Raw genomic sequence first — 55,948 nt, forward strand, 5'->3', positions numbered from 1 at the left:
GTGAGACGCCGACCAACGCCGGCCTGCTCACGCTGCCGCTGATGGTCGGCATCACGGCGTCCTCGCTGAGCTCCGGCCAGGTGATCGCCCGTACCGGTCGCTACAAGGTGCTGCCGATCATCGGCACCGCCGCCATGGCGACCGCGCTGTTCCTGTTCAGCGGCCTGTCCGCGGACAGCAACCTCGGGTACGCCGGCCTGGTGATGGCGCTGATGGGCGTCGGCCTCGGTCTGTGCATGCAGACCCTGGTGCTGGCCATCCAGAACGTGGCCAAGCCGCAGGACATGGGTGTGGCCACCGCGTCCGCGACGTTCTTCCGCGGCATCGGCGGCACCGCCGGCACGGCGATCTCGCTGTCCATCCTGTTCGGCGTGGTCGGCGAGCGGATCACCAACGCGTTCTCGGCGGCCCGGACCGACCCGGCGTTCATCGCGGCGACGCAGGACCCGAAGGTGCTGGCCAACCCGGCCAACGCCGGCTTCTTGAAGGGCCTCGCCTCCGGCGGCGGCAACATCGACCTGGAGAACACCTCGTTCATCCAGCAGTTGGACGGCCGGCTGGCCCGGCCGCTGCTGGAGGGCTTCGCGTCCGCCATGGACACGGTGTTCCTGGTCGGCGGCATCACCACCGTGGTCGCCTTCGCGCTGGTCTGGTTCCTGCGGGAGGTGCCGCTGTCGACCAAGTCCGGTCTGCAGCGCGCCGCCGAGGGCGAGCAGGCCGAAGAGCGTGCGCTGATGCCCGTGCTGGACTGACGAGCTGATCGAAAAGGGCCCTTCCTGCCGGAAGGGGCCCTTTCCTCATGTGCTCAGTGCTTCGCGAACGGCTCCATGGTGCCGTTGGCGATCGCGTCCTGGTAGCGCTGGTAGGAGCGCTTGACCTCGGCCTCGGCCTCGGTGCGACCGACCCAGGTCGCGCCCTCGACGCTCTTGCCCGGCTCGAGGTCCTTGTAGACCTCGAAGAAGTGCTGGATCTCCAGCTTGTGGAACTCGTTGAGGTGGTGGATGTCACGCAGGTGCTCGGACCGCACGTCGTCGGCCGGCACGCAGAGCAGCTTGTCGTCGCCGCCCTTCTCGTCGGTCATCCGGAACATCCCGATGGTGCGGGCCCGGATCAGACAGCCGGGGAACGTCGGCTCCTGGACCAGCACGAGGGCGTCCAGCGGATCCCCGTCCTCGCCGAGCGTGTCGTCCACGAACCCGTAGTCGGCCGGGTACTGGGTCGCCGTGAACAGCGTCCGGTCCAGGCGGATCCGGCCGGTCTTGTGGTCGACCTCGTACTTGTTCCGCACACCCTTGGGGATCTCGATGGTGACGTCGAACTCCACTGTCCTCGCTCGTTTCGCCTCTTTGTACGCGAGCGCGCTCCACGGTCGGCGCGCTGCGGCGGGGTTGGCACTCCGGTTACGCCACTAGTGTGGACCACAAGTCGTGTGTCGCCGGTATCCATGGGGCCGGTGAGCTGTGTGAGCTTGGTCCGTGTCGGCCACGGGCCCCGTCGAGGAGGACTCCGTGCCCGAATCCGGCCAACCGGCGCCGGCCTGGCCGACCCAGCCGGTGGAGGACGCTTCGGAGCCGGCCGTCGCCGCAGGTGAGGGCGCCCAGGTCGGGTGGCCGTCGGCCGACGGTGACGGCTCGTCGCCGGCCTGGCCGAGCGATGAGTCACGGTCGCCTGATGGGGTGAAAGTGGCGGCCGAGGAGTCGGCGACGGCCGAGGTTGAGCCCGACATTGAGGATGAAACAGACAGCGAGACGGAGTCCGTCGAGCCCGTCGAGTCTGAGGCTGAGGTCGCGGTCGAGGAGCAGGACACCGAGCCGGCGACGCAGCAGGTGCAGGAGCCGGTCAAGCAGTCGGAGCCCGCCGGGGAAGCGGAATCGCCCGAGGAGTCGGAGCCGGCGAAGCAGTCGGAGCGCACCGAGAAGTCGGAATCGGTCGAGGACCCGGTGACCAAGCAGGTCCCGGTCGCGGAACAGGTGCCTGCGAAGGAGCAGGTGGCCCAGCAACTGCCCGTGCCGGTGAAGCAGCCGGCCGAGGAACCGGCGGCCCGGCAGGACTCGGTGCCGGAGCCGGTCGCGGAACAGGTTCCTGCTGAGCAGCAGGCCCAGCAGCCGCCGGTACCGGTGAAGCAGCCGGCCAAGGACCCGGTCACTCAGCAGGTGCCGGTGCCGCAGCCCGTGCGGGAAGCGGACAAGGAGCCGGTGGCTCAGGCCGCGCCGGAATCCGTCGAGGAGCCGCCGACCCAGCCGGTCCCGGAGCCGGTCACTCAGCAGATGCTGGAGCGGCCGACGAAGTCGGGGTCGGTGCAGCCGGTGCCTGGGTCGCCGACCCAGCAGGTGTCGGAGCGGTCGATCGAGCCGGTCGCGGAGCCCCTGACTCAGCAGGTTTCGGAGCGGCCGATCAAGCCGGTCGCGGAGCCGCTGACTCAGCAGGTGTCGGAGCCGCCGACCCGGCAGGTTTCCGAGCGGCCGCCCAAGCCGGGGCCGGAGCGGGCGGCGCGGCCGGTGCCCGAGCCGCCGACTCAACCGGTTCCGGAACCTCCCACCTCGCACGTTTCGGAGTCGCCGGCCCAGCAGATGTCGGAGCGGCCGACCCGCCATGCTCTCGAGCGGCCGACCCCGCCGGACCCGGAGCCGCCCACCCAGCAAGTGGAGCGCCTGACTCGGCAAGCGCCGGAGCCGCCGACTCAGCAAGGCCCGGAGCGGTCGCCCAAGCCGGGGCCGGATCGACCGGTGCCCGAGCCGGCGACCCAGCGGGTGCAGGTCCCGCCGCCGCCCGTCCCACCGCGGACGCAGCCGCCGGCGCCGTTCACGCCACCGGCCCCGCCGCGGACGCAGCCATCGGTGCCGCTCACGTCACCGACCCCACCGCCGAAGCCGCCCGTGCGGCCGGCTCCGCCTCGGGAGCCCGTCACGCAGCGGGTGCCGGTGCCGCCTCCGCCGCCGAAGATCCAACCGCCGCAACCGGTTCCGCCGCCCAAGCCGGTGTCCAAGGAGCCGGAGACGCTGAGGATCAGGCTGGCCGACGTGCCGACCAAGGCCCAGCCCATGCGGATCGAGCCCGCGCGGTCGGAGCCGCCGGTGTCGCCGCTCGAAGACACGATCGCCATGCCGGTGGACAACGACCGGGCCCGCCTCGATCCGCCGACGGTGCAACTGCCGGGTCCCGGTGGGCCGTCCGTCGATGACACACCGACGATTCGCGTGCAGGTGCCACGCCCGCCGGCGGCCGGCCGGCCTGAGCTGGGCGACGACGTGCCGCAGCCGGCGCCGCAGCTGCCCCCGCCGCCGCGGACGTCACCCGAGAACGACGTCGACGAGCCGGCGCCGCGCCGGTCCCGCAAGCCGTTGTTGGTCGGGCTGGCCATTTTCCTGGTGCTGGCCGTCGGTGCGACCGTCTACTTCGGATCGTCCGGCTTCGGTGGCTCCACGGTCGTCGCGACCGCCCCGCCGCCGTCGCCGGCCGCGCCGAACCTGCTGATCAAGCCCCTGGGCGACGCCCAGGGCCCGACCGCGGCCGGTGTCGCGGCCAAGATCGCCGGCCCGGTGTCGTCGCCCGCGCTGGGCACGCTCACCGGCAGTGTCATCGACCCGGCGACCGGCACGACCTTGTGGGAACGCAACTCCAGCACGCCGCTGACGCCCGCGTCGGCCGGCAAGGTGCTGACCATGACGGCCGCGCTGCTGTCGCTTGACCCGCAGTTCCGCTTCACCACCACCGTTGTCGCCGGTCCCGACCCCGACACCGTGGTCCTCGTCGGCGGCGGTGATCCGACCCTGTCGTCGCTCCCGGCCGGCAAGGAGACCGTCTACCCGGGCGCCGCGCGCCTGGACGACCTTGTCGCACAGGTGAAGCAGGCGACCGGCGGCACCGTCCACAAGGTCTTGCTGGACACCAACCGCTACAGCGGCGACGCGATGGCCCCGGGTTGGGAGAACAGCGACATCGCCGGCGGGTCCGTCGCCCCGATCACGCCGATCATGCTGGACGGCGGCCGCAGCCGGCCGACCGTGTCGGAACCGGCGCGCACCGCGACGCCGGACACCGACGCCGCCAAGGAGTTCGCCCGGCGACTCGGCGCCGACCCCAACTCGGTGGCCAAGGGGACCGCGGGGCCTGACGCCAAGGTGCTCGGCACCGTGCAGTCGCCGCCGCTGACCGACATGGTCAGCAACCTGTTGCAGATCTCCGACAACGTGCTGGCCGAAGCGATCGGCCGCGAGGTCGCCAAGCAGGCCGGAGCGCCCGTCACCTTTGCCGGCGGCTCCAGCACCGTGCTGAACATCTTGCGTAACAACAACTTCGACCTCACCGGCGTCACCATGGTCGACGGCAGCGGACTGTCCACCCAGGACCGGGTGACGGCCAAGCTGCTCGGCTCGATCATGACCGTGGCCGCCGGGCCGGACGGCGGCAGCGATCCGCGGGTGGCCAAGCTGCGGCCGCTGCTGAACGGGCTGCCGGTGGCCGGCGGCAGTGGCACGCTGGCCGATCGGTACGGCGACGCCTCGTCCGCGCCGGGCAAGGGCTGGGTGCGGGCCAAGACCGGCACGCTCGACGGGGTGAACACGTTGACCGGCATCGTGCAGACAGCCGACGGCAAGGTGCTGGCCTTCGCGCTGATGTCCAACGGATCGCAGATCGACCAGGGGCGGGCGGCCCTGGACAACGTGGCCGCGGCGCTGCGCGGATGCGGATGCCGCTGATTCGGCTGCTGCGGTCGGCGCGTCACCCAAGGTAGCGTCGAGGGTGTGAACGCGGGAAACGCAGCCAGGTCCCTGCCCGACGGTGGCCCTCCGTCACCGGTGGACTGGTCGGTCGCCGCGTCGACCGCCCAGCGGTTGATCCGGTCCGGGCCGACCGTGCCCAGAGCGGAGGCCGACGCCGTCGTGCGCGAATTGCGCGGCATGACCGGCGACGCCGAGTTGCACGTGCGTGAGCTGACCGGGCTCGGGCACGGCTTGCCGCTGCGAGAGGGCACCGTGGTCGACCGGCACGGCTGGGTTCGTGCCGCCAGCGAAGGCCTCGCGCTGCTCACCGAGGGTGCGATGCCGGCCAACCTGCCCGGTCCGCTCGGCGGCGTGCTTGCCGGCACCGCCGGCGTGCAGGCCGGCATGGTGCTGGCCTTCCTCAGCTCACGGGTGCTCGGCCAGTACGACCCGTTCGGCGGTGGCGGCCGGCTGCTGCTCGTCGCACCCAACATCGTCGCCGCGCGGCAGGCCATGGACGTGCCGGCCAGTGACTTCAGCATGTGGGTGTGCCTGCACGAGGTCACGCACCGGCTCCAGTTCACCGCCGTGCCGTGGCTGCGGGACTACTTCTCTTCGCAGGTCGGGCAGCTGCTGTCGGTCATGGACGACAACGCCGTCGGGGCCTTCAACCGGATTCCCGAGATGGTCCGTTCGGCGCGGGACCGGCTCAAGACCGTGCGCCCCACCGAGGGGCCGACCGCGTTGATGGAGCTCATCCAGTCGCCCGAGCAGCGAGCCGTCCTCGACCGCCTGGTTGCGCTGTCCACCCTGCTCGAGGGCCATGCCGATCACGTCATGGACGCCGTCGGACCGGTTGTCGTGCCGTCCGTGACGACCTTGCGCAGCCGCTTCACCGCCCGTCGCAAGGGCGGCGGCGTGCTGGACCGGGTGTTGCGGGCCGTGCTCGGCGTCGAGGCCAAGATCCGGCAGTACGCCGAGGGCGCCGCCTTCACCCGGCACGTCGTCGACGCCGTCGGCATGGACGGCTTCAACACCGTGTGGACCTCGCCCGAGACCTTGCCCTCCCGCGCCGAGATCGCCGACCCCGACGCCTGGCTCCGGAGGGTCCATCCCTGAGTTGTCCACAGGGCCCGAGTTGTCCACAGGCTCACCCATTTCAAGATCAACGAGTGATCATGCCGGATAGAATGGCTTCGGGGCGGCCCCCCGGGAGTGGTGGGGGCTGAGTTAGTTGGCTTCTGGTGCGCGCCCGGATGAGGCGGTGTCGGCGGTGCGGACGGCGGTGCGCCGTCTGGTCACCGTGGCGAAGAAGGCCGGCTATCTGAGCAGTGGGCAGCTGGCGGTGGCGGTGTCGGGTGGGGCGGACTCGCTGGCGCTGGCGGCGGCGGCGCAGCATCAGGCTCGAAGGCTGAACGTCACCGTGCACGGTCTGATCGTCGATCACGGACTCCAGCCGGGCTCGGACAAGGTCGCGGCGAAGGCGGCGGAGCAGCTGTCGGCGCTGGGCATCCCGCACGTACGGGTGCTGACGACCAAGGTCGAAGGCCCGGGCGGGATGGAGGCGGCGGCACGGAGGGCGCGGTACGAGGCGCTGAGGCGAGCGCTGCCGGCGGAAGACGCGATCGTGCTGCTGGGACACACAAAAGACGACCAGGCGGAGACGGTGCTGCTGGGCCTGGGCCGAGGCTCGGGACCACGCTCGATCGCCGGCATGCGGCCGCTGGACCCGCCATGGGGTCGCCCGCTGCTGACGGTGACAAGAGCCCAGACGGAGCGCGCCTGCACGGCGCAAGGGCTGACCTACTGGAGTGATCCGCACAACGTGGATCCGGCGTTCACCCGGGTCCGCCTGCGCAACGAAGTGCTGCCACTGCTGGAGGACGTGCTGCAAGGGGGAGTGGCCGACGCGCTGGCCCGGACGGCGGCGCAGCTGCGGGAGGACAACGACGCCCTGGACGCGCTGGCGGCGGAAATGCTGGTGGACGACCCGGAAGGACTGGACACACAACGGCTCGTGAACACCCCGCCGGCGATCCGGCGGCGGGTGCTGCGGAGCTGGCTGCTGCGAAGCGGTGTGACCGAACTCACCGACGCCCAGCTGCGTGACATCGACGCACTGATCGGTGAATGGCGTGGTCAGGGAGGCGTGTTGCTCCGCGGCGGCTTGGTGGCACAGCGCGCACATGGCAGGCTGCAACTAGACCGAGCGTCGTCCTGACCAGGGGCCACGCACCAGGCCGAAAGAGGGGAAGCGGCCCGTGTACGAGGGCGACGTCGCCTCCGTGCTCATCACCGAGCAGCAGATCAGCGACAAGATCCAGGAACTGGCCAAGCAGGTGGCCGCGGACCATCCCGCGCGCGACGGCGGCTCGGACCTGCTGCTGGTCGGCGTGCTCAAGGGCGCGGTGATGTTCATGACCGACATGGCCAGGGCCCTGCCGGTGCCCGTCCAGCTGGAGTTCATGGCGGTCAGTTCCTACGGCTCGTCCACGTCCTCATCGGGCGTGGTGCGCATCCTCAAGGACCTCGACCGGGACATCGCCGGCAAGAACGTGGTCATCATCGAGGACATCGTCGACTCCGGCCTGACGCTGTCCTGGCTGCTGAAGAACCTGGCCTCGCGCCGTCCGGCCTCGCTCGAGGTGTGCGCCCTGCTGCGCAAGCCGGACGCGGTCAAGGTGGACGTGCCGGTCAAGTACATCGGCTTCGACATCCCGAACGAGTTCGTCGTCGGCTACGGCCTCGACTACGCCGAGCGCTACCGGGACCTGCCCTACATCGGCACCCTCGACCCCAAGGTCTACTCGAGCTGACCCGCCAAGGGACGTTTCCTGACGTTGAACGTGAGGAAGGGCCCCTTACTGGCGTTGAACGTCAGTAAGGGGCCCTTCCTGACACATCAGCAGGGGCCGGTGTTGCAGGGGCGGCGGCTGAGGGCGTCGAACAGGACGCCGCGGAACGAGGCGGCGTCGGCGGCCGGGTAGGCCTTGCCGCCGGTCGCGGCGGCGATCGCGTTCAGGGCGTTCATGTCGGCGTCCGGCCCGAGCCCGATGCCGATGATCTGCACCGGCTTGGTCGGATCGGTCTGCGCCCGCAACATCTGCAGCAGGCCGTTGAGGTCCAGCCCGCCGTTCTTCTCGTTCTTCCCGTCGGTGATCAGCACGACCGCGTTGACCTTGGTCGGGTCGAAGTCGTCCTTCAGCGTCTCGTACGCGGCGAAGGCCGTGTCGTACAGCGCCGTGCCGCCGCGCACCCGGGCCGGCAGCCCCGTCGCCGCCTGCTGCAACGCGAAACGCTGGTTGACGCCGTTGACCTTGCCGCCGAGCGGCCCGAGCGGCACCAGTTCCTTCCAGTCGTTGGGCGGCCCCTGCTGCTGCGAAAACGCCCACAGCCCCACATAAGTGCTGTCCGGCATCAACGCCATCGCGGCCAGCGCCCCGTCCCGGGCCACCTCGATCCGGTTCTGTCCACCGGGCATAGGCGAGGTCATGGACCCGGACACGTCGATCACGGCCAGCGTCCGCCCGTCCAGATGCACCACGTTCCACGCCCGCAGCACGGTCCCGACCTGCGCGGCCGACGGCGCCGGCAGCAGCGGCGGGGTCGCGGCCTGCACGCCGTCCTTGCCGCCCCACGAGGTCGACGCGGTGCCCTTGGAGTCACGGAAGCCGGCGGCGCTGAAGATGCCGGCCGACCGCGCCGACCGCAGCTCCTGCTCGAACGCGGCCGCGGCCTGGTCGGTGCCGTTGACCTCGCCCCGCGTGTTCACCCGGACGACCGGGTAGTCGAACAGCACGGTGCCCTCGGCGGGATAGATCGCCACGGCCTTGGCCGGCGCGGCCGTCGTCACGTTGTACGACACGACCGACTGCTCGGTGGTGGTGAACAGCAGCGCGTTGGCCGGGTCCTTGCGGATGTTGTCGAAACCGTTGGACACCGAGTTCAGCGTGGTGCCGCGCAACCGCAGCAGCACCGCGATCAGCTCCTGCGGCGGCAGCCCGTTGGACTGCACCGGCAGCAGGCCCTGCGCCAGGCCCAACGTGGCCACGCCCTCGGTGTTGGTCAGCGGGTCGGTGATCGCGATCGGAGTCTGCCCGGTGACCAGCCGCTGCCAGCTCACCGGCGACTTGGGCCAGCCCAGCTTGTCGGCCTGCGCCGTGCTGGCCGCCACCACCAGCGGCGACGAGGCCAGCGACGGGTGCTCGGTCAGCTTGGGGCTGTTGACCGGGTCCTTGTTGTCCAGGCCCTGCGCGGTCGACACCCACAGCGACGAGTCCGGGATCCACAGCGCCGGCGGGTCGATGGGTCTTGTCGGCAGCGACTGCACGACGTCGGCCGAGCCCTCGCTGACCACGGACACCTTCACGCACTGCCCGTTGACCGACGTCTGGTCGTGTTCGAAGGCGTCGGCCACCGACTGCACCGCGGTGGCCGCGCTCGGCGTCACCGCCACCCGCAGCGGCACCTGGCCGGCGCACCGCACCGAGTTGGCGGTGTTGGCCACCACAACCCCGCCCACCGCCAGCACGGCGACCACAATGGGCAGGAAGAAGTGCCACTTTCGACCCCGATCCGGCCGGGAGGGCGGCCGGTGGGCTCCGGTAGGAGTAGACATTGTGGTGCGCGAACCTCCTGGTCGGCGTCCCAGCGGGCGCGGGCTTTCTGCTCGGATCGTCGACATGGCGGCCCCGACTCGTAACAGTCGAGGGCCCGGTCCGGACGGATTGAGCCGGATGGCGCAACTTTCGGGCCCGAACGGCTCAGCCTGGTGATGGCATTGGCACCCGGGCGCCCTCCTTCTTCCGGTGCAGAGCAGTGCACGGAGGTACGTGGCCGCCCTCGCCCCGGTTCAACCCGAACGGCCCCGGCGTGTCGCCGGTCATGTCGGGGAACCGTGCCCCAGCTCCGAGCGTTGGGACCGTCGTGAGGTCGCCGCCGGCCGAGCGCCGAACTTCCGGCCGTGGTCCGACGGCGGCGGGCGGTAAGCTAGCTGGACGGGGCTGTCCCGCCGAGCGCGGTGACATCGCCGCTCGACGTGTTGAGCAGTGTCGTGAGGCAGGGCTTGACGTAAACGCAGGGAGGGTCGAGGCCGCGTGACGGCCGTAGGTGCATGGACCGCAAGCGCGTTCTCCGCAACCCGCTGATCTGGATCGTGGCGGCGGTTGCTGTCTATCTGGCCATCAACTTGCTGGCCGATGACACCCGTGGCTACACCCAGGTTCAGACCTCGGATGCAATTAGCCAGGTGCAGAAGGGCAATGTCAAGGCGGCCCGCCTCGACGACAAGGAGCAGCAGCTCCGACTCGACCTGAACACGCCGTTCAACGGGCACACCCAGATCATCACGTCGATTCCGGCCAACGGGTCGGAGGACGCGATCTTCCGGATGCTCCAGGACCCGGCCAACAAGGTCGGCTCCTACGACGTGCACGTGACCAGCGAGTCGCCCTTCCTCCAGATGCTGATCATCCTGGTGCCCATCGGCCTGCTGCTGCTGGCACTGATGTGGATGATGAACAACGTCCAGGGCGGCGGCAACCGGGTGCTGAACTTCGGCAAGTCCCGGGCCAAACAGCTGTCCAAGGACATGCCCAAGACGACCTTCGGCGACGTCGCCGGGGCGGACGAGGCGGTCGAGGAGCTCCACGAGATCAAGGACTTCCTCCAGAACCCCGGCCGCTACCAGGCCCTCGGCGCCAAGATCCCCAAGGGCGTGCTGCTCTACGGTCCGCCGGGAACCGGCAAGACCCTGCTGGCCAGGGCCGTCGCCGGCGAGGCCGGCGTGCCGTTCTACTCGATCTCCGGCTCGGACTTCGTCGAGATGTTCGTCGGTGTCGGCGCCTCCCGGGTGCGTGACCTGTTCGAGCAGGCCAAGCAGAACGCGCCGTGCATCATCTTCGTCGACGAGATCGACGCGGTCGGCCGGCACCGTGGCGCCGGCCTCGGCGGCGGCCACGACGAGCGCGAGCAGACCCTCAACCAGCTGCTGGTCGAGATGGACGGCTTCGACTCGCGTGGCGGCATCATCCTGATCGCGGCGACCAACCGGCCCGACATCCTGGACCCGGCGCTGCTGCGGCCCGGCCGCTTCGACCGGCAGATCCCCGTGGGCGCGCCCGACCTGCGCGGCCGCAAGGCCATCCTGCGGGTGCACGCCAAGGGCAAGCCGTTGGCCCAGGACGCCGACCTGGACGGCCTGGCCAAGCGGACCGTCGGCTTCTCCGGCGCCGACCTGGCCAACGTGATCAACGAGGCCGCGCTGCTCACCGCCCGGCACAACGGCACCATCATCACCGGCGCCGCGCTGGAGGAGTCGGTCGACCGCGTGATCGGTGGCCCCGCTCGCAAGAGCAAGATCATCTCCGAGAAGGAGAAGAAGATCACCGCGTACCACGAGGCCGGGCACGCCCTGGCCGCGTGGGCCATGCCGGACATCGACCCGGTCTACAAGGTCACCATCCTGGCGCGGGGCCGCACCGGCGGCCACACGCTGTCGGTGCCCGAGGAGGACAAGGACCTGATGACCAGGTCCGAGATGATCGCCCGGCTGGTGTTCGCGCTCGGCGGCCGCGCCGCCGAGGAGCTGGTCTTCCACGAGCCCACCACCGGCGCCTCCAACGACATCGAGCAGGCGACCAAGATCGCCCGCGCGATGGTCGCCGACTACGGCATGAGCGCCCGGCTCGGCGCGGTCAAGTACGGCCAGCACGACGGCGAGCCGTTCCTCGGCCGGCAGATGTCGCACGCGCCGGACTACTCCCTCGAGGTCGCGCACGAGATCGACGAGGAAGTGCGCAAGCTCATCGAGGCCGCGCACGACGAGGCGTGGCAGGTGCTCAACACCTACCGCGACGTACTCGACGACCTCGTGCTCGAGCTGGTGGACAAGGAGACGCTGCACCAGAAGGACCTGGAGCGGGTCTTCGCCCGGGTGCAGAAGCGGCCGCGGATCACCGAGTTCAACAACTTCGGCAACCGCACCCCGTCCGACAAGCCGCCGGTGAAGACGCCGGGCGAGCTGGCCAAGGAGCGCGGCGAGCCGTGGCCCCCGGCCGGCGAGGAGGAGGTCGAGCCGGAGCCGGCGCCGACCCCCGTCGCCACCGTGCCCGGCGGCGGTGAGCTGCCCGGCACCAACGGCTCCTCCGCCTACCCGCCCGGGCGTCCGACAGGCAGCGCCGGCGGCCCGCCCAACTACGGCGCGCCTCCCGGCTGGACGCCGGCGACGCAGCCCAACCCGAACGGCTCGTGGACCCCGAACTGGGACCAGAACCGACCGGGCAACGCCCCGTCCGGCGATCCGGGTGACACTGAGCGGGACAGCGGCCGTTGAGACGGTCCGCGACCCCGCGGAGGTGTGCATGACCAGCACTGTTGGCCGAAGCGGCCCCCTGAGTGGGGCCGCTTCGGCGGCTCACGGCCGGTTCGACCGGGCCAGGGCCGAGGCCGCGGTTCGCGAGCTGCTGATCGCCTGCGGCGAGGACCCGGACCGCGACGGCCTGCGCGACACGCCGGCCCGGGTGGCCCGCTCCTACCGCGAGCTGTTCGCCGGCCTGTACACGGATCCCGAATCCGTGCTGGAGAAGACATTCGACGAAAGCCACGAGGAATTGGTTCTCGTCACCGATATTCCGATGTATTCCACCTGTGAGCACCATTTGGTTCCATTTCATGGTGTTGCGCATATTGGCTACATTCCGAATGGCGACGGTCGGGTGACGGGGTTGTCGAAGCTGGCCAGGCTGGTCGATCTGTACGCGCGGCGGCCGCAGGTGCAGGAGCGGCTGACGTCGCAGATCGCCGATTCGCTTATGACCAAGCTGAATCCGCGCGGGGCGATCGTGGTGATCGAGGCGGAGCATTTGTGCATGGCGATGCGCGGGGTGCGTAAGCCGGGAGCCCGTACGACGACGTCGGCGGTGCGGGGCATTTTCAAGACTTCGGCGACCTCGCGGGCCGAGGCGATCGAACTGATCAAGGGACGTTAGGTGCACAGCCGGTTGCCGAATCCCGACCGCTGCGTCGTGATGGGTGTGGTGAACGTCACGGCCGACTCGTTCTCGGACGGCGGGCGGTATCTACGGACCGACGACGCCATCAGGCACGGCCTTGAGCTGTGGGCGGAAGGCGCGGACCTGGTGGACGTGGGCGGCGAGTCGACGCGGCCGGGCGCGGACCGGGTGGACGCGGACGTGGAGATCGCCCGGGTGGTGCCGGTGATCGAGCAGCTGACGGCCGAAGGTGTGCTGGTCAGCGTGGACACGACCAGGGCGGTGGTGGCCGACGCGGCGCTGGACGCGGGCGCGGCGGTGGTCAACGACGTGTCGGGCGGCCTGGCCGACCCGCAGATGGCCAAGGTGGTCGCGAGCTCGGGAGCGCCATGGATCCTGATGCACTGGCGCGGCCACAGCAAGAACATGAACGACCTGGCGACCTATCGGGACGTGGTGGCCGAGGTGCGCGACGAGCTGTCGGCCCGGGTGGATGCAGCGCTGGCGGCCGGGGTGTCGGCCGAGGCGCTGGTGTTGGACCCGGGACTGGGCTTTGCCAAGCAGCGCGAGCACGACTGGGCCCTGCTGCACGGCCTGGACCAGCTGCTCGGTCTGGGTTTCCCACTGCTGGTCGGCGCTTCCCGCAAACGCTTTCTGGGTGCGCTGTTGGCCGACGCCGACGGCAACCCGAGACCGCCGGATGGGCGTGAGGTGGCGACGACGACGGTCACGGCGCTGGCGGCGGCGGCCGGGGTGTGGGGTGTGCGAGTGCACGACGTCCGCCGGTCGATGGACGCGGCGCTGGTGGTGCGGGCCTGGCAGAGGGGAAGCGGCGAATGAGTGACCGGATCACGCTGACCGGGTTGCGCGTGTTCGGCTATCACGGCGTGTTCGAGCACGAGAAGCGCGACGGACAGGACTTCCTGATCGACGTGACGGTCTGGCTGGACCTGACGGCCGCGGCGGCGAGCGACGACCTGACCCAGACCGTGCACTACGGCGAGCTGGCCGAGCGGGTGGCGGCGATCGTGGCCGGCGACCCGCGCGATCTCATCGAGACGGTCGCCGGCGACATCGCCGACGAGGTGCTGACCGACGAACGGGTCGGCGAGGTGGAAGTGACCGTGCACAAGCCGTCGGCACCGATCCCACTGTCCTTCCAGGACGTCGCGGTCACGGTGCGCAGGACGCGCTCGTGACGCGGGCGGTGTTGTCGCTGGGGTCCAACCTGGGCGACCGGTTCGCGTTCCTCCAGGGCGCGGTGACGGGCCTGCGTGACCACGTTCGTGCGGTGTCCCCGGTGTACGAGACGGCGGCGTGGGGCGTGGAGGAGCAGCCGGACTTCCTGAACGCCATCGTCATCGTGCAGGCCGACGACGTCGACGAGTGGGGCTGGCTGGCCAAGGGACAGGCCTTGGAGAACGAGGCCGGTCGCGTGCGGACGCTGCACTGGGGTCCGCGCACGCTTGATGTCGATGTGGTCACTGTGGACGGTGTGACTTCTGAGCATCCCGATTTGCTGTTGCCGCATCCGGGCACCCCGGAGCGGGCCACGGTGCTCATCCCGTGGCTGGATGTCGAGCCTGACGCGGTTTTGCCGGGGCACGGCCCGATCGCCGAGGTCATGGCCGGTGTGAGCGTGGCAGGCGTGCGCCGCCGGGACGATCTCCGGCTGGAGTGGTGATGAAGTTCACGAGATTTCGGGACCTGTTGGCAGTCGCGCTGGTAGCGGGCCTGCTGACCGTCCTCGTGCTCCGACTGGTCTACGCGGCGCTGCCGACCCTGCCGCGGTTGGCCGGCGTGACCTTCGGCGTGCTGGCCGTGGTCGAGGCGATCCTGGCCTGGCAGCTGCGCAACCGCATCGCCGGCAAGCCGGGGGTGCGGCCGGTGGAGCCGTTGACCGCGGCGCGGGCGGTCGCGCTGGCCAAGGCGTCGTCGCTGGTGGGCGCGCTCATGTCCGGGGTGTGGATCGCGGTGGTGCTGACCGTGCTGCCGCTGGCCGCGGTGTCCTCGGCGGCGGCCGATGACCGGACCACGGGCCTGGTCGGACTGGTCGGTTCGGCGGCACTGGTTGCCGCCGCTTTGTGGTTGGAACACTGCTGCAAGACGCCGGATCCCCCGCAGCAGGATGACAACGTCGGTCTCCGTTGAGGGGCCAATCGGGTCCGGGTAGGTCTCGTTCGGGTAACTGACCGGTACCGTAGAGCCCATGACCGGCCGCAGCGGCTTGACCGAAGGCGAGCGCGGTGACAGTCGTGGATACGGTCGGCTACTCCTGGTAGCGGTTCTCGTCCTGGCCATCGCCGCGACCGCCGTGCTCGTCCTGAGCAACGACGCGAGGTTCTTGCGCCTCGGCGTCCTCGCCGCGCTGTGGGCCGCCCTCGTCGGCGCCTTCCTCGCCGTGAAGTACCGCAGAGAAGCCGCGGCCAGCGAGGACGAGGTCGCCGACCTGCAGGCCGTCTATGAGCTGGAGCTGGAGCGCGAGGTCGCGGCCCGCCGCGAGTACGAGCTGGAGATCGAGGCCGAGACCCGTCGCCGGGTCGAGGAGGAGTCGCGGGAGGACCTGGAGGCGCTGCGCGGTGAGCTGCGCGCCCTGCGGGAGAACCTCGAGGCGCTGCTGGGCGGCGAGGTGCTGGTCGAGCGGGTGGCGCTGCGCGCGGAGTCGACGCGGATGCGGTCGCTGTCCGACCAGTCGCGGCTGCTGGCCGTTGGCGAGGACCGGATCATCGCCAAGGAGGACCGCAAGCCGATCACCGTCGGTTCGGTCCGCAAGGAGACGCCGGCCGACAAGTCGCCGGCCACCGAGCTGATCGAACGCATTCCGCACGAGCCGCTGCGGGCCAAGGAGCAGGCGCCGCGCCGTCCGGAGCCGAGCCGTCCGGAGGCGACCCGCCAGCCCAGCCGCAGCAACGCCCAGACCGAGGCGCTGAGCCGGTCGGCAGCGGCCGGACAGGCCCGGCGAGAGCCGCAGCGTCCGGCCCAGCCGGCCGCCACCCAGTTCGTGAACCGCCCGGCCGCCGCGAAGGCAGCCGAGCCGCGGCCGGCCGAGCGTCGGCCCGAGGCCCGCCCGCCGGAGACCCGTCAGCCTGAGCCGCGCAAGCCGGCCGCCGGTGTGCCCAACGTCGTCGGCATGCGGGTGCAGCCCTCACAGGCCCTGTCGCAGCCGATGCGGGCGCCGGACGCGCGTGAGCCGCGTCGTGCCGAGCCGCCGCGTGCGCCGCAGCAGCAGCCTCAACAGCAGCCCCAGCGCCCCGAGCCGGCCGCCGCAACGATGGCCATGCGCCTCAATCCGGAGATGAAGCAGCAGGCGCCAAGCCGTCAGCCGGCTACTGCCCCCGTGGATGCTGCCGGTCGCCGTCGTCGGCCCGAGGCCGCGAACGAGGCCACTCAGATGAGCCCGCGGCCCACGCCGGCCGAGACGTCCGGCCGTCGTCGCCGTCCCGAGCCCGCGCAGCAGGCGGCCGCCGCGCCGCCGCCCGAGGTGGACGGCCCGGTGTGGGACCCCGAGCTGGGCGACTGGGTGCCGAACTCGCTGGAGCTGCCGATCCCGGTGCGCACCGCGCCGCCGGTCGCGCCGCCGCCCGGCCCGGTGCCGTCGGCCCCGCCGCCGCCCGTGACGCCGCCGCCGGTCGTCGACACCGGCGCGCACGCCGCCGGCAAGTCCGTCAGCGAGCTGCTGGCCTCGTTGGGCCAGGAAGAGTCGCGCGGCCGCCGTCGCCGCCGTAGCGAGGACTAGCTCACTTGTCGATGTCGCCGACCACGACCGCGAAGGAACCGAGCACCGCGGGCAGGTCGGCCACCGCAGTTCCAGGCAGTAGAGCCGACAGCGCCTGCACATTGTTGAACGACGGTGTGCGGAGCTTGAGTCGCCACGGAGTCTTCTCGCCGCGTGAGGCCAGGTGCACGCCGGAAATGCCCAGCGGGGCCTCGGTCCACACGTAGACGGAGCCCTCGGGTGCCTTGACCGCCTTGGGCAGCCGCAGGTTCACCGGTCCGGACGGCAGCTCGTCGAGGATCCCGGCGATCAGCCGCAGCGACAGCTCGATCTCGCCGACGACACACCCGACGCGGGTCAAGGCGTCGCCATCAGTGCCCACTACGGGCTGGAAGTCTTGGTACGCAAGGTGTTCGCCGTCGCGGCGCAGGTCGACGTCGACGCCGCTGGCCCGCCCGGTCGGCCCCGTGACACCCAGCGCCAGCGCGGCTTCGTGACTGAGGACGCCGAGTCCGGCATGGCGCTCACGAAACGCGGTGCTGTCCACAGTGGACACGCGAATCGCCGGCAGCAGCTCGGACAACGTCGTCAACAATGCCCGCACATTGGGGATCCAGGTCGCGGGCACGTCTTCGCGCAGGCCGCCGATCCGGTTGGCCATGAAGTGGATCCGCCCGCCGGACGCCTGCTCCATCACCGCCTGCACGGCCTCGCGACCCTGCACCGCAGCAGTCGTGCCGGCCGTCGGCTCGCCGGTGAGCTGACGGGTCAGCGGGGCCAGGAACACCAGGTGCGCCAGCATCCGGTTCAACTCGCACAGCACCATGCGCAGCCGAACTGCCCGCGGCGGCACGTCCATGCCGGTCATGCGCTCCACGGCCAGTGCGACGGTGAGCTCGTTGCAGAAGGCGGCCAGCCAGTCGTGCCGGTTGGCCAGGGTGAGCACCTGCCGGTAGTCGCGGACCTCGAACAGCTTCTCCGCGCCGCGGTGCAGGTGCCCGACCAGCGGCTCGGCCTCGGTGACCACGTTGTCCTCGACGCCCAGCCGCAACCGGTACGCGCCGTGGGCCGACGGGTGCAGCGGGCCGAGGTCGATGACGTGGTCGACGCCGAGGTACTTGGCGCCCGCGCCGACGCCGACGGTGATCTGCACGGGTGTCATGCTCGCACGAGGCTGATCGGCGCGTTTCGGGGACAGAGCAGCCAGTGGAAGCCGCCGAGCCCGGCCGAATCACGCAGCTCCGCCACCCGGCCGGCCCGGGCCGTCGCCGCCATCCAGGCCGCCGGATCGGTCAGCGCGAGCCCCGCCGCTGGCTGATCACCGGCAATCCCCAAGGCCGCCAACGCTTCCCGCTGTGTCAGGAGCTCGCCGGGTGCGACGGCCCGCACCGAGTCGAAGGCGACGTGGGCGGTGATGTCACAGCTGCCGTCCGGCACCGGCGGCACCTGCCGTCCATGCCGGTAGCCGGTCAGCGAGCCGGCGAACGGCCGCGAGGCCAGGAAATGCCCGTAGTCCACGGCCAGCGCGGCGCCGGCGACCACCCGGGACACCAGGTCCGCCCACGCCGCGTCCCGCCCCGACCCGATCTCGGCCCGCTGCCCCTCGGCCGCCAACGGCCACCAGGCGTCCAGCCAAGGCGAGGACACCGGATCGCCCAAGGATTCCGTGCCATCGGTGGCCACCTCGACCTCGACGGTCCTTTGCCCGTGCATCTGCACAACGCGGCACGGCAGCGAGTCCAGCCACTCGTGGGCGATGACCAAACCCGTCACCTGATCGGGCAATTCCGACGACCACTCGACGCCGGCCGGCAACTCCGGCCGGGTCAGCTCCACGGCGCGCACCCGTAGCCGTCCGCCGAAGCGCTCGGACCGTGCGAACACCTGCGCCGCCAGCTCGCCGCCGCCGGCCCCCACATCCACGAAATCCAGCGGATTCGGCCGGTCCAGGGCCATGTCCACCCGGTCCAGCAGGACCACCACCGCCTCGGCCAGCTCCGGCCCGACCAAGGGGGAGGTGCGGAAGTGGTCAGCCGGGCGCGCGCCGCCGGCGAAGAAGCCTTTCGGGCCGTAGAGCGCTGCCCGCCAAGCCGAATGCCAGTCGTGCAGTGCCATCACGTCAACCTCATGGCCCTATGGTTCATCCCCGTGACGACAGCAGCGCCACGGACCCGGACCGTGCTGGCCCCGGCGGTCGGACTGATCGCCCTCGGGCTGGCCGCACTTGTCCTGCTGGGACTCGGAGTGGGCAAGGTAGGACCGCTCGGCGTCGCGGTCGGCGCGGCCGCCGCGCTGTTGCCGGTCGGCCCGGTGATCGCGGCGTTCCTGTGGATAGACCGCTGGGAGCCCGAGCCGGCGAGGCTGCTGTGGGTGGCTTTCCTGTGGGGCGCCTGCGGGGCGACGATCTGCTCGCTGCTGCTCAACAGCACCGCCGAGACGCTGGGCGACATCGTGCTGGGACACGGCAACGGGCACACCCTCGCGGCCGTGGCCACCGCGCCGGTCGCCGAGGAGGCGGCCAAGGGCATCTTCCTGGTCGGGCTGCTGGTGTGGCGGCGGCAGGAGTTCGACGGTCTGGTCGACGGCATCGTCTACGCCGGTTTCGTCGCCACCGGCTTCGCCTTCACCGAGAACATCGAGTACTTCGGGCTGGCCTTCGTGAAGTACGGCTTCGGCGGCGCGACCGGCGGCGTGATCGGGGCTTTCGTGCTGCGCGGGGTGCTCGCGCCGTTCACGCATCCGCTGTTCACCGGCATGACCGGGATCGGCATCGGGATCGCGGCCCGCAGCGTGAGCAAGCGGGTCCGGATCATCGCGCCGATCATCGGCTACGTGTGCGCGGTGCTGCTGCACTCGCTGTGGAACTCCTCGGCCACCCTCGGCGGTGCGGACACGTTTCTGATCGTCTACTTCCTGGTGATCCTGCCGATCCTGGGCGCGATGGCCTGGCTGGTGGTGTGGCAGCGGCGGCGTGAGCAGCGGGTGGTGACGGCGCAGCTGCCGGGCATGGCGGCCAACGGCTGGATCGCCGACAGCGAGGTGTCGCTGCTGTCCAGCCTGACCGGTCGTCGAGGCTGGCGGGCAGCGGTGCGCAAGCGGGCCGGCAGCAACGCGGCCAAGGCCGTGTACGCCTACCAGACCGCCGCGACGGAATTGGCGTTTCTGCGGGACGCCGTCGAGCACGGCACCGCCGGACCCGATGCCGACGAGCGACAGCGGCATCTGTTGAAGACCATGTTGGCCGCTCGGCAGGCGGCGGTGAACGCCCCCGACGCGCTGCGGGCCACCCGTCACCACCTCGATGGGCGTGAGAACGGCACGGATGGCCTGCGCGCATGACCGACCCGGCCTCAGCCGGGTCCGCGGCACCCGTGAAACTAGTCACGGCCAGGCGGCTGGATCGCGAACTGCGGTTAGCCTCGTCCGGTCCGGTACCCGGCGTCTGATCGGGCCTGGAACAGCAATAAGGGAGCTCCTGCCATGACCCGCCCCGCCCGGCTCGCCGTGGGCGTGGTGTCCGCCGGCAGGGTCGGTTCGGTGCTCGGCGCCGCGCTGGCCCGGGCGGGCCACGTCGTCGTGGCGGCGTCCGCCGTCTCCAAGGCGTCGGTGCGCCGGGCCGAGGAGCTGCTGCCGGACGTGCCGCTGCTGCCGCCGGACGAAGTCGCCGCCCGTGCCGACCTCGTGCTGCTGGCCGTGCCGGACGACGCCCTCGGTGGCCTCGTCCGCGGCCTGGTGGCGACGGATTCGTTGCGTGCCGGCCAGATCGTGGTGCATACCTCGGGGGCGCACGGCGTCGACGTGCTGCGACCGGCCGCCGAGGTCGGGGTGCTGCCGCTGGCCCTGCACCCGGCGATGACCTTCACCGGCCGCGCCGAGGACCTGCACCGCGTGGTGGCGTGCTGCGTCGGCGTGACGGCTGGCGAGGACGACATGGCCGGCTGGAACGTCGGCGAGGCGCTGGTCGTGGAGATGGGCGCGGAGCCGGTGCGCGTGCCCGAGGCCGTGCGCCCGCTCTACCACGCGGCGTTGACCCACGGCGCGAATCACCTGGCCACGCTCGTCACCGAATGCGTGGACTTGCTACGCAATGCGGGCATCGAACCGGCCGAGCGGGTGATCAGCCCGCTGCTGTCGGCGGCCCTGGACAACGCGCTGCGCCACGGTGACCGCGCTTTGACCGGCCCGGTCGCCCGCGGCGACGCCGGCACCGTCCGCAAGCACATCACCGTGCTGCGCGACGCCGCGCCGGCGACCGTGCCGGCGTACCTGGCGCTGGCCCGCCGCACCGCGAGCCGCGCCGCCGACGCCGGCGTGCTGCGTGCGGACGCCGTGCCCGAGATCCTTTCCGTGCTCGACGAGGAGACCGAGAGATGAACCTGACCCGGACCGACTACGCGCCCGGGCAGCTCACCGTGCACGCCAGCCCGGAGAAGCTGGGCCGGGTCACCAGGGCGCTGCGGGTAGCCGGCCGCAAGGTCGTGCTGGTGCCGACCATGGGTGCGCTGCACGAGGGCCACCTGGAGCTGATCCGCCGGGCCAAGCGCTTCGCCGGCACGGTCGTCGTGGTGTCGATCTTCGTGAATCCCTTGCAGTTCGGGGCCAACGAGGACATCGACCGCTACCCGCGGCCGCTGGAGGCCGACCTGGACAAGCTCCGGGCCGAGGGCGTGGATCTGGCCTTCACGCCTGGCGTTGAGGACATGTACCCGGAGACGCCGCAGATCTCCGTGCAGGCCGGGCCGCTCGGCGACGAGCTGGAGGGCGCGGTCCGCAAGGGCCACTTCGCCGGCGTGCTGACCGTGGTGGCCAAGCTGTTCAACATCGTCCGGCCGGACATGGCCTTCTTCGGGGAGAAGGACTACCAGCAGCTGACGCTGATCCGCCGGATGGTCCGCGAGCTCCAGTTCGACGTGAAGGTGGTCGGCGTGCCGATCATCAGGGAGGCCGACGGCCTGGCCCTGTCCTCCCGCAACGTCTACCTGAACGCCGAGCAGCGGGAGGCCGCCGTGGCGCTGTCCGCCGCGCTGGCCGCGGGCCGCCATGCCGGCTTCGACGGCGCCGAGGCCGCGCTGAAGGCCGCGGGTGACGTGCTGGCGGCGCAGGACGGCGTCGAGGTGTTCTACCTCGAGCTGCGCTCGCCCGACCTCGGCCCCGCGCCGGCCACCGGCGACGCGCGGCTGCTGGTCGCCGCCAGGGTCGGGGACACCCGGCTGATCGACAATGCCGCGGTGCAGCTCGGCGCCGTGGTCGCGAACCAGTAGAGGGGGACGGACATGTTCCGGACAATGCTGAAGTCCAAGATCCACAGAGCCACGGTGACCCAGGCCGACCTGCACTACGTCGGCTCGGTGACCATCGACGAGGACCTGATGCAGGCGGCCGACCTGCTGCCCGGCGAGCAGGTGTGCATCGTCGACGTGACCAACGGGGCCCGGCTCGAGACCTACGTCATCCCCGGCGAGCGGGGCAGCGGCGTGATCGGCATCAACGGCGCCGCCGCGCACCTGGTGCACCCCGGCGACCTGGTCATCCTCATCTCGTACGGCGTGATGGACGAGATCGAGTCCATCGCCTACCGGCCGAAGGTGATCTTCGTCGACGCCGACAACAAGATCCTCGACCGCGGCGACGACCCGGCCCACGCGCCGTTCGGCTCCGGCCTGACCTCCGGGGCCGCGGTGCACGCCGAGACCTCCGACGCGGCCCGGCTCGACGCCATGCTCCGGGCGGAGGCGTAAGCGCCCGTGCTGCTGTGCGTCGACATCGGCAACACCAACATCTCCCTCGGGCTGTACCGGGGAGATGAGCTGGTGCACGACTGGCGGATGCGCACCGACCCCCGGATGACCGCCGACGAGCTGGCGCTGGGCATGCGAGGCATGCTCGGCCCGCTGGCCGACCAGGTCGCCGGCGTGTCGGCGCTGTCGACCGTGCCGGCGGTGCTGCGGGAGCTGCGAGTCATGCTCGGCCGCTACTACGGCAATGTGCCGCGGATCGTGGTGCAGCCGGGCGTGCGGACCGGGGTGCCGCTGCTCGTCGACAACCCCAAGGAGGTGGGCGGCGACCGGCTGGTGAACACGATGGCCGCTCACCATCTGTACGGAACCGCCTGTGTGGTGGCCGATTTCGGCACCGTGACCAATATCGACGTGTCCACGGCCAAGGGCGAGTTCCTCGGTGGCGCGTTCCTGGCCGGCGTGGAGATCTCCGCCGAGGCGCTGGCCGTCAGCGGCGCGCAGCTGCGCAAGGTCGAGGTGGCGCGACCGCGGTCGGTGATCGGCCGCACCACCGTGGAATGCCTGCAGTCGGGGTTGCTGTACGGCTACGCCGGCCAGGTCGACGGCCTGGTCCGGCGGATGACCCGTGAGCTCGATGCAGCCGGCGCCGGGCCGGTCAACGTGATCGGCACCGGCGGCTTGGCCCCGGTGATCGTGCCGGAGACCGAGACGATCCAGCACCACGTGCCCGAGTTGACCTTGCTCGGGCTGCGCCTAGTCTACGAGCGCAACGCCACCTAACCCCCATTTTTGCCACATGCGCTTCCTATGTGGCGTCAGGTGCCACATAGGAAGCGCATGTGCCGTCAAGGGGTGGCGCGGACGGTGCGGAGGACCTCGGTGCGCAGGGGGTAGTCGAACTCGCCGTCGGCGGTCTGCGGCTGGGACTTCAGGTAGGCGAGCATCGCGTCCAACGTCTCGGTGCGTGCCGGCTCGGCCATGGTCAGGAACAGCGAGTGCGTGCTGGCCGTGGCGACCAGCGACTCCGCGGTCCGCCGCTGGGTGTGCCGGAACTCCTGCTGCGCCAGCTCGCCGAACGGTCCGAGATCCACCGGCAGGTCGATGCCCCGCTTGTTCTGGCGGTTGTCGGTCGAGGAGTGGATGCGGTCCAGGTTCCGCACCCATTCGATGCTCAGGTCGTCGTCGTTCCACAGCCCGGCCAGCGCGCCGCCGGGCCGCAGCACCCGGCCGATCTCCGGCAGCGCCTTCTCGTGGTCGAACCAGTGCAGGGCCTGCCCGACCAGCACCGCGTCCACCGACGCGTCGGCCAGCGGGATCTGCTCCGCGGTCCCGGACAGCGCCGTGACCGCCGGCATCAGCGCCGCCAGCTCGGCCCGCATCGCGTCGTCCGGCTCGACCGCGACGACGTCCAGCCCGAGCGAGGCGATCACCGCGGTCAGCTTCCCGGTGCCGGCGGCCAGATCCAGCACGGTCGGCGTCGCCGTGCTGACCGGCGCCAGTGCCCACCGGACCGCGTCGACCGGATAGTCGGGACGGTGCTCGGCGTAGTCGGCCGCCCGGCTGCCGAACGAGGACGCCCGCCTGGAGATCAACTCATCGCGTGCCATGGCCTCGAAGTTATCCGGTTCGTGGTAACGGCGGGTGAGTCCGTAACCTTGTGAGCCGTGACCGAACACAACCCTTCCCATTCCGCCGCGGACGACGACCTTCCCGAGCAGCTCCGCATCCGCCGGGAGAAGCGTGAGCGGATGCTGGAACGGGGTGTGCAGCCCTATCCGGTCGAGCTGCCGCGGACCCACACGCTGAGCGAGGTCCGCGAATCGCACACGGATCTGGCGCCGGACACCGCGACCGGCGACATCGTCGGCGTGACCGGCCGCGTGATGTTCATCCGCAACACCGGCAAGCTCTGCTTCGCCACGTTGCGTGAGGGCGACGGAACCGAACTCCAGGCGATGCTCAGCCTCGCGCAGGTCGGGGAAGAGGCCCTTTCCGACTGGAAGTCCACGGTGGACCTCGGCGATCACGTATTCGTTCACGGCGAGGTCATCACCTCGCGTCGTGGTGAACTCTCGGTGATGGCCGACGAGTGGCGGATGGCGGCCAAGTCGGTTCGCCCGCTGCCGGTGGCGCACAAGGAGCTCGCCGAGGAAACGCGCATTCGGCAGCGTTACGTCGACCTGATCGTTCGGCCGCAGGCCATGCAGACCGTCAAGACGCGGGCCGGTGTTGTGCGATCGCTGCGTGAATCGTTCCACGGCCGGGGTTTCCTCGAAGTCGAGACGCCGATGCTGCAAACGTTGCAGGGTGGTGCCAGCGCTCGTCCGTTCGTCACACACTCGAACGCGCTCGGCATTGACCTGTTCCTGCGGATCGCGCCGGAGCTTTACCTCAAGCGCTGTGTGGTCGGCGGTATCGAGAAGGTCTTCGAGATCAACAGGAACTTCCGGAACGAGGGATCCGACTCCTCGCACTCGCCGGAGTTCGCGATGCTCGAGTTCTACCAGGCTTATGGCACGTACGACTCGATGGCCGTGCTGACCAGGCAGCTCATCCAGGAGGCGGCCCAGTCCGTGCTGGGCACCCAGGTCGCCACGCTGGCCGACGGCAGCGAGTACGACCTGTCCGGCGACTGGACGACGCTGACCATGTACGGGTCGCTGTCCGAGGCGCTGGACTCGGAGATCACCCCGCAGACCCCGGCCGAGCTGCTGCGCAAGCACGCCGACTCCCGTGGGCTCGAGGTCGATCCGAAGCTCGGGCACGGAAAGCTCGTCGAAGAACTGTGGGAGCACCTGGTCGGCGACCACCTGCACGCGCCGACATTCGTACGCGATTTCCCGGTGGAGACCTCGCCGCTGACCCGTGAGCACCGGGATACGCCGGGACTTGCCGAGAAGTGGGACCTCTACGTCCGCGGATTCGAGCTGGCCACCGGTTACTCCGAGTTGGTCGATCCGGTGGTGGAGCGGCAGCGTCTGGTCGACCAGGCCCGGCTGGCCGCGGCCGGCGACGACGAGGCGATGCCGGTGGATGAGGACTTTCTGCGTTCGTTGGAGTACGGAATGCCACCGAGCGGTGGTGTCGGAATGGGCATCGATCGGCTCCTGATGGCGCTCACCGGTCTCGGTATCCGGGAGACGATCCTGTTCCCACTCGTGCGACCCGAATGAGGTGTTTCGGCGGCTGCCATTGACGGGGCGCGATAGATATGCGCTAATCTGTCCCCGAGGCAGATTTCAGGGCAGCCGCCGATACTCATTCCGCGGCGTACTTGGTGTAGGAGGCCGCTCATGGCGCAGAAGGTGACTGTTGCCCTGATCGACGACCTGGACGGGTCCGAGGCCAGTGAGACTCTCGAGTTCGCTCTCGATGGCGTGTCGTACCAGATCGATCTTTCGTCGGGCAATGCGAACAAGCTGCGTGACGGATTGGCGTCATTCGTCGCATCGGCGCGCCGTTCCGGTGGCCGCAAGCGCGCCGCCGGCCGGCCCCTCGGCGGTGGCGGCAAGGCGCCCCGTCCGGCCGCGGCCGACCGTGAGCAGAACCAGGCCATTCGGGAATGGGCTCGTAAGCAGGGCATGAAGGTGTCCGACCGGGGCCGCATCCCGGCCGAGGTCCTGGACGCCTACCACCAGCAGGCCTGAGCCGTAGCTTCCCGCCGAAGGGCCGTCCGCACGGACGGCCCTTCCGCGTGTCCGGGCTTTTCCGGCCCTGACATGCGGATCCCCGCGGTTGTCCACAGCCCTCAGCGCTTCCGTCCGTCTATCCACAGGCTCCGCCGCTCCAAGATCAACGCGGCGTTTCCGCTGGTAGAATGGACCGGGGATGGCCCCCTTGGGTTGGGTGGGCCGTGTTTTGGGCGGCCGGGGCGTGGGGACGGTCCTGCGTTCGGGTGCTGGCCCGCTTCGGATTCCGGCCCCGCCGAGATGTCTGCCGCTTTGGATTCCGGCCCGTCGAGGTGTCCGCCCGCGGCGTGTCCGCCTGCGGAGTGTCTGCTCGCTGCGGATTCCGGCCCGTCGATGTGTCTGCCTGCGGCGTGTCCGCCTGCCCTGGTGTCTGCCTGCCGAGGTGTTCGCCTGCGGAGGTGTCTGCCCGGCGAGGTGTCTGCCTGCCGGGGCCCGGGCCCGTCCTCTGGTTGTTGCCTGCTCAACCAGGCCCCGCTCTTCCCCTCCCCGTACTGCGGTTAGGCTAACCAAAGTCTGAGGAGGAGGGCTGGTGGGCGCACTCGCGCGGCGTCGTCGGCGCATGGTGGGGCTGCTCGTCCTGCTCGGACTGGCCGTCATCGCGGTGCTGGCCAGCATCGCCATCGGGTCCAAGCCGATCGGGCTGGACGGGGTGTGGCACGGGCTCCTGACCCCCACCGGCAGCGAGAACGACATCATCATCCGGTCGCTGCGCGTCCCGAGGACGGAACTGGCGGTGCTGGCGGGTGTCGCGCTGGGGGTGGCGGGGGCGCTGATCCAAGGCCACACGCGCAACCCGCTGGCCGACCCGGGACTGCTCGGCGTCACGAGCGGGGCGGCGTTCGCGGTGGTGGTGGGGATCTTCGCGTTCGGCATGACGAGCCTGTACAGCTACGTCTGGCTGGCCTTCCTCGGCGCGGTCGCGACGACGGCGCTGGTGTTCCTGCTGGGGGCGGCGGGTCGTGGGGGACCGACGCCGCTGACCCTGGCGCTGGCGGGGGCGGCGGTCAGTGGGCTGATGGTCGGACTGATCTCGGCGATGGCGGTGATCGACCAACAGAGCCTGGAAGCGTTCCGGTTCTGGCGGGTGGGCGCGGTGGCCGGCCGCGATCCGGTGATCATCGGGCAGGTGCTGCCGTTCCTGGCGGTGGGCCTGGTGCTGGCGCTGGCCAACGCGCCGGGCCTGAATGCCCTGTCGCTGGGTGAAGACGTGGCCCGCTCGATCGGCCAACACGTGCTGAGGACCCGAATCCTGGGCATCGTGGCGATCACGCTGCTGACCGGCGGTGCGGTGGCGGCGTGCGGGCCGATCGGCTTCGTGGGCCTGGTGGTGCCGCACGTGGCCCGCTTCATCACCGGCCCGGACCACCGCTGGCTGCTGCCGTACTCGGGACTGATCGGCGCGGTCCTGCTGCTGGTGGCCGACATCATCGGCCGGGTGATCGCCTGGCCGAGCGAACTCCAGGTGGGCATCGTGCTGGCGCTGATCGGCGCGCCGGTGTTCGTGGGCATCGTGCGGCGCAAGCGGATGGTGCGACTGTGACGGCATTGCCAGGCCTGAAGCTCGGCCCGGTCGGACTGCGGTTCCGCCTGCGGCCGCTGGTGGTGCCGCTCATCGCCCTGGCCGTGACGGTCTTCGTGGTGGCGCTGAACATCCGCCTCGGCGACTTCCCGATGTCGGTCGGCGACGTGCTGCGCGTGCTGGTCGGCGGCGCCGACGCGGCCGAGCAGTACATCGTCTTCGACCTGCGGCTGCCGCGAACGCTGACCGGCCTGCTGATCGGGGCGGCGTTCGGCGTTTCCGGCGCGATCACGCAAGCCATCTCCCGCAACCCGTTGGCCAGCCCCGATGTCCTCGGTGTCACGCCGGGTGCCTCGGCCGGCGCGGTCGGCGTGATCGTGCTGGCCAGCACGTACGGCGGCGCGGCCAGCATCGCGGCGGCCATCGGCCTGCCGGTGGCGGCGCTGATCGGCGGCCTGCTGTCGGCCGCGCTGGTCTACCTGCTGGCCTGGCGGCGCGGCGTGGACGGTTACCGGCTCGTGCTGGTCGGCATCGGCGTGCAGGCGTTCATGCTCAACCTCACGTACTGGCTGCTCACGATCGGCGACATCAGCCAGGCCGGCCAAGCGCTGGTGTGGATCACCGGCAGCCTCAACGGCCGCAGCTGGGGCGACCTGATCCCGGTAGCCGTGGCGCTGGCCCTGTTCCTGCCGTTGTCGCTGGTCGGCGCGCACGCGCTGGGGGCGCTCCAGTTCGACGACGACACCGTGCGCAACCTGGGCACACGGGTGGAGCTGAGCCGGTTCGCATTGATCCTGATCGCGGTCATCCTGGCCGCCATCGCGACCGCAGCTGCCGGCCCGGTGTTCTTCGTCGCGCTGGCCACGCCGCAGATCGCCCAACGCCTCGCCGGCACCGCCCGGCCGCCGCTGGTGGCCTCCGCGATCATCGGTGCGCTCCTGGTCAGCGTCTCGGATCTGGTGGCGCGCACGGCTTTTGGCATCGAGCTGCCGGTCGGCGTGGTCACGGCCGTGCTCGGTGCGCCCTACCTGATGTTCCTGATCATTCGTAAGCGCCGGGAGGTGCGGGCGTGACGCCACGACTGCGGGCCGAGTCGCTTCAACTCGGCTACGGCGACTCGCTCGTCGTCGACGGGCTCGACCTGGACGTCGTCGCCGGCACCGTGACCGCGGTGATCGGCCCCAACGGCTGCGGCAAGTCCACTCTGCTCCGGGCCATGGGCCGGCTGCTCGCGCCGCGCGGCGGGCAGGTGCTGTTGGACGGCAAGCGCATCGACAAGATGCCCACCAAGGAGGTCGCCAAGATCCTCGGCGTGCTGCCGCAGTCGCCGCAGGCCCCCGAGGGACTCACCGTCGCCGACCTTGTCGCGCGCGGCCGGCACCCGCATCAGGCCTGGTATCGGCAGTGGTCGTCCGACGATCATGTGGCCATCGACGAGGCGCTGGAGATGACCGGTATGACCGAGTTCGCCGAGCGGACGCTCGACCAGCTCTCCGGCGGCCAGCGGCAGCGGGCGTGGATCTCCATGGCGTTGGCCCAGGGCACCGAGCTGCTTCTGCTCGACGAGCCCACGACGTACCTCGACCTCGCCCACCAGGTCGACGTGCTGGACCTGGTGCAACGACTGCACAGCGAGCTGGGGCGGACAGTCGTGATGGTGCTGCACGACCTCAATCTCGCCGCCCGCTACGCCGACCGGCTTGTCGCCCTGCGCGCCGGCAAGGTCGTCGCCCAGGGCAAGCCGCACGACGTGTTGACGGAGGACCTGCTCCGGGACGTCTTCGACCTGGAGGCCAAGGTCATCGACGACCCCGTCGCCGGCACACCCTTGGTCGTCCCGATCGGCACCCGGCACCGTACCTGAAACGCCACATGCGCTTCCTATGTGGCGTCAGACGCCACATAGGAAGCGCATGTGGTTTTACCGATGGCTCGCCGACTCCCCCACAGAATCCGGCGAACCGGGGATCAGACCTGGGCGAACTCCGGCTCCGGGGCGGCCTCCGCAGCCTTCTGCTCACGCGGCTTGCGCAGCCCGCTGATCGTCACGGTGGCGATCAGGCCGAGCAGCGCCACGCCGGTCACCACCGCCAGCGCCGGGTGGTAGCTGGCGACGACCTCGGCGGTGGTCCGCGGCGTGACGGCGTTGAGCACCGCGGTCACCACGGCCAGCGCGATGGCCCCGCCGACCTGGAAGGACGTCTGGACCAGGCCGGCGGCCAGACCCTGCTCATCGTCCGCGACACCGGTGGTGGCCTGCATGTTCAGCGCCGGGAAGGACAGCGCGAAGCCGATGCCGACCAGGATCATGCTGGGCAGGATGGCGATCGCGTAGTTCGGGTTGGCGTCGATCTGCAGGAACAGGCCGTAGGCCACGACGAACGCGGCCAGGCCGACGGCGATCACCCGGCCGGAGCCGAAGCGGTTGACCAGCGCGCCGGTGCGCGGCCCGCCGAAGGCGACGATCAGGCCGGCCGGCAGGAAGGCCAGCGCCATGCTCAGCGGCGACCAGTGCAGCAGCGACTGCATGTAGATGGTGCCGATGAACTGGAAGCCGGCGTACGAGCCGAACACGGCCATCGCGGTCAGGTCGGCCGACAGCACGTTCTTGTTGCGCAGGATGCCCAGCCGCAGCAGCGGGTGCGCCACCCGGCGTTCGATGATCACGAAGGCGACGACCAGCGCGATCACCACGGCGAACGAGCCGAGCGTGAGCGGCGAGGCCCAGCCCACCGCGGACGCCGAGACGACGGTGTAGACGAGCAGCAGCAGCGCGAGCGTGCTGGTGACGGCGCCAAGCACGTCGTAGCCCTGTCGAGGGCCGTCGGGTCGACCGTGGTTGGGGATGAGCTTGATGCCGAGCAGCAGCACCAGGACGGCGAACGGGGCCGGCATCAGGAAGGTCCAGCGCCAGCCGACCTCGGTCATCAGGCCGCCGAGGATCAGGCCGGAGGAGAAGCCGCTGGCGCCGAAGGCCGTGTAGATGGACAGCGCCCGGTTGCGGGCCGGGCCCTCCGGGAACGTGGTGGTGATGATCGACAGGCCGGCCGGTGCGGTGAACGCGGCGGCGGCGCCCTTGATGAAGCGGGCGGCGATCAGCAGGGTCGGGTCGTCGACCAGGCCGCCGAGCAGCGACGCGGCGGCGAACACGCCCAGCGCGATCAGCAGCACGCGGCGGCGGCCGAGTAGGTCGGCGGTACGGCCGCCGAGCAGCAGGAAGCCGCCGTAGCCGAGCACGTAGCCGGAGATCACCCACTGCAGTGAGGAGGTGGTCATGTGCAGCTCGGAGCCGATCGAGGGCAGCGCGACGCCGACCATGGAGACGTCGAGGCCGTCCAGGAACAGCACGCCGCACAGCAGCATCAGTGCCGCCCACAGGCTGGCGGGCCAACGCGCGCCGGGTTGGGCGGACAGGGCGGGTGTTGCGGGTGTGGTCACGTCGGTAGACACTACATGCATGTGCATCTAATGCAAGCGGATTTAATGCGTTGGAATTTTATGACGGCGAGGACTAAGATGCGGGGCGTGACCGAGAACGAGCTCGTCAGCACCTGGCGCGACCTGCTGGGGCGCTACCACGCCACGTGGTGCGCGCTGGATCGTGAGCTGCGTGAGGGGCACGGCCTCGGGGCCAGCGAGTTCGAGGTGCTCGACCAGCTCGCGGAGAGCTGCTGCGACAAGCCGGCGATACGGATGCAGGAGCTCGGCAAGAGCGTCCAGCTCAGTCAGAGTGCCCTGTCGAGGGTCGTTGCGCGGCTCGAAGCTGACGGACTGGTGACTCGAGCTCTGTGCGCCGACGATCGTCGGGGGATCTACGTCGAGTTGACGGAGGACGGCCGGTCCCGGCACGCCGCCGCGGCCCCGGTCCATCGGTCGGTGCTGGCCGCCAATCTGAGCTGAGGCTGTCCGATTTTCACCCTTTTGGTGACCCCGCTCACAGTGAATGTCAGCTGATGGTGGCTTGTTCGCGGTAAGCGGACAGTGGGAATCTGCCTGTCAGAACCCACGTTGTGCCACGTGTCAGGGCGCTCGCGGGGTCTGCGGCTGCGAGCGGCACTGAGAGCAACGGGTCCGCCTACTACAGTGGACCCCAGGTGCTGACCCCACCGGCGAGGTCATGGGTGGGTGGAGGACCGCCGACGCAGCTGTCAGGGAGTGCATATGTTCGAGAGGTTCACCGACCGCGCGAGGCGGGTGGTCGTCCTGGCTCAAGAAGAGGCCAGGATGCTCAACCACAACTACATCGGCACCGAGCACATCCTCCTGGGTCTGATCCACGAGGGTGAGGGTGTCGCCGCCAAGGCGCTGGAGTCGCTGGGCATCGCCCTCGAGGGCGTTCGCCAGCAGGTGGAAGAGATCATCGGTCAGGGTCAGCAGGCGCCGAGCGGGCACATCCCGTTCACGCCCCGGGCCAAGAAGGTGCTCGAGCTGTCGCTGCGCGAGGCGCTGCAGCTCGGCCACAACTACATCGGCACCGAGCACATCCTGCTCGGACTGATCCGCGAGGGCGAGGGCGTGGCCGCCCAGGTCCTGGTCAAGCTGGGCGCGGACCTCAACCGCGTCCGCCAGCAGGTGCTTCAGCTGCTGTCCGGCTACCAGGGCAAGGAGCCGGCCGAGGCCGGCGGCCGCGGCGAGGGCACTCCGTCCTCCTCGCTCGTGCTGGACCAGTTCGGCCGCAATCTCACCGCGCTTGCCCGCGAGGGCAAGGTGGACCCGGTCATCGGCCGGGCCAAGGAGATCGAGCGGGTCATGCAGGTGCTCTCGCGCCGCACCAAGAACAACCCGGTGCTCATCGGCGAGCCGGGCGTCGGCAAGACCGCCGTCGTCGAGGGCCTTGCCCAGATGATCGTCAAGGGCGAGGTGCCCGAGACGCTCAAGGACAAGCAGCTCTACACCCTCGACCTGGGCTCGCTGGTCGCCGGCTCTCGCTACCGCGGTGACTTCGAGGAGCGCCTGAAGAAGGTGCTCAAGGAGATCCGCACCCGCGGCGACATCATCCTGTTCATCGACGAGATCCACACCCTGGTCGGCGCGGGCGCCGCCGAGGGTGCGATCGACGCCGCCAGCATCCTCAAGCCGATGCTGGCCCGCGGCGAGCTCCAGACCATCGGCGCGACCACGCTCGACGAGTACCGCAAGTACGTCGAGAAGGACCCGGCCCTCGAGCGCCGGTTCCAGCCGATCCAGGTCGGCGAGCCGACGCTGGAGCAGACCATCGAGATCCTCAAGGGTCTGCGCGACCGGTACGAGGCGCACCACCGCGTCTCGATCACCGACTCGGCGCTGGTGGCCGCGGCCACGCTGGCCGACCGGTACATCAACGACCGGTTCCTGCCGGACAAGGCGATCGACCTGATCGACGAGGCCGGCGCCCGGATGCGCATCCGCCGCATGACCGCGCCGCCGGACCTGCGCGAGTTCGACGAGAAGATCGCCGACGTTCGCCGGGACAAGGAGTCCGCGATCGACGCGCAGGACTTCGAGCGCGCGGCCAAGCTCCGTGACCAGGAGAAGCAGCTGCTCGCGCAGAAGGCCGAGCGTGAGAAGCAGTGGAAGGACGGCGACCTCGACGTCGTCGCCGAGGTCGACGACGAGCAGATCGCGGAGGTGCTGGCCAACTGGACCGGTATCCCCGTCTTCAAGCTCACCGAGGAGGAGACCACCCGTCTGCTCCGCATGGAGGACGAGGTCCACAAGCGGATCATCGGCCAGGAAGAGGCGGTCAAGGCCGTCTCCAAGGCGATCCGCCGTACCCGTGCCGGCCTGAAGGACCCGAAGCGCCCGTCCGGCTCGTTCATCTTCGCCGGCCCGTCCGGTGTCGGTAAGACCGAGCTGTCCAAGGCGCTGGCCAACTTCCTGTTCGGCGACGACGACGCCCTGATCCAGATCGACATGGGCGAGTTCCACGACCGGTACACCGCGTCCCGCCTGTTCGGTGCGCCTCCCGGCTACGTTGGCTACGAGGAGGGCGGCCAGCTCACCGAGAAGGTGCGCCGCAAGCCGTTCTCGGTCGTGCTGTTCGACGAGATCGAGAAGGCCCACCAGGAGGTCTACAACACCCTCCTGCAGGTGCTGGAGGACGGCCGCCTGACCGACGGCCAGGGGCGCACGGTGGACTTCAAGAACACCGTGATCATCTTCACCTCCAACCTGGGCACGCAGGACATCTCCAAGGCCGTCGGCCTCGGCTTCTCCGGTGGTGGTGTCGAAGGCACCAACTACGAGCGGATGAAGATCAAGGTCAACGACGAGCTGAAGAAGCATTTCCGCCCGGAGTTCCTCAACCGCATCGACGACATCATCGTGTTCCACCAGCTGACCCAGGACGAGATCATCAAGATGGTCGACCTGATGATCACGCGCGTCGAGGCGCAGCTGAAGAACAAGGACATGTCGCTCGAGCTCACGCCGTTGGCCAAGCAGCTGCTGGCCAAGCGGGGCTTCGACCCGGTGCTGGGCGCGCGGCCGCTGCGTCGCACGATCCAGCGCGAGATCGAGGACCAGCTGTCGGAGAAGATCCTGTTCGGGGAGCTCCAGCCCGGCCAGATCGTGCTCTGCGACGTGGAGGGCTGGAGCGGCGAAGGCTCCGACGACAAGGCGCACTTCGTGTTCCGCGGCGAGACCCGTCCGCTGCGGATCCCGGACGCCCCGCCGGTCGGCCTGGCCGCGCACGGCGGCGACGTCGCGCAGGAGTTCGACGCCGAGTGAGCTGACGCATTGACGAGGGGCGGTTTCCCGGTTCGCCGGGGAACCGCCCTTTGTCGTGTTCAATGGATGGTGTGGCCAGCAGCGTGCGGAGCCGTCCCACCCGTCGGGCCCCCGTCTACCTGGACGAAGGTCGGCGGCGGATCGGCGGCGCCGGGCTGACCTTCCTGCTGTCCCTGTTCACCGCCGCCGTGATCGCCATGGTCGCGTTGCGGCTGCTCGGCATCGACGGTGATCACGTCATGGTCGTGCTCTTGGCCGGCACCCCGTTCGCCGCCGGCGGTGGGGGCCTGCTCGTGCTCGTCGCCATGATGTGCCGGCGTTGGGCGGTCGCCGTCGTCGCGCTGGCCTTCACCGCCTGTCTCGTCGCCGCCGTCCTGCCGCGGACCTTCACCGCGCCTCGGCCGTACGGTTCCGGGCCGGCCGTCCGCGTGCTCAGCCTTGACCTGGCCCAGGGCCGGGCCAACGCCGCCGACGTCGTCTCCTTGATCCGTGATCAGCACGTCGACGTCGTCGCCTTCCAGGAGCTGACCCCTTCGTCGGTCACCGCCCTGAACGCCGCCGGCCTCTCGGCCGACATGCCTTCGCAGCTGTTCGCCCCCGGCGACGGGCCGACCGGCTCCGGCATCGCCTCCCGGTACCCGCTGCAAGAGGTCGTCATCGACCCGCCTACCACGTTCCCGCAGGTCACCGCCCGTGTTTCGCTGCCCCAGCAGCGGGCCGTCGAGGTCGAGTCCGTGCACGTCCGGCCGCCGACCGACGACAACACCACCGACACGTGGAAGCGGGAGCTCGACGCCCTCCCCGATCCCGTCGACGGCGCCCCGCCCATGATCTTGGCCGGCGACTTCAACGCCACCGTCGACCATGCCGGCCTGCGTTCCACCCTCGTCAGCGGCTACGTCGACGCTGCCTCCGAGGCCGGCCAGGGCCTCACCCCCACCTGGCCCACCGGCGGCACCCTGCCCCCTCTGCTGCCCATCGACCACCTCCTCGTCGACAACCGCTGCCCCGTCGACTCCTTCGCCGCCTTCGACATCCCCGGCAGCGACCACAAGGCCGTCCTCACGCAGTTCGTCGCCACGATTCGCGGTTGATCTCCAGCGCGGCCGTGCCATGCTGTCGCGCATGAGGGGGAGGAACTCTGTTGTAGTGCTGCTCGCGCTGGCTCTGGCCGGCTGCGGCGGCCCCGATCAGTCCACCGCGCCGGCCATGCCGCCGGGCAGCTTCGTCCAGCACTCGAACGCGGTTCAGGCGGCTCGGGTGGACAACACCATCAGCGCGGCGCCGGGCATCCGGACCCTGGTACCCGTCGGCAAGTGCGCCATCGGCATCGGCACGTATGCCAGTGGCAACGGCACCGTCGGCACGCATTGGAACGGCAGCCCCGACTGCACGTCGTTCACGCTGCCGTCGAACGCCCAGCACGCGGGCATGAAGGCGTCATCCGCTGTCGCACTGGCCGACGGTTCGGTGGTCGGTGCCTACTCGGTGTTGCAGCGGCTTGGCCCGGACGGTGTCGTGACGTCACTGGCCGACCTGGGTGATGTCTCGGCCACGGCCATCGTGCGCGCCGGCAATCGGCTCGTGATCGGTGGTGCGCGGCTGGTCGACGGCAAGACCAGCCCGCTGCTGTGGACCTCGTCCGACGATGGCAAGACCGCGTCGCCGGTGTCGTTCCCGCCGGTCAGCGGCTATGTCGGCGCGATGGCCGCCGGCGGTGACACCGTGGTGGCCGTCGAGCAGCAGGCCGACGACGCCGGGCTCGGCATCTGGCGGTCGGTGGACGACGGCCAGCATTGGCAACTCACCGAGTTCACCGCCGGTCCGAAGACCGCGATGACCACCAAGCTGGTGCGGACCGGGCACGGCTGGCTCCTGGTCGGCTCCAGCCAGGACGACCCGGCCCATTCATTCCTCGCCACCAGCTCCGACGGTGTCGCGTGGAAGATGATCGACACCGCCAAGTTGGGCGAGGGTCACGTCTGGGACGCCACCACCGTCAAGGACGACGACGTCGTGTTGGTCGGCGAGACACTGAGCCCCGACGGTCGTTCCTACTGCGGTGTGGCCTGGACCGGCACCGTGGACGCACTCCGTCGCGTCGATCTCGGCTGCGATGACGTGCCGCACGCTGTCGCCACACTGGCCGACGGTCGCGTGATCGTGGTGGGGCCCAAGGACGTGTGGGTCAGGGCTTGAGGGTGCCGGGCCAGAGGTACTGGTCGGCGGGCTGGGTGGTGCCGCGGAACCAGGCGTCGAAGAAGCCCTTCAGGTCCTTGCCGCTGATCTGCTGCACGTACGCCTCGAACGCGGGCCAGGTGGCGTTGCCCTCGCGGTGCAACGCCGGCCAGGTCTTGAGAACCGTGAAGAAGGCATCGTCGCCGATGGTGCGGCGCAGGGCGTGCATGGCCATGGGGCCCTTGGTGTAGACGGCGCCGAACTCGTTGCCGGCGCCCATGTCGTAGAGCTTGCCGGCGAAGAGCTGCTGGCCCTTCTGCACGGCCTTGCGGTACGTGTCGTCGAGGTTCGCGCCCTCCTTGGCCTCCGACCACAGCCATTGGGCGTAGCTGGCCAGGCACTCGTTGAGGCAGACGTCCTTCCACTGCTGGACCGACACCGAGTCGCCCCACCACTGGTGGGCGTTCTCGTGCACGATCGTGCTCAGGTCGGTCCACTTCGCGTAGATCGGCCGGGTCTGCGTCTCCAGCGAGAAGCTGATCTTGTCGGCCAGGAAGATGCCACCGGCGGCGTCCTGCGGGTACTTGCCGAACTTGCCCGACAGGAAGTCGAGGATCTCCGGCAACCGGGCCTCCAGCGCCTTCTTGTCGTCGGCGCCGGGGGCGAAGGCCGACACCACCGGCGTGCCGTCGGCCAGCTTGCCGCTGGTCATCGTCCAGTGGTCGATGCCGACCGTGGTCAGGTACGAGGCGATCGGATCGGGCTCGTCCCAGCGGTAGGTCGTCCAGCCGCCGGCCGACTCGTTCTGGCCGGCCAGGCCGTTGGAGATCACACTCCAGCCGTCCGGCACCTTGGCCGCCAGGTGGAAGGACGCCTTGTCCGTCGGCGTGTCGTTGACCGGATACCAGGTGGCCGCCGAATGTGGTTCGCCCGCCGCGAAAGCGCCGCCGCTGCTGGAGATCTGCCAGCCTTCCGAGCCCAGCTTCTTCGACTTCACCGCGTTCGGCACGCCGCCGTACTGCACTTCAACGCTGAAGGTGCTGCCGTTGGCGATGGCCTCCGCCGGCTTGATCACCAGCTTGTCGTCGGCCCGTTCGGTCTGCGCCTCCTGGCCGTCCACCGTCACCGTGCGGACCTCCATGCCGACCAGGTCGAGGCTGAACTCGCTCAGGTTCTGCCCGGCCTTGGCCGTGATCGTGGTGTCGCCGTCCAGGTGGTGCGACTGCGGGTCGTAGGTGATCGCCACGACGTAGTTCGAGGCGTGGTAGCCGCCGTTCCCGCTGGTCGGGTAGTACGGGTCGTTCGCCGTCCGCGCGCCGGCCGTGCCCTCCACGCCGTTCTCCGTCGTTTTCGCCGCCGGCGTGCAGGCCACGCACAGCGCCGCGACCGCCAGCAGCGCCGCCACTTTCCCAACCCGCATGCCGACGTGTGTACCAGGTGGTATGAGTGCTCCGTGTTCGATGTCGTCGAGTTCGGCGGCTCCGGCCCCGGGATCGTGTTGTTGCACGGCCTGATGGGCCGAGCCACCACGTGGTGGCCGGTGGCCCGGTGGCTGGTCCGCTACGGGCGGGTGGTCGGTCTCGATGCGCGGGGACACGGTCGTAATACGCACCGCGGTGGCGTTTGGCGCACCGAGGACTTCGCTTCCGATGCCGCCGCCGTGATCCGCCGCCTTGACCTTGGCCCTTCCGTCGTCATCGGCCATTCCATGGGCGGTCTGCACGCCCTCGTCCTCGCCGCCCTCGAGCCTTCCCTCGTGCGCGGCGTCGTCGTCGAGGACTTCGCCCCCGATCAGCGTGGCCGCACCGTCGACCCTTGGCGGGCCGAGTTCTCCCGTTGGCCCGCTTTCCAGTCCCTGGCCCACGTCCGGTCGTTCTTCGGCCCCGTCGGCGACTACTTCGTCGAGTGCTTCGAGGAGCGTTCCGACGGCTACCACCTCATCGCCGACCTCGACGACCTCTACCGCATCGCCGCCGAATGGGGCCGCCGCGACTACTGGCCCTTCGTCGACCGCGTTCAGGCCCCTCTGCTCGTCATCGAGGCCGAGCACACCTTCATGCCCGCCGGCCAGCAGGCCGCCATGGCCTCCCGTGCTGTGGACGGCCGCCACATCCTGGTCGAAGGCGCCGGCCACCTCGTCCAGCTCAGCACCCCCGCCGTCTACCGCGGCGCCGTCGAGGCCTTCCTCTCTGAGCTGCTGGACAGCTGACTCAGCTCGCCGAGTTCAACTCCGCCGCCCACTCGGCGAAGAAGGCGCGCAGGGCAGGCACATCGGCAGGAGCGACGGGAATGTTCCTGTCGCCGATCCGGCTTAGCTTGGCGAACATCTGAGCCAGCACTCCCGGGTCAAACCCGGCATCGACCTCAGCTGCTCGATCCATGAGTAGCCGTTTGCCATAGCGGGCCGCCAGCGCGTGAACATCGCTGAAATCTCGTGCTGCCGCTCGGTCGAACAGAGCGATCAGCTTTCGACCAGCGAGTTCCTCCGGATCGAAGCTTGGCCCCAGACACGTCACGACCGGCGGCCGACGGGAGCAGAATCGACCGCAAGATCCACAGTCAGCTCGTCCGGGCCGGAGATCTTCAGCCGTCCGAACGTCGCGAGGTCGTCAAGGCGGCTGACCTGCCACCCCCGCTCGACTCCGGCCGCCTCCAAGGCGGCAAGTGCAGTTGGCACGTCGCCGCCGCCCTGACGGGTGAAGAAGTCGAGATCGTAGGTGGGGCGTTCGGTCAGATGCTGTGCGAGGAGCGCCGCGCCGCCGGCGAGGAGAAAGCCGTTGCTCGCGTCGAGTCCGAAGAACAGCGTCGTGACCTCGACCTGGAAAGCAGTAAGTGGATCATGCACGTTCTTGGACAACCTCGACGACTTGGTCCCACGCATCGCGGATGTCACGGGGCAGCACCATTTCTGGCCAGAGATCGACGAGCAACGCCCCGTCGACGTACGTGAGGATGTCCGCGGGCTTGCCTTCACGAAGCACTATCTCGTAGCAGAGAAGACGTTCCGGTCGATCACGCAAATCAAACCGAGCTCCTGGGGTCGACCAGTTCAGGTGAAGCGGCAGCGTCACTGTCGCCAGCGCCTGGCGCAGCGGAAGCCGAGGCAAGTGGCTGGGAACCCAGAATGGTCGACCTCGTTTGGTGAGCAGCTGGGCGAACGTGACGTCGGCGTCGATCGTGAGATGGTGGCCGGTCTCTGCGAGCAGGCGTGCAGCGGTGTCCAGCGTTGGGGACGTCCGACCGTTTTCGTACGCGGACAGTGTGGGCTGCGACGTGTGAGCGCGTCGGGCAAGTTCGCTCTGGCTCATGCCGGCCGCCATCCGGGCGTCCGCGAGCAAGCTCATCACGCACCTCCGCTCATATCTAATTAGATATGCTACCTCGTGAACAGGACGTCCACCTCGCCGGTGGCGGTGTCGGTGATGCCGACCTCGTCCACCTTGGCCCGGATCGGCTGGACCGGGTGCAGGGCGGCGATGCCGGCGGCCAGGGTGGGGGTGTCGATCTCCTGGGCCAGGGCGCAGTGCGGGACCCAGGAGCCGGGCAGGTAGTAGGCGACCGGGTTCTTGACCTTCTTGGCCAACACGTCGTGCACGGCCGAGTGGACGGCCAGCAGCTCGTTGTCGACGACGGCGGTGAGCACGAGGTTGTTCTCGGCGGTGGGGAAGGTGCCGAGGGTGTAGAGCCAGATGCTGGGCAGGGCCAGCAGGTTCAGCTCGGCGGCCAGGTCGGCACGGGTCTGGCGGGTGAAGGCGCCGCCGAGGGCGAAGGTGACGTGGGGCCGGTGGCGGCGGTGGCTGCGGGTCGCCAGGCTCGGCACGCCGGCCCGTTCCAGCCGCTGCCACAGCCCCCGCACGGTGGTGTCGGCCTCGCCGTCGAAGAAGAACTCCAGGGCCTGTGCCATGACCCCGTATCCAACACGGTCAGACCGGGCGCACCCCCACCGCGTCACGGATCTGGTTGCCCAGCTCGGCCACGGCCCGGGCGCAGTGGGCGCAGCAGTAGAACCGGCCCTCGACCTCGACGCCGTGCCCGACGATGCGGCAGTTGCACCGCTCGCACCGCGGCGCCAGCTTCTCCATCGCGCACTCGAAGGAGTCGAACCAGTGGCTCTCGCCGCTCACGGTCCGGATCTCGAACGCCATCCAGTAGTCGTTGCCGCAGACATCGCAGGTCGCCATGGCGACAGGGTGAGGGGTCCCACCGAACCCGGCAACCGGAGCCCTTACCGGTACCGGCGCAGCCCCCAACCCAACCCAGGGGGCGTCCCCAGGCCCATTCTACCAGCGATAACACGGTGATGATCTTGGAAACGCCCTCTCTGTGGATAACTGGGGGTTGTCCACAGGAAGGGTCAGTGTTCGCCCGGGAGGGCGAAGAGGCCGGTGTCGGTCTGCTCGATGAGGCCGTCGACGAGCAGGGAGTCGAGGCAGCGGTCGCGTTGACCAGGCTCGGACCAAGCGGCGTCGAGGGCGGAGCGGGTGACGGGGCCGGGGGCGCCGCGGAGGACGTCGAGGAGGCGGCCACGGACCTGGCGGTCGGTGCCGGCGAACTTCTGCACGGCCTTGACGGGGCCGGCGTAGGCGGGACGACCGGCGAGCTGCCAAGCGCAGGTGGCGAAGACGGGACAGTCGGCGCAACGGGGCGTCCGGGCGGTGCAGACGAGGGCGCCGAGCTCCATGAGGGCGGCGGAGTAGCGGGCGGCGACGGAGTCGACGACCGGCAACAAAGCCTCGACGTCGGCCATGTCGCGGGTGGTGGACGGCGGCCCGGCGTCGCCGGCGCCATGGACGGCCCGGGCGACGACGCGGCGGACGTTGGTGTCGACGACGGGACACCGCTGCCCATAAGCGAAAGCGGCGACGGCGCGAGCGGTGTACGCGCCGATGCCGGGCAAGGCGAGCAGGGTGTCGACGTCGGAAGGGACGACGTCACCATGCAAGGTGGCGATGGCGGAAGCGGCCTCGTGCAGGCGGAGGGCCCGCCGGGGGTAACCGAGCTTGCCCCATGCCCGTACTACATCGCCCTGGCTGGCGGCGGCCAATGCCGAAGGCACCGGCCACCGCGCCATCCACTCGTGCCAGATCGGCTCGACCCGGGACACCGGGGTCTGCTGGAGCATGATCTCGCTGACCAGCACGCCCCAGGCGGTGCACTCGGGCCGTCGCCACGGCAGATCCCGCGCCGTGTCGTCGAACCAGCTCAGCAGTGTGTCGGCGGCAACCATCGCCTCCGATTATCCCTGGCCGGGTGACAACACCTCGTGCAGGGCACCGTTGTGCACGTCGTAGACGAAGCCGCGGATGTTGTCCTTGTACGGCAGGAAAACGCTGTGCCGAAGCCGGGCAAGCGAGGTGCGGACACTGTCCTTGACCTCGCGGAAAGCCTCGACGGCCCAGGTCGGGCGCAGGCCGGTGTCGGCCTCCAGCTCGTCCTTGAACTCGTCGTCGGTGGTCATCGACAACCCGCACGACGTGTGCTGGACCAGCATGATCTCCCGGGTGCCCAGCTTGCGCTGGCTCAGCGCGAGCGACCGGATGACGTCGTCGGTCACCACGCCGCCGCCGTTGCGCAGCACGTGCGCCTCACCCTGTTGCAGCCCGAACAGCTCGAACACCCGGATCCGGGCGTCCATGCATGTCAGCACGGCGATGTGCAGCGAAGGGCTGGCCGAGGACCGGTCCCCGCGGGTCCGGTCGACCAGTGCGGCATTGCGTTCGAGCAGCTCGTCGATGGCGGTCAGGTCGCACCTCCCGTTGTCCTGTACCTATGGCACCTGGTCGAGTGACCCCTGACAAGGGCTCTTGAGCAAAGACACAACCGGATCGGGTGACCGCGACAATCCCTGGCCGTCGGTGTCGGCGGCGTTACGGTCGGTGCATGATCGAGCCAACCGGTCCGCTCGACCCGTCGGTGTACTGGCGCCGCCGGGTGGTCGCACTGGTCTGCTCGGTGCTGCTGGTCGTGCTGCTCGCAGTGATCATCTCAAGCTGGCTCGGCCACGGCTCCGCGGCCGACCCGCAGGGCGTGGCCAACAAACAGAGCGTGGTCCCCACGTCGAGCAAGCGCCTCACGTCCTCCCCGCCGACCAGCGGCACGATCGCCGCGGCCGGGGCGTCCTCGTCCTCGTCGGCCTCGCCAACGCCGACGATCAGCACGACGACGGGCCCGCCGCCACCGCCGCCCCCACCCGGCCCGTGCCCGGACACGTCGATCACGATCGAGGGCCGCATCGCGCAGGCCGCCTACCGAGTCGGCCAGGCCCCGCTGCTCACGCTGGTGGTCACCAACTCGGGCCCGGTGGCCTGCAAGCGTGAGGTCACCCGCCAGCTGCGCGAGCTGGTCGTGCTCACCGCGGACGGCAACACCCGGCTGTGGTCCAGCTCCGACTGCTACTACCAGCAGCCCGCGGACGTCCGGCTGCTCCAGCCGGGCGAGCAGGCCACCTTCAGCATCGCCTGGGCCGGCCGCACCTCGTCGCCGAACTGCGCGCCCAGCGGGGCCTGCTGCCGGCCGGGGATTACGTGGTGCTCGGAAAGCTCGGAAACCTCACGAGCAAGCCGACCCCGTTCAAGCTCACCTGATTAACCCGAAGGTGTAACGGTCGGAAGTGTAATTCCCCATCACGAATCCAGTACGGTGTGGATCCACGGGAAGTCGTTCGAGAGGATCCGTTTCCGGTCATGGACGCAACATCAGTGGTGGGAGACCGTTTCCGGTCGCTGCTGCTGCGCGTCCTGGTGCTGATCGGCGGCGTGCTCGCCGGCACCGCGCTGGCCTGGCTGCTCTCCTCGGCGACGGCTTCGGCCGCCGAGCCGACGACCCCGGTCTCCACCCTGTTGTCCACGGCCGGTGACGTCGTCGACAACTCCGTCGAGCACACCGTGCACATCGGGCAGGACGCGAAAGCGGCCGCGCAGGCGGCCGCGCCGTCGGTGCCGGCCATCGAGGTCCCGGTGCCGCACCTGGTCGCCCCGGTGATCCTGGTCGAGCAGCGGCTCGACGACTTCGCCTTGCCCAGGGCCGATGAGCAGGTCGCCAACGCGGTCGTGACCAGGACTTTCGTCCCGGCTGTGGCCGGGACGACCAGCCAGTCGGCCGCGCCGGCCGCGGCGGTGAGCCGGGTCGAGCGCCCGGCCGCGCCGATGGTGGCCGGCCCGCAGTCCGGTATGGGCGCCCCGATCGACCCGCTGCGTCCGGACGGCTCGTCCAAGTCCGAGGCGCTGCCCTTCAGCGCGCTGCCCGGCGGCGCCTGTGGCCACGACGGCCCGTCCGGCACCAGCGGCGGCATGGCCCTGCACGACGGCGTCGCCGTCGTGCCCGCGGCCGCGCCGGCCCTGGTCACGCCCGCGTCCTCGCGCTGCGTGCCGATGACCGCGCGTCGCCAGCCCGGCATCACCCCTGACTGATTCCCTCTCGACCGGATCGCCGCGCTAGGCGTCCGGTCCGCTCGTCCATTTATCTCTTCATCCCCATTTTGTGGGTGATCCCTGCCCCGAATCGCTTTTTCGAGGGATCACCCGTGTACTCCCGTGACCCGGGAAATCGACAAGGAGAACATTCCCCATGCTTACCTGGATGAGGCGCGGAATTCCGGTGGCTCTGCTCGCCGGTGGCGTGCTGGCCATGACCGCCGGCAACGCCGCCGCCGCGCCCGCCCCGATCGGCGACCCGACCGGCGTCGCGGACACCGCGCTGCGGCTGACCGACCTGGTGGGTCACAAGGGCCTGCCGCCGCTGCCGTTCGCCTCCCAGCTCGAACTGCCGGCCATGCCGATCGGCCAGTCCCAGCGCGACCTCCCGGCCGGCCTCGACAACGGCAGCCTCTCGCTCAGCAACGTCGAGCTCAACGGCCAGGACCTGGCCCACCCGGGCCTGCCCGGCCTGTCCGCGATCCCCGGCCTCGGCGCCGACCAGCGCTCGCTGGACCCCAGCCAGCTGGCCATCTCCGGCGTGCCGCAGCTCCAGCAGCTGCCCAAGCTGCCGGGCCTGCCCACCGCCGGCCTGCCGGTGTCGGTGCTGCCCGAGGTGAGCACCTCGCGGTCGCTGCCCAACTTCAGCTACAGCGGCTTCGTGCCCACCGGTGGCCTGCACAGCCTGACCAAGGTGCCAGACCTGGCCAACCCCACCGCCCTGACCCAGGCTGACGGCCCGGTCGAGCTGCCGGCCGTGCCGGCGCTGCCGCTGGGTGGCGAGCAGCGGTCGCTGCCGGGCTTGAACCTGCTGTCGGCGCTGCCGATTCAGGGTCTGCTGGCCGGCGGTCTGCCGGTTGGTCGTTCGCTGCCGGGTACCGACATCCTGGGCACGCTGCCCGTGGGTGGCCTGCTGGGCGGCGTCGCCGCTGAGCGTGACCTGCCGGGTCTGCCGAAGCTGCCGCTGAACCTGCCGGGTGTGCCGGTCGGTCGTGAGCTGCCGGGTCTGAACCTGTTGTCGGCGCTGCCGATCCAGGGCTTGCTGGCCGGTGGCCTGCCGGTTGGTCGTTCGCTGCCGGGTACCGACATCCTGGGCACGCTGCCGGTCGGTGGCCTGCTGGCTGGTGGCCTGCCGGTCGGCCGGGAGCTCCCGGGCTTGAACCTGCTGTCGGCGCTGCCGATCCAGGGTCTGCTCGCCGGTGGGCTGCCCGTCGGTCGTGAGCTGCCGGGTCTGAACCTGTTGTCGGCGCTGCCGATCCAGGGTCTGCTGGCCGGCGGTCTGCCGGTTGGTCGTTCGCTGCCGGGTACCGACATCCTGGGCACGCTGCCGGTCGGTGGCCTGCTGGGCGGCGTCGCCGCCGAGCGTGACCTGCCGGGCCTCCCGGCGCTGCCGAAGCTGCCGCTGCCGGGCCTCGGTGCCGAGCGTGATCTGCCGGCGCTGCCGGGCCTCGAGTCCCTGAGCATGGTGTTCGGCCTGGTCAAGGCCACCCCGGTGGCCGCGCTGCTGGCCAACACCCCGCTGAGCTCGGTCGCCGGTCGTGACCTGCCGGGCCTGGGCTCGCTGCCGCTGGCCGGCCTGCTGGGCTCCGCCGCCCCCGCGATGACCGACAGCGACGCCGACACCGACGCCGACTTCACCGCCGACAGCGACGCCCGCGACCTGCCGGGCCTCCCGGCTCTGCCGAAGCTGCCGCTGCCGGGCCTGGGCGCCCAGCAGCGTGAGCTGCCGATCGTCGACTCGGTGCTGCCGAAGCTGCCGCTGGCCGTCCCGGCCGTCCCGGGCGCCACGATCTCCAACTTCCACGGCATCCCGGCCCTCGGCCCGTCGTTCGCCACGACCATGCCGGCCAACGACTCCGCCCGCACCATCGTGCCGGGCGTGCCCTCCACCGCCGACGTTCTGGGTGGCGTGCTCGGTCACGCGCCGCGTCTGCCGATCAGCGGCATCTGAGCCGTAACCACGAAAAACGGGCCCTGCCTTCCGCGCGAAGGCAGGGCCCGTTTTTCATGCCTGAGATCAGGGGCCGAACCAGCGTTCCTCGGTGATGCGGGGCGGCGCGGAGGTGGTGCCGATGACCAGCTCGGTGGACAGCGTCACGGTCCGCGGCTGGTGGTGGTCGGCCGCGTTGACCAGCAGCTTGCCGGCGGCGCGGCCCTTCTCCAGTACCGGCTGGCGCACGGTGGTGAGCCCGGCCCGCTCGCTCTCGGTGATGCCGTCGAAGCCGGTGATGGTCAGGTCCTGCGGCACCCGCAGACCCCGCCGCCTTGCCTCGCCCAGCGCGCCGAGCGCCAGGATGTCCGAGGTGCAGATCAGGGCCGTGACCTGGGGATCCCGGTCCAGCAGCTGCGCGGCGGCCGATGCGCCGGAGGCGATGCTGTGGTCGAAGCGCTCGACAACGGGGATGGACGTCCAGTCCACGTTGGCCGAGGTGAACGCCGTGGCCAGCGCCTCGAGCCGGGCCCGCTGCACGTGGAAGTGGGCGTTGTGCTGGCGTTCGGCGTTGACGAAGCCGTCGTTGCGGTCCCGGGCCAGCCGCATGCAGATCACGCCGACCCGGCGGTGGCCGAGCTCGATGAGGTGGCTGGCGATCTGCGTGATGGCCGCCCGGTCGTCGATGCCGACCCGGTCCACGGTGTCCAGCTCGGGCTGGTCGCAGACGACGGTCGGCACCGGCCGCTCCAGGACGGCCGCCAGGTGCGGATCGTCGTCGGGCACCGAATACACCACGAAGCCGTCGACACCGGCCCGGTGCACCGCGGCCACGTCCTCACGCTCCGGATTGGCCGGCACCAGCAGCAGCCCCTGGCCGGCGTCCTCGCACGCCAGCGCGAGGCCCTCCAGGAAGCCGACCGCGGCCGGGTCGCGGAACGCGTACGACAGGTTCTCGGTCAGCAGCAGTCCGACCGCGCCCGCCTTACGGGTGCGCAGCGACCGCGCCACCGGGTCCGGGCCGGGGTAACCCAGCCTTCGTGCCGTCTCCAACACCCGCCGGCGCAGCTCGGGCGAGAGCTGGTCGGGACGGTTGTATGCGTTGGACACCGTTGTCCGTGAAACGCCCAGCTCAGCGGCGAGGGACGCCAGCGTCGCCGGCCGTCGCACATGCATTGACCGCGCCATGGAGTGACCGTAACGGTCAAGAACCAATTCGTGAAGCCGACGACAGGCGTGTCCCCCTGAAGCACTATCCCGGCACGTCAACAGGTCTTTCGCGTCAAGCCGGCTTGGTGTAGACCAAGTCACAGCCTCGGAATCGGTCCTGTCGACTCCCTGACCACCAGTCTTGGCCGGAACAGGCGGGTGTGCGAGGCCGCCGACTCGCGGCGGGAATCGGGGTCCAAACGCTGCACCAGCTCGTCCACGGCTGCGGCGGACATCTCACGAATGGGCTGCGCCACAGTGGTCAGCGCGGGGGTGCAATGTCCGGCGAACGGGATGTCGTCGAAGCCGACCACGGAGAGTTGCGCCGGCACCCGCACGCCCCGGCGGGCTGCCTCCCGCAGCGCCCCGATAGCCATCTGGTCGGAGGAGCAGATCACCGCGGTCGGCGCGACGGTGTCGAGCAGCTGGGCCAGCGCGGAAGCGCCGCCGGCCGGCTCGAACGGGCCGTGGGCGACGAGGTCGGCCGGCGCGGGATGGCCGCTTTCCTCCAGCGCCGCGGCCCAGCCGGCGCGCTTGAGCCGTGACGGCAGGGCCCGGGCCGGACCACTGACGAACCCGATGCGGGTGTGCCCGAGACCGATCAGGTGTGAGGTGGCGAGGTAGCCGGCGAGTTGCTCGTCGACCGCGATGTCGGCCACGTCCAGCGCCGGGGTCGCGCCGTTGATGAACACCATGCGCACGCCGTCGGCCACCAGCCGCGTGTAGTACGCGGCCTCCGGGGCCTCGCCCGGCGGCGAGTTGGTGATCGCCGGCGACACGAAGATCATCCCCTCTACCCCGCGGGCCAGCACCATGCGCACGTACTCCTCTTCGCGCATGCCGGCCGAGCGCGTGTTGCACAGCAGCGAGGAGTAGCCGGCGGCCGCCGCCCTGGTCTCCAGCGCCTCGGCGAACGCCGGGAACACCGGGTTGGACAGTTCCGGCAGCAGCAGGCCGATCACCCCGGTCCGTTGCAGTGCGCCAAGGCCGCGCGGCGAGTACGGCAGGTCGGAGAGCGCGTCCAGCACCCGCTGCCTGGTCTCCTCGTTCACGCCGGCCCGGCGGTTGAGCACCCGGCTCACGGTGGAGACGCTGACGCCGGCGATCTTCGCGATCTCGGCCAGACCGGGCACCCGCGTCCTCCTCGGTAATGGCGTGACGGGGGAAGCCTGCCCGTGCCGGAAAGCTTTTGCAACGACCGCGCCGAGTCACTGGGCCATTACGGTGCGGTTACCGCCTTGGCCTTGCCGGGCCTCCGGTCACAGCTGTGAAATCCCGGCAAAACTTTGCAGGGTAAGCAACGGGGAACGGACGGTTACCAATGCGACGCACTGCCCTCGTGATCGCCGGCGCGCTGTTACTCACAGCCTGCGGAGGCGGCGGAGGATCGGCCGCCGACTCCGGCAAGGTCGTCTTCTGGGACACCAGCGGCCCGAACGAGCACCCGGTGTTCGACCAGCTGGCCAAGGACTGCGCGGGCAAGGGCGGCTACACCGTCGACGTGCAGCAGGTGTCCTTCGACCAGGCGCTGGCCAACTACAAGACGGCCGCGCAGGGCGGGCAGGGCCCGGACGTGCTGCGTTCGGAGGTGGCCTGGGTGGCCCAGCTGGCGCAGAACGGGTTGATCACCGACCTGACCGACACCGACCTGGCCAAGGACACGTCCGACTTCCTCGACGGCCCGCTGGGATCGACCAAGTACAACGGGAAGACCTACGCCGTGCCGCAGGTCACCGACACGCTTGCCTTGCTGTACAACAAGAAGCTGCTGGCTGACGCCGGTGTGCAGCCGCCGACGAGCTGGGACGAGCTCAAGGCCGACGCGCCGAAACTGGGCGGTCCCAAGGCGATCTTCCTCAACAACGACGCCTACTACGCGCTGCCCTTCATCTACGGCGCCGGCGGCGACCTGCTCGACGTGGCCAACAAGAAGATCGTCGTCAACTCGGCCCAGAACGTGCAGGCGCTGGAGACGGCCAAGGGCCTGCTGGACGCCAAGGCTGCGACGACCGCGCTGGACCAGGCCAACTCGTACAACAACATGAAGGCGGCGTTCTCGGCCGGCCAGGTTGCGATGGAGATCGACGGTCCGTGGACGGTGGTCGACCTGCTCAAGGGCGACGCGTTCAAGGACCCGGCCAATCTCGGCGTCGCGCTGTTGCCGGGTAAGGACAGCGGACCGGTCGGCGGGCATGACTACGTTGTGCGGCAAGGAACCAAGGCCAAGACCTCGGCGCAGAAGTTCATCCAGTGCATGAGCTCCACCGAGTCGCAGGTGACGGTGTCGAAGAAGCTCGGCCTGCTGCCGACCCGCAAATCCGCTTACGACAGCCCGGATGTGAAGTCGCAGCCGACGGTCGCGGCGTTCGAGCCGGCGATCAAGCAGACGCATCCGCGGCCGTGGGTGCCGGCCGGCGCGCAGCTGTTCGACCAACTGAAGATCGACTACGCCTACGTGCTCTCCGGCCAGAAGGACGCCAAGACGGCGCTGGACGAGGTGGCCAAGGCGTACAAGGACCAGGTCGTCCCCGACTACACGGTGGGCTGACGTGCGCCGGTCGCTGGAACGGCACTGGTACGCGTACGCCATGGTCGCGCCGGTCGTGGTGGTGCTGGCCGTGCTCGTGCTGTACCCGCTGGTGCAGGGCATCTGGTTCACCCTCACCGACATCAACGAGTCCACCATCGCCAACCCGGTGCTGGACCGTCCGGCGAGCTACTCCTTCGTCGGGCTGCGCAACTACCTCAACGTGCTGTCCGGCGACTCGAGCTTCGGGTCGTTCTGGTCGACGCTGCTGCGCACGATCATCTGGACGGCGTCCTGCGTGGTGCTGACCTACGGCGTCGGCCTCGGCCTGGCGTTGCTGCTCAACCGGCCGATGCGGGCCAGGGCGCTGTATCGGGTGCTGCTCATCCTTCCGTGGGCGGTGCCGGTGTTCATCAGCGCGTTCGCCTGGAAGTTCATGTTCAACAGCCAGTTCGGCGTGATCAACCAGCTGCTCGGGGCGGTCGGCCTCGGGCAGCCGGTGTGGCTGGGGCAGACCGATCTGGCCCTGGTCGCGGTGGTGATCGTCAACGTCTGGGTCGGCGTGCCGTTCATGATGCTGGCGCTGCTCGGCGGCCTCCAGTCCATCCCGGCCGACCTGTACGAGGCGGCCGAGGTGGACGGCGCGACGCCGTGGCAGCGGTTCCGGGACATCACGCTGCCGGGGCTGCGGTCGGTGTCCAGCACGGTGGTGCTGCTGGGCATCATCTGGACGTTCAACATGTTCCCGGTGATCTACCTGGTGACCGGGCCGGCCGCGAACCCGAACACCCGGATCCTGGTCACGTACGCCTTCGAGCGCTTCTTCTCCGGCGCATCAAGGGATTACGCCGTGGCCTCCACGTACGGCGTGCTGATCCTGTCCGTGCTGTTGGTGTTCGCCACCTTCTACCGGCGGGCGCTGCGACGTCAGGAGGCGTTCGCGTGAGCATCGTGCAAGTCCCTGTCACACGGATTCCGTTGCGGGGCAAGCGATCCCGGGGCCGCAGTGTTGCACTGCACGCCACGCTGGTCGTGGCCTCGCTGATCGCGGTGTTCCCGGTGTTCTGGGTACTGGTCACGTCGTTCAAGCCGGACGCCCGGGCCGTCGCGCCGACGATCCGGCTGTTCGACGAGTCGTCGCTGGCCAACTACGGGGACGTGCTTTCCGGGCAGCAGGGCGACTTCCTGGCGTGGGTGGCCAACTCCGTGGAGATCGCGCTGCTGACCACGGTGATCGCGGTGTTCCTGTCGGCCACCACCGGCTACGCCGTCAGCCGCTTCCGCTTCCCGGGCAGCCGCAAGCTGTTGCTGTCGTTCCTGGTCGTGCAGATGTTCCCGTTCGCGGTGTTGATCGTGCCGCTGTTCAACGTGCTGCTGACGCTGGGCCTTCAGGGCACGAGCATCGGGCTGGTGCTGGTCTACTGCACGACCTCGGTGCCGTTCTGCACGTACATGCTCAAGGGGTACTTCGACACCATCCCCGGCGACATCGACGAGTCGGGCCGGGTCGACGGGCTGTCCCCGTTCGGCGTGTTCTGGCGGCTGGTGCTGCCGCTGGCCCGGCCGGGGCTGGCCGTCACGGCCTTCTACGCCTTCCTCACCGCGTGGGGTGAGGTGGCCTTCGCGTCGGCCTTCCTGAGCGCTTCGGACGAGTCCAAGACGCTGGCGGTCGGGCTCCAGGTGTTCGTGCAACAGAACCGCGTCGAGTGGGGCCATCTGGCGGCTGCGTCGATACTCGTAGCGATCCCCGCGGTCGCGGTGTTCTACCTGGTCCAGCGTTTTCTGGTCACGGGACTGGCCGCCGGGGCGGTCAAGGGGTGACGATTCAGAAACGGTGAGTAGTCGGTGTACGCCGAGGGGCTGACGTAAACGCTTTCTCGGGTTACTTTGTCGTCACACGTTTCGCAGTGAAAGGGACCACACATGGCCGAGGTCGCCTACGTCAGTGCCTCCCGGGTGTTCGCCGGGAACCCGCCGGTGCGCGCGGTCGACCAGCTGGAACTCGATGTCGCTGACGGTGAGTTCCTGGTGCTGGTCGGGCCGTCCGGCTCGGGCAAGTCCACCGCCCTGCGCATGCTCGCCGGTCTGGAGGACGTTGACGAGGGCGCCATCAAGATCGGCGGCAAGGACGTCACCAACGTGCCGCCGAAGGGCCGCGACATCGCCATGGTGTTCCAGTCCTACGCGCTGTACCCGCACATGACGGTCGCCGAGAACATGGGCTTCGCGCTCAAGCTGCGCGGCACGCCCAAGCAGGAGATCAAGGACAAGGTCGCCGAGGCGGCCAAGATGCTGGACCTGACCAAGTACCTGGACCGCAAGCCCAAGGCCCTGTCCGGTGGTCAGCGTCAGCGTGTCGCCATGGGTCGCGCCATCGTGCGCGAGCCCTCCGTCTTCCTGATGGACGAGCCGCTGTCCAACCTGGACGCCAAGCTCCGCGTGGAGACGCGCGCCAACATCGCCGCCCTCCAGCAGCGACTCGGCACCACCACCATCTACGTCACGCACGACCAGGTCGAGGCCATGACCATGGGCGACCGCGTCGCCGTGCTCAAGGACGGCCTGCTCCAGCAGTGCGCCTCGCCGCGTGAGCTGTACGACCGCCCGGCCAACGCCTTCGTGGCCGGCTTCATCGGCTCGCCCGCGATGAACCTGAAGACCGTGCCGCTGACCGCCGAGGGCGCCCAGCTGGACGGCCTCACCGTGCCGCTGACCCGCTCCGCCCTGGACAAGGCGTCGACCGAGGGCCTCAAGGAGGTCACCTTCGGCGTCCGGCCCGAGACGCTGCGGCTGGCCGGCAGCGACGAGGACGGCATGGAGCTGACCGTCGAGCTGGTCGAGGAGCTCGGCGCCGACGCGTACGTCTACGGCTCGGTGCGCATCGGCGGCTCGCCGGAGCGCTTCATCGTCCGCGTCGACGGCCGCACGCCGCCGGCCTTCGGCCAGACCGTCAAGGTCGCCGTGCGCGACACCAGCGAGGTGCACCTCTTCCACCCGGAGAGCGGCGCCCGCCTGGAGGTCTGAAACTTTCACGCACGTGTGGGGCCCGCCCGGGTTGCTGGGGCGGGCCCCACACGTATGCCGAACAACCGGTGCGCGGGGCTCGTCGTCTGACCTGACATGCGCACCCTCTACCGGGACGGCTTCGACTACTTCCTGTCGAAGCCCGACGTCACCGCGGCCCTGCTGGTCGGCGGCCTCGTGCTGGGGGCGTTGGCGCTGGTCGCGGCCCACCTGTTCCGCTGGAACAAGCCGGCATCGGCGCTGGCCGGCGTGAGCCTGGCGCTGGCGTTGTCGGTGACGCTGGTCCGGCCGTACTGGGGCGATGTCCGGCTCGGCGACCCGCTGCGGATGTGCGTGCCCGGCCACTTCTCGGTGACCGCCGGCGAGGCGCTGCTGAACTTCGTGATGCTCATGCCGCTCGGCTTCTTCGGCGTGCTGGCGACCAAGCGGCCGCTGCTGGTGGCGATGGGCTGTGTGTCGGTGAGCGCCGGCATCGAGATCACCCAGGCCATGTTCGAGCTGGGCGTGTGCGACGGCCAGGACTTCATGAACAACAGCGTCGGCGGCGTGTTGGCCACGCTGGCCGGCTGGCTGCTCCTGCTGGCCGTCGGCCGCAACCGGCGTCGCCAGCAGCCCCCGCCGCCGCCCAGCCGTCCGGGCTACGGCCCGACCCGTTCGGGGTGGCTGGTGCAGGCCGACCGCGAAACCGTGCCGCTGGCCCGCCACGAGCAGGACACCGTGGCCATCGGGGCGTGGCGCAGGCCGTAACCGCCCGACTGCGGCGAAGAACACACCGCACAGCACCGGCAGGTCTCCGACCTGCCGGTTCTTCGGTCTTGGCGGGGCGGACCACCCGTCCAGGTGATAACGATTTTCACTCCAACGAGGAAGTTGATCACTCTTCTCGCTTACGCTGCACACGACAACGGTTTCCATTACACGATCTTTCACGCGGTCGAGGGGTGCGCTGATGACGGTCCGTTTCCGGTGGGCAGGTGTGGCCGCGCTGGCCATGGCGGCGGTGACCGCCACGGCATGCGGCAGCGGCTCGGCCGCCCCGGCCGACGGCAAGATCAAGGTCGTCGCGTCGACCGACGTGTGGGGCAGCGTGGTCAAGGCCGTCGGCGGCGAGGACGTGGCCGTCACCTCGATCATCGACGACCCGACCAAGGACCCGCACGACTACGAGGTCAAGCCGGCCGACACCGCCGCGGTGGCCGGCGCGCAGCTGCTGGTGTCCAACGGCATCGGCTACGACGAGTTCTTCACCAAGGCGGTCTCCACCGTCGGCAAGGGCAAGCCGAGCGTGGTGGCGTTCGAGGTCTCGGGCAAGCAGCAGACCGCCGACACCAACGAGCACCTGTTCTACGACCTGCCGACCGTGAAGAAGGTCGCGGACAAGATCGCCGCCGACCTCGGTGGCATCGACAGCACCAAGAAGGCGGCCTTCGACGCCAACGCCAAGGCGTTCGACACCAAGATCGACGGGCTGATCGCCCGGATCGGGCAGATCCCGCCCGGCAGGAAGGTCGTCGTCACCGAGCCGGTGGCCAACTACCTGCTGACCGCCGGCACCATCACCGACGCCACCCCGAAGGCGTTCGAGGAGGCCGTCGAGGCCGGCACCGACATCCCGGTGGCTGCGGTCGCCGAGGCCACCGCGCTGATCACCGACCGCAAGGTGGACGCGCTGGTCAACAACGCCCAGACCGAGACCGACCTGACCAATCAGCTCAAGGCCAAGGCCGCGGCGGCCAGCATCCCCGTCGTGGACGTGACCGAGACGCTGCCCGCCGGGACGACCGACTACGTTGGTTGGATCGGCAAGGAGGTCGACGCCCTATCGAAAGCGCTCGCGAAGCAGTGACGACTGACGCGCTCGTCGACGCCGCCCCGGTCAGTGCGCCGGCGGCGGCGCTGCGCATGCGCGGGGCCCGGCTCGCCTACGGCAGCCGTGTCCTGTGGGACGGGCTCGACCTGGACATCAGGCCGGGCGAGTTCCTGGCCGTGCTCGGCCCCAACGGCTCCGGCAAGACCAGCATGCTGCGGGTGCTGCTCGGCCAGCAGCCGCTGTCGGCCGGCGAGGTGTCCATCGCCGGCAGCCCGCCCGGCAAGGCCAATGCCAAGATCGGCTATATCCCGCAGCAGCGGTCCATCGACCCCAACCTGACCTTGCGCGGCCGCGACCTCGTCGGGCTCGGCCTTGACGGCCACCGTTGGGGTCTCGGCCTTCGTGGCCGAGCCGAGCGCCGGCTGCGCGTCGCCGCCGCGTTGGCCGAGGTCGGCGCCAGCGACTACGCGGACCATCCGGTCGGGCTGCTCTCCGGCGGCGAGCAGCAGCGGCTCCGGGTGGCGCAGGCCCTGGTCGGCGATCCCCAGCTCCTGTTGTGCGACGAGCCCCTGTTGTCGTTGGACCTCGCCCACCAGCGAGTCGTCAGCGACCTCATCGACGCCCGCCGCCGCGCCGCGGGGACGGCGGTCCTGTTCGTGACCCACGAGATCAACCCCGTGCTGCCCCTGGTGGACCGGGTGTTGTACCTGGTCAACGGCCGCTTCCGGATCGGCACCCCGGACGAGGTCATGACCTCCGAGAACCTGTCCGAGCTGTACCGGACGCCGGTGGACGTGTTGCGGGTGCGGGGGCAGATCGTGGTGGTCGGCGCGCACCAGGAGTCCCACCACTGCGCGGAGACCACGCCATCGCCGGAGGTTCGGCCGTGACGGCTGACCGCACCGCCTCGGCCCGCCCGGTCGCCCCGGCCCTGTCGCTTGCCCTGCGTCGGGAGGCGCGGCCCTAAATGTCCGACTACATCTCCACCACCCTCATCCTCCTTCCCTTCGTCGGCACCGCCCTGGTCGCCGCCGCCGTGCTGGGGGTGCTGGCCGGGGTGCTGGGGCCGCTGATCGTCACCCGCAACATGGCGTTCTCCGTGCACGGCACCAGCGAGCTGGCGCTGACCGGTGGCGCGGCGGCGCTGCTGGCCGGCATCAACGTCGGCTACGGCTCGCTGATCGGCGCGGTGGTCGCGGCGGTGATCCTGGGGCTGCTCACCCGCAAGGTGTCCGAGCACGACTCCGTCATCGGCGCGGTGCTGGCCTTCGGGCTGGGCGTCGGCGTGCTGCTGCTGTCCTTCTACGAAGGCAACTCGGCCAACAAGTTCGGCCTGCTCATCGGCCAGATCGCCAGCGTCGACTCGGGCAGCCTGGTGCTGCTGATCAGCGCGGCGGTCGGGGTGCTGGTGGTGCTGGCGCTGATCTACCGGCCGCTGCTGTTCGCCAGCGTGGACGCCGAGGTGGCAGCCGCGCGCGGTGTCCCGCTGCGGATCCTGTCGCCGGTGTTCGCCGTGCTGGTCGGCGTGGCCACGGCCCTTGGCGTGCAGACGGTCGGCTCGCTGCTGGTCCTGTCGTTGATGATCACGCCGGCGGCCGCGGCGTCCCGCGTGACGGCGTCGCCGGTGGTGGCGACGGTGCTGTCGATCGTGTTCGCGGAGCTGGCGGTGCTCGGCGGCATCGTGCTGTCGCTGGTGCCGGGCAAGCCGGTGAGCGCGTTCGTCACGGCCATCTCGTTCCTCATCTACCTGATCTGCCGGCTGGTCGGCGTGCTGCGGGCGCGGCGGATCGGCAGC

54 protein-coding genes (2 of these 54 cut by a window edge) are annotated in these 55,948 nt (G+C 70.1%); 38 read left to right on the forward strand and 16 right to left on the reverse strand.

From position 1 onward, the window contains the following. Positions 1-752 carry the end of an MDR family MFS transporter gene (locus tag M3Q35_RS35810; protein ID WP_273944598.1) on the forward strand. Its footprint begins 940 nt before the window's first position, so only the last 752 of its 1,692 coding nucleotides appear in the window; its start codon lies beyond the left edge, outside the window; the stop codon is at positions 750-752. A 53-nt stretch (positions 753-805) separates the two neighbouring features. Here the strand turns inward: M3Q35_RS35810 and M3Q35_RS35815 are convergent, their stop codons facing one another. Continuing rightward, positions 806-1,324, reverse strand: a complete 519-nt coding sequence (locus M3Q35_RS35815; RefSeq protein WP_273936969.1) for an inorganic diphosphatase — start codon at positions 1,322-1,324, stop codon at positions 806-808. Positions 1,325-1,508: 184 nt separating this feature from the next. Here M3Q35_RS35815 and dacB point away from each other — a divergent pair, with 184 nt between their 5' ends. The 4 genes from dacB (at position 1,509) to hpt (ending at position 7,519) form a co-directional block, all read left to right on the forward strand. Continuing rightward, the gene (gene dacB, locus M3Q35_RS35820; protein ID WP_273936970.1) at positions 1,509-4,700 is read left to right on the forward strand and encodes a D-alanyl-D-alanine carboxypeptidase/D-alanyl-D-alanine endopeptidase; all 3,192 of its coding nucleotides are present in this window, start codon (positions 1,509-1,511) and stop codon (positions 4,698-4,700) included. A 99-nt stretch (positions 4,701-4,799) separates the two neighbouring features. Next, positions 4,800-5,822 (forward strand): zinc-dependent metalloprotease, encoded by a 1,023-nt coding sequence (locus tag M3Q35_RS35825; protein WP_273936971.1) that lies wholly within the window; start codon positions 4,800-4,802, stop codon positions 5,820-5,822. A gap of 115 nt (positions 5,823-5,937) precedes the next feature. Beyond that, entirely contained in the window at positions 5,938-6,924 is a 987-nt protein-coding gene (gene tilS, locus M3Q35_RS35830; protein ID WP_273936972.1) for a tRNA lysidine(34) synthetase TilS, read from the forward strand. Positions 6,925-6,964: 40 nt separating this feature from the next. Next, positions 6,965-7,519 carry a hypoxanthine phosphoribosyltransferase gene (gene hpt, locus M3Q35_RS35835; protein WP_273936974.1) on the forward strand — a complete coding sequence of 185 codons (555 nt, stop codon included), beginning with the start codon at positions 6,965-6,967 and terminating at the stop codon, positions 7,517-7,519. 86 nt (positions 7,520-7,605) lie between these two features. Here the strand turns inward: hpt and M3Q35_RS35840 are convergent, their stop codons facing one another. Beyond that, positions 7,606-9,234 (reverse strand): substrate-binding domain-containing protein, encoded by a 1,629-nt coding sequence (locus M3Q35_RS35840; RefSeq protein WP_273936975.1) that lies wholly within the window; start codon positions 9,232-9,234, stop codon positions 7,606-7,608. Positions 9,235-9,816: 582 nt separating this feature from the next. On the opposite strand from M3Q35_RS35840, the gene ftsH reads away from it, so the two are divergent. The 7 genes from ftsH to M3Q35_RS35875 are packed head-to-tail and all read left to right on the forward strand — an operon-like array spanning position 9,817 to position 16,430. Continuing rightward, positions 9,817-12,036 carry an ATP-dependent zinc metalloprotease FtsH gene (gene ftsH / locus M3Q35_RS35845; protein ID WP_273936977.1) on the forward strand — a complete coding sequence of 740 codons (2,220 nt, stop codon included), beginning with the start codon at positions 9,817-9,819 and terminating at the stop codon, positions 12,034-12,036. Positions 12,037-12,064: 28 nt separating this feature from the next. Then, positions 12,065-12,691, forward strand: a complete 627-nt coding sequence (gene folE, locus M3Q35_RS35850) for a GTP cyclohydrolase I FolE (RefSeq protein ID WP_273936980.1) — start codon at positions 12,065-12,067, stop codon at positions 12,689-12,691. Positions 12,692-12,730: 39 nt separating this feature from the next. Further along, entirely contained in the window at positions 12,731-13,534 is an 804-nt protein-coding gene (folP, locus tag M3Q35_RS35855; RefSeq protein ID WP_273944599.1) for a dihydropteroate synthase, read from the forward strand. Next, positions 13,531-13,893 carry a dihydroneopterin aldolase gene (gene folB, locus M3Q35_RS35860; protein ID WP_273936981.1) on the forward strand — a complete coding sequence of 121 codons (363 nt, stop codon included), beginning with the start codon at positions 13,531-13,533 and terminating at the stop codon, positions 13,891-13,893. The genes folP and folB overlap by 4 nt, the downstream gene beginning before the upstream one ends. Next, positions 13,890-14,378 carry a 2-amino-4-hydroxy-6-hydroxymethyldihydropteridine diphosphokinase gene (folK, locus tag M3Q35_RS35865; RefSeq protein WP_273936982.1) on the forward strand — a complete coding sequence of 163 codons (489 nt, stop codon included), beginning with the start codon at positions 13,890-13,892 and terminating at the stop codon, positions 14,376-14,378. Before folB ends, folK begins: the two co-directional genes overlap by 4 nt. Beyond that, positions 14,378-14,845, forward strand: coding sequence for a DUF3180 domain-containing protein (locus tag M3Q35_RS35870; RefSeq protein WP_273936983.1), 468 nt, complete (start codon positions 14,378-14,380; stop codon positions 14,843-14,845). The genes folK and M3Q35_RS35870 overlap by 1 nt, the downstream gene beginning before the upstream one ends. Positions 14,846-14,903: 58 nt before the next feature. Next, complete coding sequence (locus M3Q35_RS35875) at positions 14,904-16,430, forward strand: DUF6779 domain-containing protein (RefSeq protein WP_273936984.1); 1,527 nt, start codon at positions 14,904-14,906, stop codon at positions 16,428-16,430. Position 16,431: 1 nt separating this feature from the next. Here M3Q35_RS35875 and M3Q35_RS35880 read toward each other — a convergent pair whose 3' ends face one another. Next, the gene (locus M3Q35_RS35880; protein ID WP_273936985.1) at positions 16,432-17,571 is read right to left on the reverse strand and encodes an NADH-quinone oxidoreductase subunit D; all 1,140 of its coding nucleotides are present in this window, start codon (positions 17,569-17,571) and stop codon (positions 16,432-16,434) included. Beyond that, positions 17,568-18,524, reverse strand: coding sequence for an SAM-dependent methyltransferase (locus M3Q35_RS35885; RefSeq protein ID WP_273936986.1), 957 nt, complete (start codon positions 18,522-18,524; stop codon positions 17,568-17,570). Before M3Q35_RS35885 ends, M3Q35_RS35880 begins: the two co-directional genes overlap by 4 nt. A 63-nt stretch (positions 18,525-18,587) precedes the next feature. Between M3Q35_RS35885 and M3Q35_RS35890 the strand changes: the two genes are divergently transcribed. The 5 genes from M3Q35_RS35890 (at position 18,588) to M3Q35_RS35910 (ending at position 22,927) form a co-directional block, all read left to right on the forward strand. After that, entirely contained in the window at positions 18,588-19,748 is a 1,161-nt protein-coding gene (locus M3Q35_RS35890) for a PrsW family intramembrane metalloprotease (protein ID WP_273944600.1), read from the forward strand. Positions 19,749-19,889: 141 nt separating this feature from the next. Then, a complete protein-coding gene (locus M3Q35_RS35895) occupies positions 19,890-20,783 on the forward strand; it encodes a Rossmann-like and DUF2520 domain-containing protein (RefSeq protein WP_273936988.1) in 894 nt (297 codons plus the stop codon). After that, positions 20,780-21,670 (forward strand): pantoate--beta-alanine ligase, encoded by an 891-nt coding sequence (gene panC / locus M3Q35_RS35900; protein ID WP_273936990.1) that lies wholly within the window; start codon positions 20,780-20,782, stop codon positions 21,668-21,670. The genes M3Q35_RS35895 and panC overlap by 4 nt, the downstream gene beginning before the upstream one ends. A 12-nt stretch (positions 21,671-21,682) precedes the next feature. Further along, positions 21,683-22,147 carry an aspartate 1-decarboxylase gene (gene panD / locus M3Q35_RS35905; RefSeq protein ID WP_273936991.1) on the forward strand — a complete coding sequence of 155 codons (465 nt, stop codon included), beginning with the start codon at positions 21,683-21,685 and terminating at the stop codon, positions 22,145-22,147. Positions 22,148-22,153: 6 nt separating this feature from the next. Continuing rightward, positions 22,154-22,927, forward strand: coding sequence for a type III pantothenate kinase (locus M3Q35_RS35910; RefSeq protein ID WP_273936992.1), 774 nt, complete (start codon positions 22,154-22,156; stop codon positions 22,925-22,927). Between the two features lie 65 nt (positions 22,928-22,992). On the opposite strand, the gene M3Q35_RS35915 is transcribed toward M3Q35_RS35910, so the two are convergent. Beyond that, positions 22,993-23,754: a class I SAM-dependent methyltransferase gene (locus M3Q35_RS35915; protein WP_273936993.1), complete on the reverse strand. Its 762-nt coding sequence runs from the start codon at positions 23,752-23,754 to the stop codon at positions 22,993-22,995. Between the two features lie 57 nt (positions 23,755-23,811). Here M3Q35_RS35915 and lysS point away from each other — a divergent pair, with 57 nt between their 5' ends. The 5 genes from lysS (at position 23,812) to M3Q35_RS35940 (ending at position 29,219) form a co-directional block, all read left to right on the forward strand. Further along, positions 23,812-25,320 (forward strand): lysine--tRNA ligase, encoded by a 1,509-nt coding sequence (gene lysS / locus M3Q35_RS35920; RefSeq protein WP_273936994.1) that lies wholly within the window; start codon positions 23,812-23,814, stop codon positions 25,318-25,320. Positions 25,321-25,440: 120 nt separating this feature from the next. After that, positions 25,441-25,794, forward strand: a complete 354-nt coding sequence (locus tag M3Q35_RS35925) for a histone-like nucleoid-structuring protein Lsr2 (protein WP_273936995.1) — start codon at positions 25,441-25,443, stop codon at positions 25,792-25,794. Positions 25,795-26,395: 601 nt separating this feature from the next. Next, on the forward strand, positions 26,396-27,376 hold the full coding sequence (locus tag M3Q35_RS35930) for a FecCD family ABC transporter permease (RefSeq protein ID WP_273944602.1): 981 nt from the start codon (positions 26,396-26,398) through the stop codon (positions 27,374-27,376). Further along, positions 27,373-28,428, forward strand: coding sequence for a FecCD family ABC transporter permease (locus tag M3Q35_RS35935; protein ID WP_273936996.1), 1,056 nt, complete (start codon positions 27,373-27,375; stop codon positions 28,426-28,428). Before M3Q35_RS35930 ends, M3Q35_RS35935 begins: the two co-directional genes overlap by 4 nt. Then, positions 28,425-29,219 carry an ABC transporter ATP-binding protein gene (locus tag M3Q35_RS35940; RefSeq protein WP_273936997.1) on the forward strand — a complete coding sequence of 265 codons (795 nt, stop codon included), beginning with the start codon at positions 28,425-28,427 and terminating at the stop codon, positions 29,217-29,219. Before M3Q35_RS35935 ends, M3Q35_RS35940 begins: the two co-directional genes overlap by 4 nt. Before the next feature lie 104 nt (positions 29,220-29,323). Here M3Q35_RS35940 and M3Q35_RS35945 read toward each other — a convergent pair whose 3' ends face one another. Further along, a complete protein-coding gene (locus M3Q35_RS35945; protein WP_273944603.1) occupies positions 29,324-30,718 on the reverse strand; it encodes an MFS transporter in 1,395 nt (464 codons plus the stop codon). A gap of 153 nt (positions 30,719-30,871) precedes the next feature. On the opposite strand from M3Q35_RS35945, the gene M3Q35_RS35950 reads away from it, so the two are divergent. From M3Q35_RS35950 to M3Q35_RS35965, 4 genes are all read left to right on the forward strand, one after another. Further along, positions 30,872-31,255: a MarR family winged helix-turn-helix transcriptional regulator gene (locus M3Q35_RS35950; protein ID WP_273936998.1), complete on the forward strand. Its 384-nt coding sequence runs from the start codon at positions 30,872-30,874 to the stop codon at positions 31,253-31,255. Between the two features lie 261 nt (positions 31,256-31,516). Next, positions 31,517-34,063, forward strand: coding sequence for an ATP-dependent Clp protease ATP-binding subunit (locus M3Q35_RS35955; RefSeq protein ID WP_273936999.1), 2,547 nt, complete (start codon positions 31,517-31,519; stop codon positions 34,061-34,063). 71 nt (positions 34,064-34,134) lie between these two features. Then, positions 34,135-35,157, forward strand: a complete 1,023-nt coding sequence (locus tag M3Q35_RS35960) for an endonuclease/exonuclease/phosphatase family protein (protein WP_273937000.1) — start codon at positions 34,135-34,137, stop codon at positions 35,155-35,157. A 31-nt stretch (positions 35,158-35,188) separates the two neighbouring features. Further along, entirely contained in the window at positions 35,189-36,262 is a 1,074-nt protein-coding gene (locus M3Q35_RS35965; RefSeq protein ID WP_273937001.1) for a WD40/YVTN/BNR-like repeat-containing protein, read from the forward strand. Here M3Q35_RS35965 and M3Q35_RS35970 read toward each other — a convergent pair. Then, a complete protein-coding gene (locus M3Q35_RS35970; protein ID WP_273937002.1) occupies positions 36,252-37,661 on the reverse strand; it encodes a M1 family metallopeptidase in 1,410 nt (469 codons plus the stop codon). The genes M3Q35_RS35965 and M3Q35_RS35970 overlap by 11 nt on opposite strands. 33 nt (positions 37,662-37,694) lie before the next feature. Here M3Q35_RS35970 and M3Q35_RS35975 point away from each other — a divergent pair, with 33 nt between their 5' ends. Further along, the gene (locus M3Q35_RS35975) at positions 37,695-38,450 is read left to right on the forward strand and encodes an alpha/beta fold hydrolase (RefSeq protein WP_273937003.1); all 756 of its coding nucleotides are present in this window, start codon (positions 37,695-37,697) and stop codon (positions 38,448-38,450) included. Position 38,451: 1 nt separating this feature from the next. Here M3Q35_RS35975 and M3Q35_RS35980 read toward each other — a convergent pair whose 3' ends face one another. The 7 genes from M3Q35_RS35980 to M3Q35_RS36010 all read right to left on the reverse strand — a co-directional run bounded on the left by M3Q35_RS35980 (position 38,452) and on the right by M3Q35_RS36010 (position 41,984). After that, the gene (locus M3Q35_RS35980) at positions 38,452-38,757 is read right to left on the reverse strand and encodes a nucleotidyl transferase AbiEii/AbiGii toxin family protein (protein WP_273937004.1); all 306 of its coding nucleotides are present in this window, start codon (positions 38,755-38,757) and stop codon (positions 38,452-38,454) included. Next, complete coding sequence (locus tag M3Q35_RS35985; protein WP_273937005.1) at positions 38,754-39,098, reverse strand: hypothetical protein; 345 nt, start codon at positions 39,096-39,098, stop codon at positions 38,754-38,756. The genes M3Q35_RS35980 and M3Q35_RS35985 overlap by 4 nt, the downstream gene beginning before the upstream one ends. Beyond that, positions 39,079-39,585 (reverse strand): helix-turn-helix domain-containing protein, encoded by a 507-nt coding sequence (locus tag M3Q35_RS35990; RefSeq protein ID WP_273937006.1) that lies wholly within the window; start codon positions 39,583-39,585, stop codon positions 39,079-39,081. Before M3Q35_RS35990 ends, M3Q35_RS35985 begins: the two co-directional genes overlap by 20 nt. A gap of 32 nt (positions 39,586-39,617) precedes the next feature. Then, a complete protein-coding gene (locus tag M3Q35_RS35995; RefSeq protein WP_273937007.1) occupies positions 39,618-40,145 on the reverse strand; it encodes a 2'-5' RNA ligase family protein in 528 nt (175 codons plus the stop codon). Between the two features lie 19 nt (positions 40,146-40,164). Beyond that, complete coding sequence (locus M3Q35_RS36000) at positions 40,165-40,422, reverse strand: Prokaryotic metallothionein (protein WP_273937008.1); 258 nt, start codon at positions 40,420-40,422, stop codon at positions 40,165-40,167. 173 nt (positions 40,423-40,595) lie between these two features. After that, positions 40,596-41,468 (reverse strand): HhH-GPD family protein, encoded by an 873-nt coding sequence (locus M3Q35_RS36005; protein WP_273937009.1) that lies wholly within the window; start codon positions 41,466-41,468, stop codon positions 40,596-40,598. Positions 41,469-41,477: 9 nt separating this feature from the next. Continuing rightward, positions 41,478-41,984 carry a beta-class carbonic anhydrase gene (locus M3Q35_RS36010; protein WP_273944604.1) on the reverse strand — a complete coding sequence of 169 codons (507 nt, stop codon included), beginning with the start codon at positions 41,982-41,984 and terminating at the stop codon, positions 41,478-41,480. A gap of 137 nt (positions 41,985-42,121) precedes the next feature. Between M3Q35_RS36010 and M3Q35_RS36015 the strand changes: the two genes are divergently transcribed. From M3Q35_RS36015 to M3Q35_RS36025, 3 genes are all read left to right on the forward strand, one after another. Beyond that, positions 42,122-42,829 carry a hypothetical protein gene (locus M3Q35_RS36015; RefSeq protein ID WP_273937010.1) on the forward strand — a complete coding sequence of 236 codons (708 nt, stop codon included), beginning with the start codon at positions 42,122-42,124 and terminating at the stop codon, positions 42,827-42,829. A gap of 95 nt (positions 42,830-42,924) precedes the next feature. Next, a complete protein-coding gene (locus tag M3Q35_RS36020) occupies positions 42,925-43,650 on the forward strand; it encodes a hypothetical protein (protein ID WP_273937011.1) in 726 nt (241 codons plus the stop codon). A 169-nt stretch (positions 43,651-43,819) separates the two neighbouring features. Beyond that, a complete protein-coding gene (locus M3Q35_RS36025) occupies positions 43,820-45,604 on the forward strand; it encodes a hypothetical protein (RefSeq protein ID WP_273937012.1) in 1,785 nt (594 codons plus the stop codon). Positions 45,605-45,670: 66 nt separating this feature from the next. On the opposite strand, the gene M3Q35_RS36030 is transcribed toward M3Q35_RS36025, so the two are convergent. Together M3Q35_RS36030 and M3Q35_RS36035 are read right to left on the reverse strand one after the other, a co-directional pair. Continuing rightward, a complete protein-coding gene (locus M3Q35_RS36030) occupies positions 45,671-46,771 on the reverse strand; it encodes a LacI family DNA-binding transcriptional regulator (RefSeq protein WP_273937014.1) in 1,101 nt (366 codons plus the stop codon). A 119-nt stretch (positions 46,772-46,890) separates the two neighbouring features. Then, complete coding sequence (locus M3Q35_RS36035) at positions 46,891-47,925, reverse strand: LacI family DNA-binding transcriptional regulator (RefSeq protein ID WP_273937015.1); 1,035 nt, start codon at positions 47,923-47,925, stop codon at positions 46,891-46,893. A gap of 188 nt (positions 47,926-48,113) precedes the next feature. Between M3Q35_RS36035 and M3Q35_RS36040 the strand changes: the two genes are divergently transcribed. The 8 genes from M3Q35_RS36040 to M3Q35_RS36075 form a co-directional block, all read left to right on the forward strand. After that, entirely contained in the window at positions 48,114-49,340 is a 1,227-nt protein-coding gene (locus M3Q35_RS36040; RefSeq protein ID WP_273937016.1) for an extracellular solute-binding protein, read from the forward strand. A 1-nt stretch (position 49,341) separates the two neighbouring features. Further along, positions 49,342-50,265 (forward strand): carbohydrate ABC transporter permease, encoded by a 924-nt coding sequence (locus M3Q35_RS36045; protein ID WP_379794416.1) that lies wholly within the window; start codon positions 49,342-49,344, stop codon positions 50,263-50,265. Then, a complete protein-coding gene (locus M3Q35_RS36050; protein ID WP_273937017.1) occupies positions 50,262-51,140 on the forward strand; it encodes a sugar ABC transporter permease in 879 nt (292 codons plus the stop codon). Before M3Q35_RS36045 ends, M3Q35_RS36050 begins: the two co-directional genes overlap by 4 nt. A gap of 102 nt (positions 51,141-51,242) precedes the next feature. Then, positions 51,243-52,343 carry an ABC transporter ATP-binding protein gene (locus M3Q35_RS36055; RefSeq protein ID WP_273937019.1) on the forward strand — a complete coding sequence of 367 codons (1,101 nt, stop codon included), beginning with the start codon at positions 51,243-51,245 and terminating at the stop codon, positions 52,341-52,343. A 96-nt stretch (positions 52,344-52,439) separates the two neighbouring features. Continuing rightward, the gene (locus tag M3Q35_RS36060; RefSeq protein ID WP_273937020.1) at positions 52,440-53,090 is read left to right on the forward strand and encodes a VanZ family protein; all 651 of its coding nucleotides are present in this window, start codon (positions 52,440-52,442) and stop codon (positions 53,088-53,090) included. A 202-nt stretch (positions 53,091-53,292) separates the two neighbouring features. After that, positions 53,293-54,189, forward strand: a complete 897-nt coding sequence (locus M3Q35_RS36065; RefSeq protein ID WP_273937021.1) for a metal ABC transporter solute-binding protein, Zn/Mn family — start codon at positions 53,293-53,295, stop codon at positions 54,187-54,189. Positions 54,190-54,245: 56 nt separating this feature from the next. Then, positions 54,246-55,043 (forward strand): metal ABC transporter ATP-binding protein, encoded by a 798-nt coding sequence (locus M3Q35_RS36070; RefSeq protein WP_273944607.1) that lies wholly within the window; start codon positions 54,246-54,248, stop codon positions 55,041-55,043. A 77-nt stretch (positions 55,044-55,120) separates the two neighbouring features. After that, positions 55,121-55,948, forward strand: the 5' portion of a protein-coding gene (locus tag M3Q35_RS36075) for a metal ABC transporter permease (RefSeq protein WP_273937022.1). 45 nt of this gene lie beyond the right edge of the window; 828 of the gene's 873 nt are visible here — the first part of the coding sequence; it begins with the start codon at positions 55,121-55,123; its stop codon lies beyond the right edge, outside the window.

This window comes from Kutzneria chonburiensis, from assembly GCF_028622115.1.
Classification (GTDB): Bacteria; Actinomycetota; Actinomycetes; order Mycobacteriales; family Pseudonocardiaceae; genus Kutzneria; species Kutzneria chonburiensis.

What these genes read in the sequence shown, in the direction of transcription:
- ftsH (WP_273936977.1), top strand. Translation starts at nt 9,817, where the DNA reads ATGGACCGCAAGCGCGTTCTCCGCAACCCGCTGATCTGGATCGTGGCG.
- folE (WP_273936980.1), top strand. Translation starts at nt 12,065, where the DNA reads ATGACCAGCACTGTTGGCCGAAGCGGCCCCCTGAGTGGGGCCGCTTCG.
- folP (WP_273944599.1), top strand. Translation starts at nt 12,731, where the DNA reads ATGGGTGTGGTGAACGTCACGGCCGACTCGTTCTCGGACGGCGGGCGG.
- folB (WP_273936981.1), top strand. Translation starts at nt 13,531, where the DNA reads ATGAGTGACCGGATCACGCTGACCGGGTTGCGCGTGTTCGGCTATCAC.
- M3Q35_RS35870 (WP_273936983.1), top strand. Translation starts at nt 14,378, where the DNA reads ATGAAGTTCACGAGATTTCGGGACCTGTTGGCAGTCGCGCTGGTAGCG.
- M3Q35_RS35875 (WP_273936984.1), top strand. Translation starts at nt 14,904, where the DNA reads ATGACCGGCCGCAGCGGCTTGACCGAAGGCGAGCGCGGTGACAGTCGT.
- M3Q35_RS35880 (WP_273936985.1), bottom strand. Translation starts at nt 17,571, where the DNA reads ATGACACCCGTGCAGATCACCGTCGGCGTCGGCGCGGGCGCCAAGTAC.
- M3Q35_RS35885 (WP_273936986.1), bottom strand. Translation starts at nt 18,524, where the DNA reads ATGGCACTGCACGACTGGCATTCGGCTTGGCGGGCAGCGCTCTACGGC.
- M3Q35_RS35895 (WP_273936988.1), top strand. Translation starts at nt 19,890, where the DNA reads ATGACCCGCCCCGCCCGGCTCGCCGTGGGCGTGGTGTCCGCCGGCAGG.
- panC (WP_273936990.1), top strand. Translation starts at nt 20,780, where the DNA reads ATGAACCTGACCCGGACCGACTACGCGCCCGGGCAGCTCACCGTGCAC.
- panD (WP_273936991.1), top strand. Translation starts at nt 21,683, where the DNA reads ATGTTCCGGACAATGCTGAAGTCCAAGATCCACAGAGCCACGGTGACC.
- M3Q35_RS35915 (WP_273936993.1), bottom strand. Translation starts at nt 23,754, where the DNA reads ATGGCACGCGATGAGTTGATCTCCAGGCGGGCGTCCTCGTTCGGCAGC.
- M3Q35_RS35925 (WP_273936995.1), top strand. Translation starts at nt 25,441, where the DNA reads ATGGCGCAGAAGGTGACTGTTGCCCTGATCGACGACCTGGACGGGTCC.
- M3Q35_RS35930 (WP_273944602.1), top strand. Translation starts at nt 26,396, where the DNA reads ATGGTGGGGCTGCTCGTCCTGCTCGGACTGGCCGTCATCGCGGTGCTG.
- M3Q35_RS35945 (WP_273944603.1), bottom strand. Translation starts at nt 30,718, where the DNA reads ATGCTGCTGTGCGGCGTGCTGTTCCTGGACGGCCTCGACGTCTCCATG.
- M3Q35_RS35950 (WP_273936998.1), top strand. Translation starts at nt 30,872, where the DNA reads ATGCGGGGCGTGACCGAGAACGAGCTCGTCAGCACCTGGCGCGACCTG.
- M3Q35_RS35955 (WP_273936999.1), top strand. Translation starts at nt 31,517, where the DNA reads ATGTTCGAGAGGTTCACCGACCGCGCGAGGCGGGTGGTCGTCCTGGCT.
- M3Q35_RS35965 (WP_273937001.1), top strand. Translation starts at nt 35,189, where the DNA reads ATGAGGGGGAGGAACTCTGTTGTAGTGCTGCTCGCGCTGGCTCTGGCC.
- M3Q35_RS35970 (WP_273937002.1), bottom strand. Translation starts at nt 37,661, where the DNA reads ATGCGGGTTGGGAAAGTGGCGGCGCTGCTGGCGGTCGCGGCGCTGTGC.
- M3Q35_RS35990 (WP_273937006.1), bottom strand. Translation starts at nt 39,585, where the DNA reads ATGAGCTTGCTCGCGGACGCCCGGATGGCGGCCGGCATGAGCCAGAGC.
- M3Q35_RS35995 (WP_273937007.1), bottom strand. Translation starts at nt 40,145, where the DNA reads ATGGCACAGGCCCTGGAGTTCTTCTTCGACGGCGAGGCCGACACCACC.
- M3Q35_RS36000 (WP_273937008.1), bottom strand. Translation starts at nt 40,422, where the DNA reads ATGGCGACCTGCGATGTCTGCGGCAACGACTACTGGATGGCGTTCGAG.
- M3Q35_RS36005 (WP_273937009.1), bottom strand. Translation starts at nt 41,468, where the DNA reads ATGGTTGCCGCCGACACACTGCTGAGCTGGTTCGACGACACGGCGCGG.
- M3Q35_RS36015 (WP_273937010.1), top strand. Translation starts at nt 42,122, where the DNA reads ATGATCGAGCCAACCGGTCCGCTCGACCCGTCGGTGTACTGGCGCCGC.
- M3Q35_RS36020 (WP_273937011.1), top strand. Translation starts at nt 42,925, where the DNA reads ATGGACGCAACATCAGTGGTGGGAGACCGTTTCCGGTCGCTGCTGCTG.
- M3Q35_RS36025 (WP_273937012.1), top strand. Translation starts at nt 43,820, where the DNA reads ATGAGGCGCGGAATTCCGGTGGCTCTGCTCGCCGGTGGCGTGCTGGCC.
- M3Q35_RS36030 (WP_273937014.1), bottom strand. Translation starts at nt 46,771, where the DNA reads ATGGCGCGGTCAATGCATGTGCGACGGCCGGCGACGCTGGCGTCCCTC.
- M3Q35_RS36040 (WP_273937016.1), top strand. Translation starts at nt 48,114, where the DNA reads ATGCGACGCACTGCCCTCGTGATCGCCGGCGCGCTGTTACTCACAGCC.
- M3Q35_RS36055 (WP_273937019.1), top strand. Translation starts at nt 51,243, where the DNA reads ATGGCCGAGGTCGCCTACGTCAGTGCCTCCCGGGTGTTCGCCGGGAAC.
- M3Q35_RS36060 (WP_273937020.1), top strand. Translation starts at nt 52,440, where the DNA reads ATGCGCACCCTCTACCGGGACGGCTTCGACTACTTCCTGTCGAAGCCC.
- M3Q35_RS36065 (WP_273937021.1), top strand. Translation starts at nt 53,293, where the DNA reads ATGACGGTCCGTTTCCGGTGGGCAGGTGTGGCCGCGCTGGCCATGGCG.
- M3Q35_RS36070 (WP_273944607.1), top strand. Translation starts at nt 54,246, where the DNA reads ATGCGCGGGGCCCGGCTCGCCTACGGCAGCCGTGTCCTGTGGGACGGG.